This window comes from Plantactinospora mayteni (assembly GCF_016862935.1).
Taxonomy (GTDB): domain Bacteria; phylum Actinomycetota; class Actinomycetes; order Mycobacteriales; family Micromonosporaceae; genus Plantactinospora; species Plantactinospora mayteni.
The window spans coordinates 339,605-392,313 of the sequence record NZ_BONX01000018.1; the positions used below are offsets into that span (position 1 = coordinate 339,605).

The window sequence follows — 52,709 nt, forward strand, 5'->3', positions numbered from 1 at the left end:
GGTGAGTGCCGTCCGGGAGCGGTTCTCGTTCAACCAGGCCACCGCCAAGTACTGGCCGATTCCCGACCTGGTCACCGGCTGCCTGGCGGCCGGGGTGACCCAGGTCGGACTCTGGCGGGAGGAGACCCTCGCGCACGGCCTGGACAAGACCGCCACGCTGATCCGCGAGTCCGGGCTCGCGGTCACCTCACTGTGCCGGGGTGGTTTCTTCCAGACCCCCGACTGGTACGACGAGAACCGCCGGGCGATCGACGAGGCCGCCACCCTCGGGGCGCCGGTGCTGGTGCTGGTCTCCGGCGGGTTGCCGGACGGCAGCCGGGACGTGGACGCGGCCCGAGCGCACGTCGGCGAGGCGATCGGCGAGCTGGTGCCGCACGCCCGGGCCGCCGGGGTACGGCTGGCGATCGAGCCCCTGCACCCGATGTACTGCTCCGACCGCTGCGTCGTCTCCAGCCTCGGCCAGGCGCTGGACCTGGCCGCGCCGCATCCCGCCGAGACGGTCGGGGTGGTGGTGGACACCTACCACATCTGGTGGGACGACCAGGTCTGGGCGCAGATCGCCCGGGCCGGCCGGGAGGACCGGATCGCCTGCTTCCAGGTCGCCGACTGGGCCACCCCGTTGCCCGAGGGGGTGCTGCTCGGCCGCGCCCTGCCCGGCGACGGCTGCGTGGAACTGCGCCGGTTCCGGGCGGCGGTGGACGCCGCCGGCTACCAGGGGCCGATCGAGGTCGAGGTCTTCAACGCCGACGTGTGGGCCAGGCCCGGACCGGAGATCCTGGACCGTACCCTCTCGGGTTATCTCGCCCACGTGGATTAGCCGGCACCGTCGCCCGGGGGGAAACTGGTGACCATGGACCAGCCCACCTTCGTGTACGACGGCGACTGTGCCTTCTGCACCACCTGCGCCGAGTTCATCGGCCGGCGGATCCCGACCGGGGCCAGCGTGCTGCCCTGGCAGTTCGCCGACCTCGACGCGCTCGGGCTGACCGTCGCGCAGTGCGAGGAGGCGGTCTGGTGGGTCGGCACCGACGGTGTACGCGTCGCCGGCCCGGACGCGATCGCCCGGTTGCTCGGCGCGAGCCGCCCCGGCTGGCGGCTGCTCGGCGCCGGCCTCCGCCTGCCCCCGGTACGCCTGCTCGCCTGGCCGGCGTACCGCTGGGTGGCCCGCAACCGACACCGCCTGCCGGGCGGTACGGCCGCCTGCTCGCTGCCACAGGCGACCCGGGACCGGCTCTACGGCACAGCCGGCGACGGCTGAGTCGGAGGCGGCTCCGTCGACTGCCCGACGGCCGGCTCTGTCGTCCTCGTCTGCCCGACGGGCGGCTCGGTCGTCCGGACCGGTTCGGCGTCCGGCCCGCCACGTTCGGCGTCCGGCCCGTCGCGCCGGCCGGTCAGCCGGCGCAGCCGCTCGACCGGGCGGAGTCGCTCCAGCGCCAGGAAGCTGGTCATCGCCACCAGGTGCGGGGCGAACGAGATGGTGATGGTGGCGATGGTGACCAGGTGGAACGAGTAGAAGAACGCCACCACGGCCTGCCGCCAGCGCGGTGACACCACGAACACCAGCGGGCTGAGCAGCTCGAACGCGACGATGCCGAACTGTGCCGCGATCAGCAGGTACGGCACCTGGGCGATCAGGTCGGCCAGCTCCGTACCACGCCGGATGATCGCCCGGGCCAGCACGGAGCCGGTCATCCACCCCAGCCCGCCGAACCGGAGTTTGGCCCAGGCGGCCAGGAAGTAGGTGCAGACCACGGCGATCTGGGTGACCCGCAGCGCCCAGCCGGCCGCCTCGCTCCCGGTGCGGTCGCCGTGCCGGGCCCGCCCCACCGTCGGCAGCACGGCCAGCGCCACCAGGAAGGCGAACCGGTCGTGGTCCACCTTCCCGTAGCTCATCGCGATGACCATCCACTCGAAATAGAGCACGAAGACGGCCCAGCCGAGCGCCCGGGGCGCCCGCCCGGTCGCGGCGGCGAGCGCGAGCAGCAGCAGCGCCCAGAAGAGGACGTTGACCAGCACCGGGTTCGGGGTCGGCAGCGGCAGCAGCCGGCCGACGAAGAGCGGCTGGTACAGCTCGCCGGGGATGCTGGCCTTGTCGCGTACCCAGGGCGTGAAGACCAGCAGGTCCGCCGCGACGAAGAGGTAGACCAGGGTACGGAAGGCGGCCACCCGGGCCCGGGGCACCGGCTCGGTCAGCCAGCCCGACACGGCGGTACCGATCCGTCTCGACGCGGTCACGGGGCCTCCCACCGGACCACCGTCTCGTCGACCGCGTTGCCGGTCGGTCGGCCATCCGTGATGCCGTACCAGCGGATCACGATGCGTACCTCGACGATCGGCGGTGCGCCGGGGTGCCGTTCGGCGTACGCGTCGGCGACCTGGCGCAGCAGGGTCGGGTCGGCCTCGTACCGGCTCTGCTGGCCCTCGATCTCGGCCCGCCGGATGCCGGTGCTCTCCTCGCCGAGCCCGACCACCGTCCCGGTGGCGTCGACTCCCTCGATCCGGGTGTCCGGGGCGGGGTCGTCCGGCGGGTTGGAGCCGGCGTACATCCGGAACGGGCCGAACGGGAAGTGGTCGTCCTGGCCCCAGAGGGTGCCGGCGAGTAACACCGCGCCGGCCAGCAGGGTGAGGCCCACCCGGAGATTCCGGCCCCGCCTCGGCAACGCGTCCATCGGTTCGAGACCTTACGCGGTACCCGCAAGTCCCGGGCGCCGTCGGTCCGGTGCCGCCGACCCGGCGGAGACGGCTCCGGCCGGACACCGATGTGGTGTCCGGCCGGAGCGCGGTCGTTACGAGGTGGAAGAGGTTCAGTGGCTGTGCTCGGCGAGCTGCTTGCGTACGTCGTCCATGTCGAGCGCCTGCACCTGCTCGATCAGCGATTCCAGCGCCGACTCCGGCAGGGCGCCCGGCTGGGCGAAGACGATCACACCGTCCCGGATCGCCATGATCGTGGGGATGGACCGGATGTCGAACTTCGCGGCGATCTCCTGCTGCGCCTCGGTGTCGACCTTGCCGTAGACGATCTCCTGGTGCTTCTCCGAGGACCGCTCGTACACCGGCGCGAACCGCTTGCACGGGCCACACCAGTCCGCCCAGAAGTCCACCAGCACGATGCCCGGTTGCTCGGTCACCTCATCGAAGTTGGCTGTGGTCAGCTCAACGGTCGCCATTGATCACTCCGATCACCGCAATTGGCCTTACGACAGGGGAACCCACCCGGCCTCCTCGGAATTCCCCGGCACCACGGGTTGAAACGGTCATCGTGTGCCGGCTCACGTTCCGGCCCGGCATCGATGCGGGTTGGTGATCCAGCCGGCCTGGAAGTGAAACACCGGTGACATAGTTCGGTGACCGGTAGTTATGGGAGCGTTTCCACGCTTCTCGCTGGCCAGCCCCGGTCTGATCGGGAAACTTGCCGGTTGGCAAGCGGAAACAGGTGACATAACGGATGCCTGGGTGCGTACAGCCGTTCACATTCAGTAACATTACAAAAAGGTAACTGTGACCCCGATCTCGTGGCGGACTCTTCTGTCGACCGGGTCGGGTCGGGCAGAATCTTTCCCATCAGAGCGTGGGCGGCGGGTGCCGGGGAGGGCCCCGCCGCTCATTGCGTCCGGGGTCGGTTTCCTCCGCCCGGCACACCTCTTTAATCAGCGCTGAGGGCTCCGCGTGTCGGGTCGGTGACGACGGCACGTGGGTCGCGCCCGCCGGGGTCGAGCGATGGCGACACCAGCACTACCGCTTTTCGGGCGGAAACGGGCCTTCCGCCTATCGGCGGCTTATGCTGAGCCGGGAGGCGCCATGAGTCACACCGGATCTCCGGACTCGCCCGGTGCCACGCACGGTGCCTGGCGGGCCACCACCACCGGCTATCCGCCCGACGACTGGTTACTGCTCGTCCGGCTGCCGGGTCGGGTGATCGTCGCGGCCTCGTCGGCTCGGCCGGACAACCCGGTCCGGGCGGTCACCGAAGGACTGGCCGGCCTGGACGGCATCGCCGCCGGGCGGTCGTTCGACAGCGAACTCGTCCGGGCGGTGGTCGCCGCCATCTACGCGGAGTCCGACGACGGGCACTACGGACCCGTCCGCACCGGACGCGCCGACGGCGGACTCGCCGAACTGCTCCGGTCCTGCCGGGCCGCGGTCGAGACGCTGGCCCGGCACGCCGATCCGGCCGACTCGGCCGCCTACCGGCAGTGGGTGCAGTCAGTGGCGGCCCGGGTCTGCCGGGCGGCCGGCTCCGACGGCCGGCCCCGCCCGTTCGGCGATCCGGTGGATCCGGACCAGCGCCGGGTGCTGGACCAACTCGGCGAGGCGCTGGGACTGCGCTCCGCCGGCTGACCGCCGGGTGCGTACCCTCGGCAACCGTGGACGGTGCCGAGGTCGAGTTGCAGGTCGGGGTAGGGCCGTGGCCGGGTGAGCCGCCGACAGATCCCCGGTACGACCCGGAGCTGATCGGCCAGGGCGACCGGCGAAACGTCGTCGACCGGTACCGCTACTGGCGGCGGGAGGCGATCGTCGCCGACCTGGACCTGCGCCGGCACGACTTCCACGTGGCGATCGAGAACTGGCAGCACGACTTCAACATCGGCACCGTGGTCCGGAACGCCAACGCCTTCCTGGCGGCCGAGGTGCACGTGGTGGGGCGGCGGCGGTGGAACCGGCGGGGCGCGATGGTGACCGACCGCTACCAGCACGTCCGGCACCACGAGACGATCGAGGCGTTCCTGGACTGGTGCCGCGCCGCCGACCTGCCGGTGATCGGCATCGACAACCTGCCCGGATCGCGACCGCTGGAGAGCGCGGTGCTGCCGCGCCGCTGCGTACTGCTGTTCGGGCAGGAGGGGCCGGGGCTGTCCGAGCCGGCCCGGCTCGCCTGCTCGGCGGTCTTCTCCATCGCCCAGTACGGCTCGACCCGGTCGATCAACGCCGGGGTGGCCAGCGGCATCGCCATGCACGCCTGGATCCGCACGTACGGTGAGCAGCCGCCCGCCGACGCGGACTGACCCGGCCCCGCCCACGACCGGTTCACCTGGCCCAGGGCGTCCCGACCGTACGCAGAACGACCCGAAAAGGCCGGTTCGCCTTGACTTGGAGGCACTGGTGCGGGGACTGTAGTTGTCGTGGGTGTCGCGGTGAGTTGTCCCCGCTGCGGCGGTCCGGTCAGAGCGCCGGACCTGATGCACACTGCCTGGCGGTGCCCGGACTGCGGCCCGATCTCTCCGCTGCACGTCGCGGAGCGCATCGGGCCGGAGATCGTGGCCAGCACCGTCGACCGGATCGTCGAGCAGCGCGACCCCGCCGACCAGCGGACCGGCGTCCCGGGAGCGCCGGCCGGCCCGCCGTTGCCGCTCTGGTGCCTCTGGCCGCTTCCGCTGGGCTGGACGATCACCGGGGTCGGCTGGGCCGGTGACGATCGTGGCGGCGTACGCGCGACCGCCGTGGCCTGCACCGGGCCGGACCCGCTCGGCGGCGGACCCGCCGACCTGGTGCTGGTCGCCGAGGAGCCCGGCGTCGGCCTGGGCACCCGGCTGGCCGGTACCACCGGGGTCGACCCCGGGCCGCAGCTCGCGGAGGCACTGACCGATCCCGGCCCCGGTTCCGCCGAGCGGATCGCGCATGCCAAGGTCAGGGCCGCTGGCCATCCGACTCCACTGTGGTCAGTCAAATCTCCGACAGACCGCAGCGCCTACGCCGGTGAAGCTCGGGGGATCTGGCTCTATGCGATAGCCTGGCCGGCGAGTGCGGGTTACCTCCTCGCGGAAGACGTCGAACTCCACGACCTGACCGAGTGGACACCGCCCGAACTCGTGTACGGTGCTCCGTCCCCCTACCTGCACGGGAGGGTCTGATATGGCCAGCCAGGCTGGGGCGGAGGGCGTATGCGGATTATTTCCCGCAGGACAGCCGACTGATACTCTGAGTTTTGCCGCGGTTCGCAGCCCGGTACCGCACGGAGGGATGGCCCGCCATGGTTAAAAAGGTCCTCACCTGGGGCGGTATCGCCTTCCTGGTTTTCTTCATCGCCTACCAGCCCTCCTCCGCCGCCGACGTCTTCAAGTCGCTGGGCGGTAGCCTCCTAGACGTGGCCCAGGGCTTCGGCGACTTCTTCACCGACCTCGTCGCCTAATCGTCGATGGGCAATCCGTCGGGTGAACCCCCTGAGCCCGAGGACGACGACGAACGTCGACGGCGCGAGCGGGACACCGAGCCGATCCCCCGGGTCCGACCCGACGACGGGCCGGAGTTCGGCACCGGTCCGGACTACTCCGACGGGCCATCCTATTCGGACGGCCCCGCCTACTCCGACGGCATCGGCTACGGCGGCGAGCGCCGGGCCGGCACCCGTGGCTGGGTCCGGGATCCGGACCAGGGCCCGGAGATCTCCGAGGAGGAACTCGCCGGGCTCCGGGTCGACGCCTCGGGGATGCCGCTGGGCCCGCGCCGGGTCCTGCCGCTGGAGGACGAGCCGACCCCGCTGGTGGCCCGCTACCTCTTCCCGACCGAGCGCTACCGGGGCGAGTGGAAGCGGCACAAGATCTACCTGGCCACCCCGCTGCTGATCGGCCTGCTCGCCACCTTCGTGCTCGGCTACCTCTCCGGCTTCCTCGCCGGCCAGGAGGTCGGTGCGCTGACCACCGTCGCGGTGCTGATCTGGCTCGGCATCATGGGCTGGGTCGCCTGGAAGGTGGCGGACTGGTATTTCGACCGGTTCATCCTGACCAACAAGCGGGTGATGGTGGTGAACGGCATCATCACCCGGCAGGTCGCGATGATGCCGCTGCTGCGGGTCACCGACATGAAATACGAGCAGACCCCGCTCGGCCGCGCCCTCAACTACGGCACCTTCGTGCTGGAGTCGGCCGGCCAGGAGCAGGCACTTCGCGAGGTCAAATATCTCCCCAACCCCAACGAGCTCTACCTGCGCGTGGTCGAGGAGATGTACGAGCCGCAGGCGGTCGAGGCCCGGCTGGGCAAGGAGGCCGAGGAGGCCAAGGCCGACGACGGCGCCTGACGACCGGCCCGGCAGAGGTGGGACGCACGGCCCCCGCCCGGGGGTCCGCAGGGCAACCCCGGGCGGGTGCGATGCCGGCGAACCCGAGGGCGTACCAGTGCCGGAGACGACGCCCAACTGCCCGAACATCGAGCTGAATCGCGCCTTTCCGCCATAGACCGGCGGGTCGGGCCTGTGGCAGCCTTTCCGATGAACCTTTCTCGACCTCCCCCTGGCGGTCCGGCAGACCCCAGGGCCGGACGCGGTGCGTGAGCGCCACCCGGTTCAGGTTGGAAAAGGTTCAATTGGCACGGGCGGGGGAGGCGGGAGTGGCGCCGAAGCACTCGGTGGACGAGGAGTTCCGCGAGTTCGTCGCGGCCCGCTCGGCAGCCCTGCTGCGTACGGCGTATTTGCTGGCGGGGGACTGGGCGACCGCCGAGGACCTGTTGCAGACGGCGCTGACCAAGACGTACCTGGCCTGGAAGCGGCTCGGCGAGATCGAGGCGGTCGAGCCGTACGCCCGGCGGGTGCTGATCAACACCGCGACCAGTTGGTGGCGGCGGCGCTGGCACGGCGAGCGCCCCACCGAGGTACTGCCCGAGCGGCCCGCCCCGGACCAGATCGAGGAGCAGCTCGAACGCGACCGGCTGTGGCGGCACGTCCGCACCCTGCCGGTCCGGCAGCGGGCCGTACTGGTGCTCCGGTTCTACGAGGATCTCTCCGAGGCGCAGACGGCCGCGCTGCTCGACATCTCACCGGGCACGGTGAAGAGCCAGACCTCCCGGGCACTATCCACGCTCCGCCGTCGGCTCGGCGCCGAGGCCGACAGCAGGGTGCCGCAGGGGGAGGAGCGGCTGACCCCCGTACCCGTCGGAGAGGCCGACGGCGACGGCGGCCGGTTCGGGCCCGCGCAGCAGGCGTTCGGCCAACGCCCGGTCACCCCGCCGGAGTTGCCCAGACCGCGCCAGGTCGGGACCCGCCGGCCGGCCGCCCTGGCGGTGCCGGCCCCGCCCGTGCCGGCGGTCGGAGCGGAAGCGTGACGATCATGCTGGAAGATTCGCTGCGCGACATGTTCGCCGCCCAGGTAGACACACCGCCGGTGGCCGACGATCCGGCCGGCACCGTGATCCGGCGCGGCCGGGTCACCCGCCGACGCCGGGCCGTCGGCTCGCTGGTGGCGGTGGCGGCAGCGCTGGTACTCGTCACCGCCGGCGCCGCCTCGCTCGGCGGCGGATGGCCGCCCGAGCGGCGGTCGGCCGGGCCCGCCGCCGGCTTCGACGTGGACTCGCTGGCCGAGGTCACGGCCGGGCCGGTGGAGCCGCCGACTCCCGGCCCGGACACCGGGATAGGGCTCGACCTCCGCAGCGGTGACCAGCTCTGGACCACCGACGGTCGGCGGCTGAGCCTGGCCGGCGTCGGCGAGGTGACCCGGGTCTACCGGGTGCCGGACGGCTGGGTGTACGCCGGGGCCAAGCAGGTCAGGTTCCTCCGCCCCGACGGCACCTCGGTCGCGCTCAGCGGCGAGGACGACCGGTGGGCGCTGAGCACCGACGGCGACCGGTTGGCCTTCCAGCTCGACACCACCCTCTACCTCGCCCGGATCGGCGCGAACGGGCTGGCCCTGATCGACAACGTCGAGGTGCCCGCCGGCACCTGGCCGGTGGCGGTCACCGCCGATCGGGTGGTGGTCTCGGACGGATCCCGTGGCTACGGCTTCGTCGACCTGGCCGACCGGGACCGGCAGCCGACCCGCAACGCCGACGTGACCGCGATCTACGGGGTGGGCGGCGACGGCCTGGTCGGGCTGGTCCGGGAAGTGGGCGGGACCCGGCGCTGCCTGGCCAGTCTCGCCCCGACCAGCGGAAAACTGCGCCCGGTGCGCAGCGGCGGGTGCGGGCTGGGCCTGCGCGCCGAGGCCACCGACGGCGGGCTCACCCCGGACGGCCACTGGCTCGCCGAGCGGCGCGGTGCCGAGGTCGTGCTGATCGACGTCGACCGGGTGCTGGCCGGCCGGAACGGGGTGGTCTCCTGCCCGGCCGCCGGTGACGTGCCGCCGGTCTGGGCCGACGACCGGACGGTGGTGACCGGGGACGACAAGCAGGTCGTACGCTGCCGCACCGACGGCACCGAGCAGACCGTTTCACTGCCCGACGGCGTGTCGGAGGACTGGCAGCTCGTGCCGAGGCTGACCGCACCGGCCGACGGGCGGTGAACTCCCAGCGCTTCCCGGCCGGCGCGTGGACGGCGGCCGGTAGCCTCGGCCCGGTGACGTCCCGCCAGAGTGAGCCGCCGGACACCGGAAGCCGGATCCGGATCGACCTGCACACCCACTCGACCGCCAGCGACGGCACCCTCACCCCCGAGGAACTCGTCCGGGCCGCCCGGGCGACCGGACTCGACGTACTGGCCATCACCGACCACGACACCACCGCGGGCTGGGAGCGGGCCGCCGCCGCCCGGCCGCCGGGACTCACCCTGGTCCGGGGCGCCGAACTCTCCTGCCGGTGGTACGGCGTCGAGCCGTCGATCCCACTGCACCTGCTCGGCTACCTCTTCGACCCGGAGTCGCCGGAGTTGGTCGCCGAGCTGACCCGGGTACGCGCCGCCCGGGAGGTACGGGGCGAACGCATCGTCGAGCTGCTCCGGGCCGACGGCATCGACGTCGACTGGACGGAGATCCGGGCCGCTGCCAGCGGTGGCACCGTCGGCCGGCCGCACATCGCGCAGGCACTGATCCGGGCCGGGGCGGTGGCGACGACCGCCGAGGCATTCACCCCGAACTGGCTCGGTGAGCGCTACCGGCTGCCCAAGGACGACATCGACGTGTTCCGGGCGGTCCGGCTACTCCGGCAGGCCGGCGGGGTGCCGGTGATGGCCCATCCCCGAGCCACCAAGCGGGGGCGGATCGTGCCCGACTCGTTGATCGTCGAGTTGGCCGCGGCCGGGCTGGCCGGACTGGAGGCGGAGCACGAGGACCACTCCCCGGCCGAACGGGATGCCGTACGGGCCCTTGCCGCCGAGCTGGGGCTGCTGGTCACCGGCTCCTCGGACTTCCACGGCGCGCACAAGACCGTCCGGCTCGGCGCGTACACCACCGGGGTCGAGGCGTACGAGCGGATCCTCGCGGCGGGCAGCGGGGTCGGCGTACTCACCGACCCGGGCTGACCCGGCCGACGCCGTCCCGGCGGCCGGTTTAACGTGATCACGTGAACCTGAAGCTGCTCGGCGAGGTCCTGGTGACCCTGCTGGTGATCACCGACCCGCCGGGCATGGTGCCGATCTTCCTCGCCCTGACCGGCCAGATGCCGGCCCGGGACCGGGTACGCGCCGCGTGGCAGGCGGTGGCGCTGGCCCTCGGCGTGATCGTCGTGTTCGCGGTCGCCGGGCAGACCCTGCTGGACTACCTGCACATCGACCTGCCGGCGTTGCAGGGCGCCGGTGGCCTGCTGCTGATCCTGGTCGCGCTGGAACTGCTCACCGGCAAGGCCGACGACCCCGGCCAGCAGAACACCTCCAACATCGCGCTGGTGCCCCTCGGTACGCCCCTGCTGGCCGGTCCGGGTGCGATCGTCGCCACCATGCTCTTCGTACAGCGGGCCGAGGGTACGGCGGACTACCTGGCGATCGCGGTCGGCATCGTCGCGGTGATGGCTGCGGTCTGGCTGATCCTGCGCTTCTCCGGGATCGTGGTCAGGGTGCTCCGGCCGGCCGGGATCGAGGTGCTGACCCGGATCGCCGGGCTGCTGCTCGCCGCGATCGCGGTGCAGCTGATCGCAGACTCGGTCGCCGCCTTCGTCACCGCACACCTCGACGCCTCCTGACCGTGGTCTCTGCCGCCCCTTGTGGTCGGTGACCTGGGGGCTGGTCCCGACCAGACGTCCCGTTGGAAGGGCATCCGGACAGTGTCGCTCCGTGCCCCCGATCCGGCGCGGGCCTGCCCGCCGTCGTCGTCCCCCGCGACAGGGTGGCGGATCGACGGGGGTGTCGGACCGGCATGGCAGGATCGGGGACGTGCGAAGGCCATCGTCCGGCGGCAACCGGACCCCTCGACCACGTGCCGCCCAGCCCGAGCAGTTGGGGTTCGAGGGGATGCCCGAGCGCCTCTTCGTCTGCACGCCGAGCAAGCTCGGGGCGTACACGGACTGCCCGCGCCGATACCGCTACTCCTATATCGACCGGCCCGCGCCGCCCAAGGGGCCACCCTGGGCACACAACTCGCTCGGCGCGAGCGTGCACACCACACTCCGCAACTGGTATGCGTTGCCGCTCGACCGCCGCCGCCCGGAGGCGCTGCCGACCCTGCTCAAGGGCACCTGGGTCCGGGAGGGCTACCGCGACGAGGAGCAGGAGCGGGCGGTGTTCCGCCGGGCGCTGGAGTGGCTGGAGTCCTACGTGGAGACGCTCGACCCCGCTGACGAGCCGCTCGGGGTGGAGCGGGTGGTGGCGGTCAAGACCGCCGTGTTGGCGTTCAACGGTCGCGCCGACCGGATCGACTCGCGGCCCGGCCCGGACGGCCCGGAGCTGGTGATCGTCGACTACAAGACCGGGCGTACCGGGCTGGACTCCGACGACGCCCGTGGCTCACAGGCGCTCGCGCTCTACGCCTACGCCGCCGAGCGGGTCTTCCGGAAGCCCTGCCGGCGGGTGGAGCTGCACCACCTGCCCAGCCGGACGGTGGCCGGGCACGACCACACCGTGGAGTCGCTCGCCCGGCAACTCGCCCGAGCTGAGGACACCGCCCGGGACATCGTCGCCGCCGAGCGGGCGGTCGCCGACGGTACCGACCCGGACGAGGCGTTTCCGGTCTCGCCCGGCATCCGGTGCGGCTGGTGCGACTACCGCCGCAGTTGTCCGGCCGGCGCGGACGCCACCGACCGGGAGCCCTGGTCAGCCGTGGAGCGGGCACTCGCACCCGCCGACCCAGGCGACGGCGGTCCCGCCCCGACGGCGTGACGCGGCAGACGGCCTGGGGCAGGGTCAGTCGTCGGTGGCTCGGCGTACCTGGCAGCTCGGGCAGAGGCCCCAGTAGGTGACCTCGGCCTCGTCGACCTCGAAGCCGTACGCGGCCACCGGGTCGAGGCAGGGTGCGGAGCCGACCGCACAGTCCACGTCGGCGATCTCGCCGCAGCCCCGGCAGACGACATGATGGTGGTTGTCGCCGACCCGCGCCTCGTAGCGGGCGGGTGACCCGGCCGGCTCGATCCGGCGGGAGAGCCCGGCCCGGGAGAGCGCACCGAGCACGTCGTAGATCGCCTGGGTGGAGACCGAGTCGAGGCGTTCCCGGACCCGCTGGGTGATCTCCTCCACCTCCAGGTGCCCACCGGCGGCCAACACCTCGAGGACGGCGAGGCGCGGCCGGGTGACCCGAAGGCCCCTCGACCGGAGCAGTTCCTCGCCAGTCATCTCACTATCACAGCACGTCGATGGGACCCCAACAAGGCGGATGCCGGCCGATCGTGGTGCCCGCCACAGGCGTACCCGGGCAGTTCGCGCCAGAGGTGGAACCTGGGTGAACCGGGTCGGCCCGATCCTCGTGTACCGGTATAGGTCGCGGACGACGTGATCGAATCTTCGTACCGTCAGGGTCTCCCGTCCGGGAGCGGTAGCAAGGAGGCGTCGGTGTTCAGGGAAGTCATGGGTCTCCCCGCACACGCGTTGCTGGTGCACGCGGCCGTCGTCTTCGTGCCGCTGCTCGCGTTGGTCTCCACCGGGTACGCCGTACTGGCCCGGACCCGGTTCCGCGGCCGGCTCGACTGGGCGGCGGCGGTACTGGCCGTGGTGGCGCCGATCTCCGCCTTCTTCGCCGTGGAGTCCGGCGAGGAACTCCAGGAGGTGCTGATCGCCAAGAACTACGGTCCGGAGATTCTCCAGAAGGTGGTGGAGCACCAGGGCTACGGCGAACTGACCTTCCGGTGGAGCCTCGCCCTCGGCGTGGTGACGCTCGTGCTGCTCGTCGTGACCAGCCGCCGCGCCACCCGGGCCCGGTCGGTGCCCGGGTGGCTCGGTCTGCTGCTCGGCGCGGTCGTGGTGGTGCTCGCCGCGCTCAACGTCTGGTACGTCTACCTCACCGGCGACACCGGCGCCGAGGCGGTCTGGCAGGGGGTCATCTGAGCCCCGCCCCGCCCGACCTGCGTTCGCCGACTACCCGATGGCCCCCCGGCCGGCGTCCACCGAGCGTCTGGCCGATCGGAGCGTTCGTTCAGAAGAGGGCTCGGGAGCAGAGCAGGCACATCAGCACCAGTACCACCGCGCCGCCTACCAGCCCGATGCCATAGGTCAGCGTCCGTGCGCTCCCCTCCTCGGCATCCAGCGCGGCGTGGTCCTGGGCCGGCAGGGGCCGGGGCGGTGCCGGCTGTACGTGGAGCGGTGGACGCCAGCCCGGCGGTGGAGTGGTATTCGGCGGCGGGCCGGGGTAGTGGACCTCGGGTCGTACCGGTGGCGGCGCCGGGGACCCGGCCGTGGACTCCGGGGTGTCGGCGGGTGGCCCGGTGGGTCGACGCCAGAAGGCATCGTCGGCGGAGTTCCCGCTCTGCGTCGTCACGCTGTCCGACGCTACCAACCGGAGCCGCCCCCGGCCTCTCGCCCGCGGTCACCGACACGCCTGTCGACCGCTGCCCCGGGTACGCTTGCCCGGTGTCCGGTACGGAGAAGCAGCACAGTACGACTGTCGGGCGGGACGACGACCGGCCGGTCAAGCTGGCCGGTGACCACCGGGTGCTGCCGGAGCAGTCGGTGGACGACACCGACCGGGGCTGGGGCGAGCGCCCGGACTCCAACGACGAACGCCTGCTGGCCGAGCGCCCACCGCACTGGGACTGATCACCTGCGCGCACCTGAAAGACCGCGCCGTGCTTGTGGCTGACCACCCATCTGCCTGCGCGCCTGCTGAGATCGGGCCGGGGTGCGGCGGTGGCTAGGAACGAACGATGATCGCGAAGCGGGTGGATTCCGGCATCCCTACCGCGCGGTGGGCCTGCTCGGGGCGGAGCGCCAGGTAGATGGCGCTGGCCGCGCCGTCGGTCTGGCCCGGACCCAGTACGTCGAGCACCAGCACCCGGGTCGCCAGGACCGTCGGCTTCGGTGCCCGGCCCGCCGGGTCACCGCCGGGTGCGGCGAGGAGGTCCACCCGGGCTCCCGGCCGGGCCACGGTCAGCGCGGCCGGTTCGGCGAGCCGGATCGGCACCCCCACGGTCCCCGCCGGCACCGGCACCCCCGAGCCGCCCGGGGTTGCCGAGCCGGTCGGCCCACTCGGCGACCCGCCGGGGCGCGCCGCCGGTCCGCTCCCCGTCGACGGACTCGCGCCATCCGGGCCGGGGGATGCCGTGCCGCCGACCGATCCGGCCGACCGGGCGGGACCGGCCACCTCCGGGGTGGTACCGGCTTTGTCTCCGGTGGAACCGGCCGACGGTGTGCGGCAGGACGATGTCGGCTCGCGCAGGTAGAGCGCACCGAGCGCGAGCGCCAACAGGGCGGCGACCAGCACCCAGCGGAGTATCGCGCCGGCGCCGGGGCGTGACCAGCGGCTCGGACTCAGCGTGGCATCGCGGCGGGTGGGCGTACGGTCGAGCGCCACGGCGAACCTCCTTCGGCCCGGCGGCGCCAGCGGGGTCGGCATCGTCCGGTGCGCAGCAGGCTAGGCGAGGGCGATCCAGCCAGGCAGCGGAAGATTCACAGCCTGTGGATAACTCGGAGGGCTGTGGATAACTCCTTCGACCCCGGCAGGCGCGTCGGTCCAGGCCACCCCACCGGGAGCCGGCCCGGACGGCGCCGTCAGGTCGTGCTGGTCGAGGAGGAGGTCGCCTTCGGCTTGCTGCCGGACCCGCCCGATGTGCCGTTGGTCGAGCTGGAGCCTCCGCTGCTGCTGGTCGAACTGGAGGTGCCGCCGCTGGTCGAGCCAGAATCGCCGCCGGAGCCGGTCTTCGCGGAGTCGCCCTTCGACGAGTCGGACTTGGCCGCCGTAGAGCTGGCACCGCCCTCCGAGCCGTTGCTCCGGGAGTCGGTCCGATAGAAGCCGGAGCCCTTGAAGACGATGCCGACGGAGTTGAAGAGCTTGCGCAGGCGGCCCTCGCACGCCGGGCACTCGGTCAACGGCTCGTCGGTGAAGGACTGCACCGCCTCGAGCTGGTGGCCGCACTCGGTGCAGGCGTACTGGTAGGTGGGCACGTTCCCCTCCGGATCTTGCAAGCCTGTTGGCACTCGACGTATCCGAGTGCCAATGGTGCGGCATCGTACCCGTTTTCGTCCAGCCGAAGTGTCCGGGCCGACGTCGGGCGGGACTCCGACCGGTGACCGTCAACCGGACCCCACGTGCTGGAGTCCACCGGCAGGGGTGATCACGGCCCGTACCGGACAGTCATGATCCATCGTCGGGACCGAGTCGATCAACTCGCCGTCGTGCAACAGTGCCACCGTGAGGGCGCGGGGAGCGGCCCGGGCCAGCGCGCGGTCGTACGAGCCGCCGCCGCGACCGAGCCGGACGCCGCGCCGGTCGACCGCCACCGCCGGTACGACGACCAGCTCGGCGGAGCCGATCGCGCCCCGACCGAGCCGCTCGGTGGCGGGCTCCCGCAGCCCTCGACCGGCCGCGACCAGTGAGCCCGGCCCGGCGTACGGGGCCCAGTCCAGGTCGAGGTCCGGGCGGAGTACCGGCAGCAGGAGTTGCCCGGTCGGTTCCAGCGCCCCGGCCAGCTCGTCCGGCAACTCCGCTCCACCCGGCTCGGTGCCGACCGGCACGTAGCCGGTGATCCGGTGTGGTCGTACCCGCTGGACCAGGGCGCGGAGTTCGGCCCGGAGGCGCTCGGCGGCGGCCAGCCGGGCCGGAGCCGACAGCGCCCTGCGCCGGGCCAGCATGGTGGTCCGGAGCGCGGTCTTGCGCGGGCCGACATCCTCATCCGAAAAATCCGGCACGTAACACTCCCGGGGGCAGGCCGGTTAACCATTGCGGTTGGGTCAGCATCGCAGCATCGGGTGCCGAGCTTCCGGGGGGATGAGTGACGCTGCGCGGACGGTTGACCACAGCTTTCCTCGCCGTCGTGCTCGGGCCGGTGCTGCTCGGCGCGCTCTCCGTCGCCGGTACGGCCGCCACGGCAAGCCGCCACCAGGCCGAACACCGGCTCAACCTCGCCGCCGACGCCGTCCGTACCTCGATCGGTGCGCTCTGCCAACAGTTGCACGCCACGGCCGGCGCGCTGGCCGTACTCGCCGATCCGGCCGGCCGGACCGGCGCGGCGGCCGAGGCGGTGACGCGAGGGCTGGCGGACGCCGTGCTGATCACCGGCCCGGCCGGTGCGGTCGACTTCGCCACCCCGGCGGCGCCGGCCCGGCCCTGGGCGACCTGCTCCGGCCCGGCCGGCACCGGCCCGGCGCCACGTGCCCTGGCGGCCATGGTGGAACTCCGGGACCGCTCGGGGGCGGTGACCGGCGAGGTCTGGGCGGCACAGGCTCTCGACGCGGCGTTCGTCCGCCGGCTCGCCGCCGCCAGCGGAACCGCGGTGACCCTGCTCCGGGACGTGCCCGGACCGGTCGCGACGTCCCCGGATCGCCGCGTCCCCGATCGCGTGGAACCCGGGCCGCCGCCGTCGGGCCTCGTCCCCGCCCCCGGCTCCACACCTCCGGATCCCGAGGCCGCCGGCAGCGGTCCGCCCGGCGCCGCCTCCCCGGGTGCCGGCTCGCCCGGCACCGCCTCCCCGGGCCTCGGTTCGTCCGCCGGCAGCGGCCCGCCCGGCGCTGGAGCCCCGGGCGCCGGTTCGTCGGCCAGCAGTGGCGCGCCCGGCACCGCCTCCCCGACCGCCGGTTCGTCCGACGGTTCGTCCGACGGTTCGTCCGACGGTTCGTCCGACGGTTCGTCCGTCGGTGGTGGTCCGGCCGGCGGCGGGACTCCGGACGCCGGGCCGCAGGGGGCCGAGTCGCCGAGTACCGAGTCGACCGGCTCCCGGGCGGCCGTGCTCGCCGCCGCCCGGCGGATCTCCGGAGACAAGATCGTCCAGGCGAACGGGGGCCGGTACGTCCGCCGGGTCGGTCCGGCCACCGGTCAGCCGCTGCCGCTGGTGCTGTCGGTGCCCCGCGACGCGCCGCTGGCCCGGTACGGATCCCTCGGGCTCGTCGTACTGCTCGCCGGGGTGTTCGCGGTACTGGCCGCCGGCCGGCTGGCCCGGTCCACCACCCGGCCCCTGGCCGAGCTGGCCCGAGCCGCCGACCGGGTCGCCGACGGTGACCTGGCGACCCGGGTACCGGTCCGGTCCCCGGACGAGGTGGGCCGGCTCGCCGACAGTTTCAACCGGATGACCCGGGAGGCGGAGTCCTACCTCCGGGCGCTGGTGATCAGCCGGCACCAGTTGCGTGAACAGCTCGCCGTGCTCGGCGACACCCTGGCCAGCTCGCACGACCTGCACCGGATCTTCCAGTTGCTGCTCCGGGCCGCGATGGCGGCGACCGGGGCCCGGGCCGGCGTGGTGCTGCTGCTCGACCCGAGGACCGGAGTCCTGGTCAGCCAGTGCGCCGAGGGTCTCGACCGGCGCGGCATCGGACTCGGCCGACCGGCGTCGACGCGGAGACCGGTCGCAGCCGCCACGTCCGACAACGGCGAGGTGGCGGACGGTGGAACCACCGGGTCGGCGGATGCGGGAACCACCGGGTCGGCGGACGACGGGAGCACCGGCCCGGCGGGCGGTGGATCCACCGGCCCGGCGGATGGCCGAGGGAGCGGGCCGGTGGGCGGGGTTCGGGATCGCCCGGCCGACGGCCGGCAGCGGCACGGCGATCCGCCGGCGTTGCGGGTACCGCTCGGCAAGGGGCTGCTCGGCACGGTCGTGGCCAGCGGTGAGCCGCGCCGGGGTCGGCTGGACCGGGACGGGCCGCGCCTCTACGGCCGCGAGCCGCGCTGCCGGACGTACGTCGCCGTACCGCTCCCGTCCATCGGCACGACCGGCCAGGTGCCGTACCCGGGGGCGGAGCCGGGGACCGGTGCCCCGCCGCTGCGCCCGGCGACCGCCAGCGGCTGGCCGGGTACCGCCGCCGGGTCGGGTGGTGGGCGTCCGGGGTTGACGTTCGGGCTGGGGCGGATGGCGGTCGGCGGGCGTACGGCGGTCGGCGTACTGGCCCTCTACGACCGGCTCGGGTCGGACGAGTTCGACGACGTCGACCTGGTCACGCTGGGCACCTTCGCCGACCAGGCGGCGGTGGCGCTGGAAAACGTCCGGACGCACGAGGAGGCGCAGCGGTTGTCGTTGACCGACCCGCTGACCGGGCTCTGGAACTACCGCTATCTCAAGGAGTCGATTCGGCGCGAGATCGAACGGGCCAGCCGGTTCGGCCGGATGCTCAGTGTGCTCGCCCTCGACCTCGACCGGTTCAAGGAGGTCAACGACACGTACGGGCACGCGGCCGGGGACGCGGTGCTGGCCGAGTTCGCCCAGCGGATCCGGGGCGCGATGCGGGAGGTGGATCTCGCCTTCCGACAGGGCGGTGAGGAGTTCGTGGTACTCCTGCCGGAGACGGATGCCCGGGGCGCGGCGACGGTGGCGGAGCGGCTGGGCGCGGCCGTCCGGGAGACCCCGATGGCGATCCGGCCCCGGCCCGGCGCGATCACCCCGGTCGGGGCACTGGTCTCGGTCACCGTCTCGATCGGTGTCGCCGTCTATCCCGACCACGCCGCCACCGGCCAGCAGTTGCTGGTGGCGGCCGACGAGGCGCTCTACGCGGCGAAGGCGGCGGGCCGGGACACGTACCAGTTGGCCACCCCAGGCGGCCGGCCGACCGTCGAGGAGATCCCGGTCCGGGCCGGCGCGGCGACGCCGGACGACGGGCTGCCCTGGGCGGGTGGCCGACCGACGCTCGGCGCGGGCGGCGGCTGGCCGCCCCGGGCCGGGCGGCCGGGCGCGGATGGACCGCCCCGGACGGGGCGGCCGGGCGGAGACGGATCGATCCGGACGGGGCGGACGGGCCCGGACGGACCGGCCGCCGCGGACGGCGGCCCGGACGGCGCGTTATCCGGGCCACAACCGCCGCGCCAGGGCCGTGGCCGATAGTCTCGCGACATGCCGGAGAACGCAGCTACCCCAGCCAGCTCCTCGACGCCGACGGCCGGACGACGGGCGGTGAAGGCGGTCATTCCGGCCGCCGGCCTGGCGACCCGGTTCCTGCCCGCCACCAAGGTGGTACCGAAGGAACTACTGCCGGTCGTCGACCGTCCCGTGTTGCAGTACATCGTCGAGGAGGCCGCCCAGGCCGGCATCGACGACGTTCTGCTGATCACCGGCCGGGGCAAGACCGCGATGGTCGACCACTTCGACCGCCGTCCGGACCTGGAAACCCGGCTGGCGGAGAAGCCGGAGCTGCTGGCCGCGGTCCGCCGCCCGGAACAACTCGCCCAGATCTACACCTGCCGGCAGCCGGAGCAACTCGGCCTGGGCCACGCTGTCGGGTACGCCGGGACGCACGTCGGTGACCAGCCGTTCGCGGTGATGCTCGGCGACGAGTTCGTGAGCCTCTCCGAGCCACTGCTGCCGGCCATGCTGGACCTCCAGGCCCGGACCGGCGGCATCGTGCTGGCCTTCGCCGAGGTGCCGCTGGAGGAGACCAAGCGGTACGGCATCGCCTCGGTGGCGCCGGCCGACCGGAGCCTGGCCGACCTCGGTGAGGTGGTCGAGGTGACCGGGCTGGTGGAGAAGCCGAAGCCGGAGGACGCGCCGAGCAACCTGGCGGTGCTCGGCCGGTACGTGCTGCCCAGCGCGATCTTCGAGGCGATCGGGCGTACCGGTAAGGGCAGTGGCGGGGAGATCCAGCTCACCGACGCGATGGGTCTGCTGCTGAAGGAGGGCATGCCGGTGCACGCGATCGTCTACCGTGGCACCCGCTACGACACCGGCATGCCGCTGGGTTACCTGCAAACTGTGGTGCAACTGGCCTGCGAGCGCGAGGATCTCGGTGCGGAGTTCCGGCAGTGGCTGGGCGAATTCGTCGCCTCCGACGCCGGCCGCCGCACATGACGCCCCCCTGCGAGGTGACGGTGTGACAGCGACGGCCGATGCCGAGGCGGCCGCCAACGAGCTGACGCCGCTCGCCGACTACCTGGGCAGCGTGCTGCGCAGGTTGCGGGCGCTTCCCCCGCTCGACCTCGACCTCACCCAGGCGTACGGCAACGTGCTCGCCGAGGACGTCGTCGCGCCGCACGCCTATCCGGCCTTCGACCAGGCCGCCATCGACGGGTACGCCGCGCGCTGGGAGGACATCTCCGGCGCGGGGCGTACCGGTGGCGTGGCGGGTGGCTACGGCCCGAGCCGGCTCGGCGACCCCCGCCCGGTACGCCTCAACGTCGTCGGCGACCTCGGCGCGGCGAGTTGGCGGCCGGTGCGGCTGACCCCGGGCGCCTGTTTCTCGGTGGCGGCCGGCTCGCCGCTGCCGATCGCCGCCGACGTGGTGGTCCCGGTGGAGTGGACCGACCAGGGCATGGCGGCGGTGGAGATCTTCCGGACCCCGAAGCGCGGCTACGGGCTGCGCCGGGCCGGGGAGGAGTTGCCGGCCGGTACCCTGCTGGCCCGGTCCGGCTCCTACATCTCGCCGGCCCTGGTCGCGGTCTTCGCGGCGACCGGCATCGGGCACGTGGTGGTAAGGCCGAGCCCCCGGGTGGTGATCGTGGCGACCGGCGACGAACTGGTCGACGTCGGCCGGGCCAGCCAGCCGGGGCAGGTGGTCGACATCAACTCGCACGCGTTGACGGCGGCGGCGGCCGAGGTGGGCGCGTTGGCGTACCGGGTGGGCATCTGCGACGACGACCCCGAGGGGCTGCGCGGGTTGCTGGAGGACCAGACGCTCCGGGCCGACCTGATCATCACGACGGGTGGTACCGGTGCCGGCCCGGGTGACATGATCCGTCGGGTACTGTCCCGCCGGGACGGTGGCCGGGCCAGCCCGGTGACCTTCATGGAGGTCGCCCTCTACCCCGGAAGCGCCCTCGGATTCGGTACGGTCGGAGCCGAGGAGGTGCCGGTGGTGTGTCTACCCGGTGAGCCCGGCGCGGCATTGATCGGCTTCGAGGTACTGGCGAGGCCGGCGATCCAACTGCTGGCCGGCGCCGAGCCGGTGTTCCGGCCCAGCGTCCGGGCGCACCTGCTGGAGACGGTCTCCTCGCCGTCCGGGCTGCGGGAGTTCCGGCCGGCGCACGTGGCCGAGCGGCGCGGCGGGGGCTACACGGTGCAGCCGCTGCGCGGTGGGCCGTACACCCTCTCCGGACTGGCCGAGGCGAACGGTCTGATGGTGCTCGGCGAGCGGGTGACCAGCGCGGCGGCTGGCTCCACGGTGGACGTACTGCTGCTGGATCGGCGCCGGTGACCGGGCTGCCAGGGTGGCGGCTCGGCGCGGGCGCGGTGGCGGGGTCGCTGTCGGGGACGGCGTCGACGTGTTGACGAGGAGGCGTAGGTTGCCGACGGGACACCGGGCGTGAACCTTGGCGCGACTCCGGGCTGGCCGGTCGTACTCCGGGACGGGGCGGTGCTGTTGCGGCCGTACCGGCGGTCGGACGCGACGGCCTGGTCCGAGGTGCGCTGCGCCAACCATGCCTGGCTGGCACCCTGGGAGTCGTCCCCGCCGGGTCGGTGGGACGAGATGAATTCGCCGGCCGCGTTCCGCTGGGTCCACCGCGACCAGCGCAAACAGGCGCGTAGCGGCGAGAGCATGCCGTTCGCGGTCTGCCTGGTCGAGGCCGGTCGGGAGCGGCTGGTCGGGCACCTCAACCTGGGCAACATCGTGCGCCGGGCGTTCTGTTCGGCGTACGTCGGCTACTGGGTGGACGGCCGGGTGGCCGGGCGCGGCGTGATCCCGACCGCGATGGCGCTCGCCGTCGACCACGCGTTCGGGCCGGGCGGGCTGCACCGGATCGAGGTCAACATCCGCCCGGAGAACGGCCCGTCCCGGCGGGTGGTCGAGAAGCTGGGCTTCCGCGAGGAGGCGTACCACCCGCGCTACATGCACATCGACGGTGCCTGGCGCGACCACATCGGCTACGCCATGACCAGCGAAGAGGTCATCCGGGAGGGCGGCCTGCTGGCCCGCTGGCACCGGCTGCGCGCCGCCGCCTCCTGATCCCCCGCCCGCCACCGTCTCCCGGCCCCCGCCCGCCGCCCAGTTGATCTTCTTCGTCGCTGGTCGGCCGGCGCGCCGCACGATTTTCCTGGTGTGTCCCCGTAACCTGAAGTAATCGGGACGTGCGGCAACGTCGGACGGACCCGCGTCGGCTCCGGGAGCTGGTCCGCGCCTGCCGTGGACAACCCCGGCGGTGCGGGAGGTGCTCGTCCGGTCGGTTGCCCCGAGGTGGGTGACGGGAGGGATGAGGGTGCCGGCCTCGGTGCTCCTCGCCGTCCTCGCCGCAGCCGGTCTGCTCGCCCTCGCGCCGGCACTGGTCCGCCGGTACGACGCCACGGAGCGGCTGGCCGCGGAGCGGGCGCAGTCGACGGCGCGGGTGCTCCAGCGCCGCCGGCGGCAGCGGAGTGTCCCGGGCCGGCAGCCGGTGAACCCACCCCGCACTCGAATTGTCACCCTGCGTGCTGGCGTTCCGCCCGCTGACGCCCTGACCGACGAGCCCGTCTCGCCGGCCGCCGGCCCCGGTACGCCGGTCTCCGGGCCGCCGGGTAACGGCCGGCGGAGCCGTCGACTGCGCTCGGTGCCCCGGAACCCGGGACCTGCCCGCCGACGGCCACCACCCGCCCGGCACACCCCGGCCGTCTACCGGCGGCGTCGGGTCTTCGCCGCACTACTGCTGCTCAACCTCGTCGAGCTGGTCGGGGTGGTGCTGGTCAGCCCCGGCTTCTGGATCGGGTTCGCGGCCACCGGGACGCTGCTGGGCGCGTACCTCGTACACCTGCGGAGCCGGGCCATCGCCGACCGTCGGCGGCGGCGCGTGCAGGCCCGGGAGGCGGCCTGGCTGGCCGCCCGACAGGCCGAGGTCCGGCGCGCCCAGGCCCGCCGGGCACAGGCCCGCCGGGAGGCGCAGCGCCGCCTGGCAGCCCAGCGAGAGGTGGTACGCCGGGCGGCGCTGGGGATGAACCGGATGGCCGACCTGCCACCGGCGGCCAGTGGGGGTGGCCGGGCGGCGGGTTCGGTCTCCTACCGGCGGTCCGGTGGGCTGCGCGGGCGGCCCTACGAGGCCGGTGGACGGTGATCGGCGTCGGGTGACGGGTCGGCGGGGTTGGTTCGCGCTCGGGGTGGCCGACCTGTTAGCCTTGGCGCCGGCCCGCCGTGCTGGCGGGTTGGTCAAGGGGCTGTGGCGCAGACCGGTAGCGCACCTCGTTCGCATCGAGGGGGTCAGGGGTTCAAATCCCCTCAGCTCCACCACAAACCAGCAGGTCAAGGGTGAGTTCTCGGGCGTTCGAGGACCGCCCTTGATTATTTCGACCGTCATTTGACCGGCGTACGGTGCCCAGACCGTGGCACGGCGCCGACCTCATTGCCGCCGTGACCAGCGGCAACCTTGAACGCAGTGGCCCTGGGGCGCTCCTCCATTCCACAGGTGACGTTGAGGAACGCCTGGTCGACCGGGCGACGCCTTGTAGCGGCTGTCGCACCAGTGGTCGCCGTAGTCGAGGGTGAGGTTGCCGCAGGGGTCGATCGAACGTCAGGACGATTCGTCCGGCGGGGGGACCCAGGAGGGCATGCTCTTGACGACCACGTCAAGCAGTACGCGTAGTCGCTGGTAGTCCTCGTCGCCCAGCGAATCGCGGATGTGGTTGTCCAGGTGCAGCATGATCCGGTCGGCTCTGGCCGTCTCGCGGCGCCCGCTGTCGGTGAGCTGCAACTCCTGGATGTTGGCGTGGCGCGGGTGGGTCCGACGTTCGATCAGGCCGCGTTCGACGAGCTTCACGACCAGCGGCGTGATCGCCTGCGGTGTCACCCCGACCACCCGGGCCAGCTCGGCGCCGGTCAGGCCAGGCGTCACTTCCAGGTTGGCCAGGACGGCGTAGAGCGAGCCTGACACGCCGACCTTGCGCAGCGGCGGCTCCTTGGCGGCGAGCACGGCGAGGTCGGCCCGGCGCAGTGTCGACGCGACGCGGCCGAGCATCTCCTCGTGATCAAAGGTCTCTGCCGTTTCGTCGGTCACGGTCAAGGAGCTTACCGCACCTTGATTTAGATTCACGCCTTGTGCCGTATCAAAGTCTTGATACTCTCGTCATGCGGGTCGATGCCGTCGACCGCGCCGACGATCCATCCACTCAAGCGAGCTGAGCACGGAAGGGGATCATGGTCATGCACTGGACGCAGGGGCCGGACCCAACACACCGGAGATCCCGCCGCACGCTGATCGCCACGAGCCTCGCCCTCGGCCTGCTCGCCCTCGCCGGTGCCTGCGGCACCGACGGCGAACCGGCCGAGACGACCGAATCGGGCCTGACCCGACTCGTCATCGATTTCAGTCCGACCGCCAACAACGCGCAGCTCTCGCTCGGCATCGACCAGGGAATCTTCGAACGGTACGGCTTCGAGATCGACCAGGTACCGGGCTCCGGAGCCAGCGCCAACAGTGTCGCGCTGCTCCTGAACGGACAGATCCAACTGGCCGTCAGCGAGATCACCGCAGTGCCGGCCGCCGTCGCCGCCGGCTTCCCGGTGGAGATCGTCACCTCGCTGGTCACCGACTACGAGTCGCCTGAGGGTGACGCGTTCTCCCTGGTCGTACCGGAACACAGCGACATCCGGTCGTTCGCGGACCTGACCGGCCGGACCGTCGCCGTCAACGGTCTGGCGAGCTTCTTCGACCTGACCGTCCTCGAAGCGGTGCGCCGGGCGGGCGGCGACCCGAGCGCGGTCCGGATCCTCGCCGTGCCGTTCGAGGACCAGGTCGCCGCGCTGCGGCAGGGCCGCGTCGACGCGATCAGCACCCTGGAGCCGTTCGCGGGTCAACTGCTCACGGGCGGCGGGTTCCGCTCCCTCGGCAACCCCGCCACCAGTGCGCTCGGCCCGCGCAGTGTGCCGAGCATCCTGATGGGCTCCCAGCGGTTCGTGGACCGGAATCCGGACGTGATGCGACGCTTCCTCCAGGCGTGGGGCGAGGCGACCGCGTACGCCAACGACAACCCGGAAGCGGTCCGGGCGACGATCGTACGGACCACCGGCGCGCCTTCCGAGGCGGTGGCGGAGCTGCCGCTGCCCTGGTACGTCAGCGGGATCGACCGACGCTCGGCGGAACTCGTCGCTCGGCTGATGGTCGACTACGACCGGATCGACACGGCACCCGCGCTGGACGAGTTCACCTGGTCGGAGTCGCCGGACGCGCACGACCTCGGGACGCCCCCGCGCGGGCTCCGGGTCTCGGAGTAGGCGATGAGACCCACCCTGCTGCTACCCGTACTCACCACGGCGGCGCTGCTCGGGAGCTGGGAGGCGTTGTCCGGCACGGGCATTCTCCCGGCCGAGGTCCCGCCGGTCTCCGACATCGCCGCCTGGCTCTGGGCCAACATCGGCACCGCCGCTCTCTGGACGGCCGTGTCGCAGACGCTGGCGCACTGGGCCGTCGCGCTGGCCGTCGGTGCCACGATCGGCGCGCTCGTCGGCGCCGCCATGGCGAGCGTCCCCGTGGTCAACGAACTGCTGCTCGGCATGGTCGAGTTCTTCCGCCCGATCCCGGTCGTGGTCTATCTGCCCATCATGTTGCTGCTGCTCGGCGCCAGGCCGGTGGTGGTGGTCGTGCTGGCGGCGGTGGCGGCCCTGTGGCCGATGCTGCTCCAGACACTCTACGGCGTGCGGGACGTCGACCCGGTCACCACCGACACGGCACGGGTGTTCGGACTGACCACACCGCAGCGGCTGGTCTGGGTGACGGCCCCGAGCATGCTGCCGTACTTCTTCACCGGCCTGCGGATCGCGTCGACGATCACGCTGCTGGTGGCGATCGCGATGGAACTCATCGGCGCCGTACCCGGGCTCGGCAACACCCTGGCCACGTACGCGGGCAACGGCCGGTACGACGCGACGTACGGCGTCATCGTCATCGCCGGCCTGCTCGGTGTCGGCCTCAACGCCGTCTTCGAGCGGCTGGAACGGCGGGCGCTGCGCTGGCACTCCGCCTACCGGACGCAGCACACATGAGGAGGTCAAGCATGCTGAGAACCGGCCTTCGGCTGCTCGTACCCGGGCTGCTCGTTCTGCTCTGGTGGACGACCTCGGCGGGGAGCACGTCGCCCTTCTACCCGCCGCTGCGCGAGGTGCTGGCCGCCTTCCAGGAGTCCTGGCTGTTCGCTCGACTCGGCTCGGACCTGGTCCCGAGCGTCACCCGGCTGCTCGCCGGCCTGCTGATCGCGACGGTCGTCGGGATCGCCGTCGGCGCCGCGCTCGGCCGCAGCCGGCTGCTCGCGCGGGCGCTGAACCCGGCGGTGCAGTTCTGCCGTTCGGTGCCCGGCACCGCACTGATCCCGATCAGCGTCGTCCTCTTCGGCATCGGCGACGGCTCGAAGATCCTGGTCATCGCATTCGTGTGTGTGTTCCCGGTGCTGTTGAACACGGTCGACGCGGTACGCGGGGTAGACCCGCAACTGGAGGACGTGGCCCGCTCGTACCGGCTCACCCCGGTGCAGCGGCTGGCCTTCGTACTGCTGCCGGCGGCGGCACCGCAGATCTTCGCCGGCATCCGCACGGCGCTGGGGATCGCCTTCATCATGATGGTCGTCACCGAGCTGTACGCCGCGACCAACGGCGTCGGCTTCGTCACCCTCAGCGCCCGCAACTCCTTCGACGTACCGCAGATGTGGGCCGGCACCGTGCTGCTCGGCCTGCTCGGCGTGGCGCTGAGCGCCCTCTTCCTCGTCCTGCAACGACGCGTCCTGCGCTGGCACATCGGCATGACGGAAAGGAACTGACATGCTCTCGGTAACGAACCTGCGCAAGACGTACGGCTCCGGTGACCAGGCCGTCGAGGCGATCCGCGACATGACCCTGACGGTCGACAAGGGGGAGTTCGTCTGCATCGTCGGGCCGTCCGGCGCCGGCAAGACGACCATGCTGAGGTGCCTCTGCGGCCTGCTGAAGCCGTCGTCGGGCACGGTCACCCTCGACGGCGCCCCGGTCACCGGGCCGCCGAAGGAGATCGCCTCCGTTTTCCAGGACTACAGCCGTTCGCTGATGCCCTGGTTCACCGTGCGACGCAACGTCGGCCTGCCGCTGCGCAACCGGTACCGGTCGACGGCCGACCGCGCCGAACGGGTCGGTACGGCGCTGGACGCGGTGGGTCTGAGCGGGTTCGGCGACCGCTACCCGTGGCAGCTCTCCGGCGGCATGCAGCAGCGCGTGGCGATCGCCCGGGGTCTCGCGTACGCGCCGGAGATCCTGCTGTTGGACGAACCGTTCGCCTCGGTGGACGCCCAGACCCGCGCGGACCTTGAAGACCTGATCCTGCGGGTACGCGACGACACCGGCGTCACCATGCTGCTCGTCACGCACGACATCGACGAGGCGGTCTACCTGGCGGATCGGGTGGTGGTGATGTCCGCGCGCCCGAGCGTCGTGCTTGAAACGGTGGAGGTCGACCTTCCCCGCCCGCGTGACCAGGTGACCACCAAGCGTCTGCCCCGATTCGCGGAGCTGCGCACACACGTACTGACGCTGATCCGGCGCACCGCCCTCGACGGCTCGGCGCCGACGCCTGACCATCACTCGACGATCGGGGAACGACGATGAGCACGCGAACCGTGAACAGCACCGCGACCCGGGACAGTGACCCGGGTGGCACCGGCGACGACGTGATCACCCTCGACCAGAGCACGGGCCGGGAACTGGCCCGCTACCGGGCGGCCGGTCCGGAGCAGGTGGGTGCGGCGGTCCAGGTCGCGCGGACGGCCGCCGGGCCGTGGTGGGACCTCGGCTTCGAAGGCCGGGCGGTACGACTGCGTGCCTGGCGGCGGGAGATCGCCCGGGGCGGGGAGGACCTGGCGGCGCTGATCCACGCCGAGAACGGCAAGTCCCTGGAAGACGGCCGGGCAGAGGTGCTCTCCGTCCTCGGGCACCTGACCTTCGTGCTCGACAACGTCGAACGGGTGCTCGGCCGCCGTGAGGTCCCCGCTCCGGCCGCGACGCCGAACCAGCGGGCGTGGGTGGAATACCTTCCATACGGCGTGGTCGGCGTGATCGGGCCGTGGAACTTCCCGCTCGGCACCCCAGGAGCGATCGTCATCCACGCCCTGGCCGCCGGCAACTCCGTCATATTCAAGCCCAGCCCGATCACCCCCGGAGTCGGCGTGTGGCTGGCCCGGTCCTGGCGGCGGGCCGTACCTGACCTGCCCGCCGCCTTCCAGACCGTCGTCGGCTTCGCCGCCACCGGCCAGAACCTCAGTACCGGCGTGGACAAGATCGCGTTCACCGGCAGCGTCCGCTCGGGCCGGGCCGTGGCCGCGGACTGCGCCCCGCGCCTGACCCCGATGTTGCTGGAGCTCGGCGGCAACGACGCCGTGGTGGTGGCCGAGGACGCCGACCTGGACGAGGCCGCTGCCCACATCACCTGGGGCGCGCTCCAGAACGCCGGCCTGGGCTGCATCAGCCTCGAAGTGGCCTACGTCGTGGACGCCGTGCACGACGCCCTGGTGGAGAAGATCGCCGCACACGCCGGGCGGGTGCACGCCGGCAGCGGCGACGACGACCTGATCGGCCCGGTCCCACTGCCCGGCCAGCTCCCGGTCATCCGCCACCACATTGCCGACGCCCTCCAGCGGGGCGCCACCGCCGTGGTCGGCCCACCGGCCGACGAGACCGCCGACGACCGGTACGTCCAACCCACGATCCTCGTCGACGTCCCGCCGGACGCCCTGGCCGCCACCGAGGAAACCTTCGGGCCGGTGCTGTCGATCGTCCGGGTCGGCGACACCGAGGAGGCGATCACCCGGATCAACGCCAGCCCGTACGGCCTGGGCAGCGCCGTGTTCAGCCGCGACCGGGGCGAGGACATCGCCCGCCGCCTGCGCGTCGGCATGACCAGCGTCAACGACGCGCTCGCCTTCTCGCAGAACGCCGGTCTGCCGTTCGGCGGGCGCGGAAACAGCGGCCACGGCCGCAAGCACGGCGACGAAGGACTCCTCGAATTCGTCTACCCGCACGCCATCACCGTCAAGACCGGCCCCACCCCGGCACCCACGACCACCTTCGCCCGTCCACCCGGCGCCATGGCCAGAGCCCTCGCCGCCGCGCGTGACCGCCTTGCCGAGGACGACCGTACGGGAGAGGACCTGACATCATGAGCGACCAGATGTCGCACCTGCTGGACCGGATCGCGGCCGGATTCAGCCACCCACCCCGCTCACCGGTGCTGCACTCGCCGAGCGAGGTCGGGCTCGACTTCGAGGACGTCACCTTCCCGTCCCACGACGGGGTGCCGCTGGAAGGCTGGTTCCTGCCCGCGCCCGGCTCGGCCAGGCTGGTCATCGCGAACCACCCGATGGGCTTCACCCGCGCCGGCCTGCCCACCCACCTGGAGCCCTGGCACTCGGCCTGGGCAGCCAGCGGCAACGGCTTCGAGGTCGACTTCGTTCCCGACTACCAGATCCTGCACGATGCCGGCTACCACGTCCTCGCCTACGACCTGCGTAATCACGGACTCAGCGGCGCCGGCAACGGCGGCATCAGCTCAAGCGGCCTCTTCGAGGCCCGCGACGTCGTCGGCGCACTCACCTACGCCCGCCACCGCCCGGACACCCGCGACGCGGCCATCGGCCTGTTCAGCCGATGCCTCGGCGCCAGCTCCACCTTCGCCGCCATGACCCAGTTCCCCGAGGCGTTCGAGGGCGTACGCTGCCTCGTCGCGCCCCAGCCGGTGACCGCGCGCGTCATCATGGAACGCCGACTGGCGATGCTCGACGCGGCGGGACGGCTCAACGACCTGGAACAGCTCATCGTCCGGCACACCGGCATCGGCTTCGCCCGCCGCAGCCCGCAGGAATGGGCTCGCAACGTCCGCGTCCCCACCTTCCTGTACCAGGTGCGCGACGACATCCTCACCGACCCCGGCGACGTCCAGACGATGTACGACAACATCCCCAGCATCGAGAAGAAGCTGCACTGGATCGAAGGGACGACCGCGCGCTGGGACGGCTACCTGGAGTTCCAGCGCCGCCCCGAGCCCATGCTCGACTGGTTCGCAAAGTACCTGTCCTGACCGAACCTTTGTCGACCTGAACCGCGCGGCGCTGGCGCCCCGCGGGGCCTCTGGTCGTGTGGGCAGTCGCCGAGGCTTGGCCACCTTCTTCACCGTGGTCAAGACGACCGGCGCAGTTCGTCCAGGATCGCCCGGGCTGCCGCGTCGTTGTGCCGGAAGGTCGGGGCGTCGACCGCCGGTGGCGCGAACGCCATCGCGTGCCGGCCGTCGGTGTACGGACCGAGCGCGAACCGGCGCGGGTGGGTGGCCCCGGTTCGGTCGACGATCCGGGAGTCGGCCGGATCGACCCGGAGCCGTCCGGTGGGCACCGGTACCCCGCCGCAGTCCACGACCGCCGGCACGATGTCACCGGCGTCCTGCAGGGCGTGCAGCAACGGATCGGCGAACCGGTCCGGCGCGGCCGTCGGCAGGCGTGCCTCCACCAGGGCACGCGCCTCGACGGTTTCCGGGGTCGTGGCACTGCCCGCCCGGTACGACCGCCGACGGTCGTCCGGCGACACCCACATCCGCTCGCCGAGGAACGACACCACGCCGGCGTCGGCAGCCGCCCGGAGTTGCTCCAGCCGGTATGCGGGAGGTCCGGTGGCGAGGTGGCCGAGAAGGCCGGGCCACCAACCGTGCACCCCGGTCCGTACCGATTCGACGGAGAGCCGGCCGGCCGAGGCGAGGCGGTCCAGTTCACCCCAGACCGACATCGCGGCGAGCAGCGCGCCGAGGTCGCTGCTGCGGGCGGGGTCGCCGCGTCGGCGGGCGGACCGGTCCAACCAGCGGTGCAGGTACGGCTGGAGTTCGGTCAGCGATCGTGCGCGGACCCGGCGGAGTGGCCGGTCCAGCCGGGCCAGATCCAACACATCGCCCCGGTCCGGTACGGCCCGGCGGACCAGCTCGACGCGCTCGGCGGAGTACCAGTCCAGTGCCGCGTACCGGTCGGTGAACTCGGCGAACGGCAGGGCGGTGCGGTCCGGATGCGCGGTGAACAGCTCGTGGTAGTAGCCCCAGCCCAACTCCTTCGCCATCGCCGGCCACACCTCGGTCCGGAAGTCGAGCGGGCGCTCCGCGTCCGGCAGCGCCCCGGCCTCGAAGAACCGGGGCAACGTCGGCGGTTCGCCGGCCAACCGGTAGCCGAACTTCGCCAGGTGCGGTACGCCACGACGCGACCCGACCATCAGCCGCGGCTCCCGGCCGGACGGCCGGTACCGCAGCACGCCACCGTCGTCCCGGCGATACTCGCCACCCCGCCCTTCGGTGACCAGCACCATCAGGTCCACGAAGGTCAGGCCCAACCCGCGGGTCAATACCGGTTCACCGGGTGCGAGCAGGGCGAGATCGGCGTCGGCCGGATTGCCCGGTGGCAGGTAGGTCAGGTCGTACCGGGCGGCGAAGTCGCGCAGCCGGACCTGCTCGGGATCGAGTTCCGCGTCGAGATGCCCGACGGCGAGCACCACGACGTCGGCGAGCAGCGGTTCGGTGCGGCCGTCCAGGTAGAGCCGCTGCCGCCCCCGGCGGTCGCCGGACAGCGCCCGGGCTCGCGTCGGGTGGACGCGGACCCGGGCGGCGGGGCCGAGCTGCGCCACCGCCCGCTCCCACACCCAGCTCAGGTAGCGGCCCTGCGTCGCCCGGGTGGCGAAATCCTCCGCCTCGATGCCGGCCCACCGGGCCAGCGTCGGACCCGACCGGACCGGGCCGGCGCAGGTCGCACTCTGGTCGGTGAACATCGTGACGTTGCCGGCCGCGGTGTTCGAGGTCAGCAGCGCCGACTGGTCGGTGCGCCACACCCGACCCGATCCGACCGGATACGGGTCGACCAGGTGTACGTCGAGTGGCCGATCCCCCAGCAGTTCCGGCCGGCTCGCGCCGAGCCGCTCCACCAGGCCGACCGCCCGTGGCCCGGCACCGACCACCGCCACGGTCACCGGCGCCCCGGTCACCGGTCCTCCGGGGTACCGTCCGGTTTGGACGCCGCCCCGCGTCCCCCGTTCGGTACGGACACCAGCCCCCGGCAGCCGACCAGCAGGGCCAGCAGCTCGCGTACGCCATCCCGGGTGGCCGGCAGCGGTGCGGTACGGTCCGAACCGGTGGCACCCGAACGGGCGGCTCCCGAGCCCGGGCCACCGACGACGGTGTCGAGGAGGGCACCGACCCGCACCACCCGACCGCCGGCCAGCGATGCCAGCAGTCGCCGCACCCCGGCCGGCCGGACGGCAGTGCGTAGGACCTGCCCGTTCGCCGCGAGCATTGTCCCGGTCTCGGCCGCCGACCAGAGCAGCGGAGTCTGTGGCACGGTGCGCACCGGTGTGGCGTCGTCGAGCCGGCGTGCCGGGGCCGGCGGTGGCACCGGCCGGAATCCCCCGGCGGTCCAGAACCGCAGCGACAGTGCGGTCGTCCGATCCCGCAGTTCACCGTCGCGGGCGAAGCCGCGAAGCTGGACGGTCGCCTGCTGGAGACTGGCCGGCAACGCGTCCGGCAGCCGTCCGTCCGGATCCGGCCCCGGGGCGTACAGCGCGGCCGGCACCGGGTCGAGCTGGCCGAGGCCGGCGGTCGGGTCGCCGATCCGGACCGGATCGACGTCGGCGAAAAGCTCCGGCGCCGCCAGCACGCCCGACGCCTCCCGGGGAATTCCCACGTTGACGCTGGTCGCCGGCTCCGTACCGGCGCTCTCGCCGACGTGGTAATAGCTCGCCGGCCAGTACAGCAGGTCGCCGGGGCCGATCTCGACGGCGAAGGACTCCGAGCGGTAGGGGGCGTAGTCCAGCACCGTCGTCACCGGCTCGGACCACGGCCGGCCAGTCCAGAACCGCATCCGTTTGCGGCCCCGCAGGCCGAACATGAACGTCCCGTACCGGTCCCGGTGCACGCCTACGGGGCTGTGCTCGTACGTGCCGTGGAACATCGTGGTGATCGCGCTGACGTACGGCAGCCCGACCCGCTGCCAGAGCGGTGCGAAGAACAACCGCTGTCGGCTCCACAGCCCGTAGTCGAAGGCGTGGAAGCAGTTCATCACCAACGCGTACCGGCGTCCACCGAGCAGGTCGGCCAGCCGCTCCTGGTAGCCGTCGAACGACCCGTCGTCGCCCGCCGGCAACTGGTCCCCCGCCTCGACCCGCTGGAACCGCTCGACGGTGAACTGCGCGTTCGGGGTGAGCGCCGGCCCGCCGCGGGACGGCTCGGCCGCCAGCACCGCGGTCCAGAAGGTCGCCGCCTCCTCGAACGGTGGGTTCGACACCGCCCGGTAGAGCACCGGCCGGCGATCCCAGTAGGACGCGACGAAGGTGTCCCAGTCCAGGTCGCCGTCGACCACCGCCAGATCGGGCATCCTCACGACTTCTCTCCCGCCGGTCCGGCCAGCACCTCGATGGCCCGCAGCCGGTACAGGGTGGTCAGCAGGGCCAGCCCGCCCGGATCCGGCGCACTGTCCCCGGCCGAGCCACACACGTCGGCGACCCGGACCGGGGTGCCGAGCGGAAGTCGGCGCAGCAGCGCCCAGGCGGCGCCGCGTACCGCGAACGCGTGCCCGTGCACGGCCCAGATCCAGCCGGACCGGGCCGCACGGATCCGGACCACCTCGGCGACACGCCGTACCCGGGTTCCGGCGGAGAGCTGGACCGGCTCGCGCGGCGGCGGCACGGGCTCCAGGGCGCCCGCGCTGACCCGGGCCGCCCAGCGGACCCGCAACGTGCGGGTCAGGTCGGCGGCGGCGCTCAGCCCCGCTATCGCGGTGGCGGCCCGGGCCAGCGGGTCCGCCATCGGCACCGGGCCGGGTCCCTCCGACGGCGGCACCGGCAGGTACGGCACCACGTCGTCAGCGGCCGGACCGTCGCCGGCCAGCTCGACGGCGGTGTCGTGTACCGCTCCGACCGCCAGTCGGGAGTCGCTGGGCACCCGGAGCAGCAGGGCCAGGCAGTCGTCGGCGAAGGTTTCGGTGTAGCGGAGCCCGGCCGGCCAGTACGCCAGCTCGCCCGCCCCGGCCCGGCACCGCACCGCACCGTCGACCCGGACCTCCAGCCGGCCGCGGAGTACCCAGGCCAGCACCGCGTGCCGGGAGTCCCGGGTCAGCCCGTCGATACGGGTCATCCCGGTCCCGAAGACCAACTCGGCCCCGACCGGTACGACCGGAAACCCCACCCGTCGCCAGAGTCGGTCGATGCTGTCCCGGACCCGAAGCCAGTCGGCGAAGTTCCCGAACAGCGGCTGCTCCACGGCGAGCAGCCAACCCTGTCCGGCCAGTTCGGCGCCGACCCGCTCCCGGTAACTGTCCGGGTCCGGGTCGGCCGCACCGGGCAGCAGGTCACCAGGCGCGCGGATCCGGCCCGCGGCGGTGCCGAATCGCACGTCGGGCAGGACATGGAACCGGGTACCGGCACGGAACGGTGCGCTCGCCTCGGCGATCATCCGGTACGCGTCGGAAACGGCCAGCGGCGGTGTCGCCGGTCCGACCGTCGGGGCGACGTTCCACCACCGCTCGGCAAACCCGGTCCAGCCGTCGACCGGTGCTCCGTCGACGGGCGATGCCTCGGACCGGGTGGTCGACGAGCGGGCGCCGGATGGCTGGGCCAGACTCCTGCCGGTCGACGCCCGGGCGGTCGGCGACTCGGTCACACTCCTCACTCGCACGGTGCCTCCGTCGTCCTCAGCGGATAGTGGTGGTCGGCTCCAGCGGATAGCGGTTCCGCAGCCGGTGCGTGTAGCGAGCCAGCGGCTCCAGCCGCATCTGCCGGCGACGTTCGTCCACCAACTCCGGACGCTCGATCGGATACGGCACCAGCACACCACCCCGCGCGACGAACTTCGTGCCGAACAGTTGCGCACGGCCCTGGCGGATCCGCAGCGCGTCCGTCAGGTACGCCACCTGCCGCCACGGCACCTCGCCCCGCCGGGCGGCGACCCGCACCAGCCGTAGACAGTGCCGATGCTGCGTGTTCGGGATCCGCGCGTGCTGGACGAGCCGGCAGGCCGCCTCGGATGCCGTCGGGCCGACCAGCGTGCACGTCGGCCATCCGTGTTGGCGCACCACGTCGTGCAGCCAGGCCGAGGCCGCGTCGGTCAGGGTCCGGAGCTGTTCGCCCAGTGCCGGGTCCGCGGCACCGTACACCAGCCGGGACCGGAGCGCCTTGTCGATCCGGTGGACCCGGAGTAGCTGCCGACGGATGTCCACCCAGTCCGGCACGTCCGGCTCCGCCGCCTCGGGTGCGTTCGACCCGCTCGCCGTGGCCGGCCCGGTCGACCCGTTCGTCGCCGCCGAGGTGGCCGGCAACGGATCGAGGCGGAGCCGTACCACGTCGGCGGTCCAGACGAAGGTGATCCGGTGCCCCTGCTCCGGCCAGTCGAAGCTGACCTCGCCGCGCTGCGCGTCGGTCAGCCGTACCTCGACGCCCCGCCGCGGATCCGTCAGCGTGGACCCGGGCAGGTCGGGAAGGACGTACTCGATGGCGTCCCGCAGCGCGACGCCCAGGCCGACCAGGTCGAGGTCGGCGCCGGCCCGCACCGTGGCGGACGGCGAGGCCCGGCGGTCCGGGCCGAGCCGGGTGCCGGCCGGCAGGGTACGGAACCCGTGCTCCGGCGGGGCGAGTCGGCGCAGCGGGCCACCGGCGGCGGGGCGGATGAAGTACGGCACATCGAGCGCGCGTAGCTGCGCCAGCTCGCCGGTACCGTATCGGATCGCAGGGTCGTCGGCCCGGGGCGCCGCGCCACCGCCCGAGTATCGGCGTCGGCGGATCGCGTCGAGGTAGTCCACGGTCGGCCGGGCCAGTACCCGGACGAAGTTGCCCCGGCAGCGCCGCTCGATGAGCCGGGCGATCCGGGCCCGGTGCGTGCAGGCCAGCGTCCAGAGATCGAACATGCCGCGCAGGAACTCCGCCAGGTATGGTCCGTAGCCGATCCCGCCACGGCTGTCCGCCACCACCGACCGGGCCTCCCGCCGGGTCCAGGACCGGTCCGCTCGGCAGAGCTGGTACCCGCCCCGGTGACCGGCTTTGAGGTACTCCAGCGAACCGGCGATCGTGCACCAGCGTGCCTCGCGCTCGATGCCGACGTGATGGTGCCCGCCGTTGACCGGGTCCATCACCAGACCGGTCTCGGAGAGCCGGCGCACCGGGAAGAGGTAGACCTCCAGGTCCACCGGGTAGAGCATCGGGGTCGGATCCTCCGGCCGGGCGCCGGCGAGCAGGTTCTGCTCGAACAGGTCGGCGAGGCCGAAGGCGAAACAGGCCGCGGCCAGGGAACCCGCCCGATGCCAGAAGTCCCCGGCCTGGCGAGGCGGGAGCCGGGTGCCGGACAGGCGGCGGCGGCCGGAACGGCGCAGGATCCCCCACTGGGCCGGGTGGTCGATCCACTCCTGCCAGAGGTAGGCCCGCCGGTCCCGGCCACGGCCACGCCAACACCGCAGCACCGGCAGCCGCACCGGGCCGGAAACCGCGGGCAACCGGTTCAGCAACTCGAACACCGAGCCGTTTCGGCCGGGGTTCCCCTGAGCCAGGAAGACCAGCTCACCGTTTGCCGGGCGGGGCTTGTACGCCACCGCCCCGCCGCCGCGCAGCCGTACCCGGAGGACCCGTTGCCGGCCGTTGTGTGTCTCCTCGCCCTGCGCCTGGAGTCCCACCACCGGGCCACGGAACTCCGGCCGGTCCGGCCAGCCGGCACCGATGTCCCGGCGCAGCCGTCGCAGGAAGGCGGCCAGGAACGCGACGTAGCTGGCGGCCTCCTCGGCGACGAGGCGGCGGGTGTGGGTCAGCCGCCCGGCGGCGCAGGCAACGAACATCTCGGCGACCACGGGGCCGAACAGGTCCGCGTTGGTGACGGTGAGCAGTTCCGGGTGCAACACCTCTCGGTAGTCCGGAGCGGTACGCCGACACCACCGGTCGAGCCGTTGCAGCAGCGCCAGCAGCGGACCGAACCGAGGCTCCACCAGCACGGCCGCCAACCAGGACGCATCCGCCTCGCCGGCAAGCCGACGGGTCGCCGTCAAGGATGCCCCGTCCGGGGACGGCGCGGCCACGGGCGGGAACAGGCCGCCTCCGGTGCCGGCCCGTACCGCGTGGAGCACTTCCCGGGTCACCGGCGGCAGGGCGTCGGTGTCGGCGGAGCCGGTCGCCGGGGACGTCGTCACGGCGGCGGTCGGCGACGCCTCCCACAGTACGCTCCGCACCTGGTGACCCCCTTCGTTCTCGGGCAGCTGAACGTCGGCGCCGTCCCGCCGGCCCCGACTCGAACCGGCGGGACGGCGCCATCACCATCGGACGGGCAGCGGACCCCGGCGCGTCGACGCCGAAATCCCCTGCCCGTCGCTGTGAAGTCCCCGGGTCAGCCGCAGTACATGGCGCCCGGCGCGCAGGAGGTCGGGTCGGCCTTCGTCCGCGTCGGGATCGTCTTCTCCAGCCCGCTGACGATCACGCCGAGCCGGGTCGCGCTGCCCGAGGCCGCCTTGGTGGCCGTGGTCTTCCGGACCGCACTCTTCATGGCACTTCTCCTCACCTCGAGGGCCCGGGTGACATCAGCCTGGACCCGACGAACTAAGGACGATTTTGTAGGAAGGGCACTCTCAGTTCGCTTTCATCCGACTAACAGCCGACTTTGGCCAGGCCCTCCTGTGTAGACACGGCGCTGACGGAAGCGGAAACGTCGGCTGCCCCGGAGCGCCAAGTGTGGCTCTGGCGCGACCGTGGTCTCACATAGATGTCAAGGTCTAGCTTTTGCCACACGGAGATCACGCGGCCCAGCATTACTGGAGGACCTCATGAACCAGCGAACGGGCGCCGGGGTGACGGTGATAGGGCGGAACCCGCGAGGCGTGGCTCTGGGCCGCGCCCTGGCGACGGCTGGTAGTGCCGTTACGGTGTGGGACGAGGCCGACGCCCTTCCCGAGGCACTGCCCGCCGAAGACGTATCCCGGGCCGACTCGTTGCAAGCAGCCGTCACCGCTGCGATCTCCATACCCAGCCCATACCCAGAGCACCGCGCCGGCAACCACCAAATGATCTGAGGTTGAGGGCACGCAAGGTGAAAGCAGCCTGAAAGGGTTTCGGCCTACAGTGCGGCGCGTACCTGGATTCTTCTGCACTGGAGTGTGTGGTGGCGCTATACGTCGATCCGGCCGGACTGCACGAGCTGGAGAAGGCTACCGGTCGGCACGTCGAGGATGCCCAGCTCGCCCGGGGGTACTTCGAGAAGCATGGCGACATGGTCTGGGGTGGGCAGGGCATCATCAACGCGTTCAACAACACGCACGAGAAGATCAACGGTGATGTCCGTGCCTTCCTCGGCAAGGTGGGCAACGAGACGCTGCCGGGCTTCTCGGCCGGCGTCGCCGCCGCTCGGAGGTACTACGCCAACAGCGACCAGGCGGCTGCGGACCGGATGGACGGCGCCAGACCAGCCGTCGACCCCGGTCCGGCCCGGCGCGCCGTGGACCCGATCCCGACCGGCTCGACCGCGACCAGGGTACGGGAGAGCTTCGCCGACGTGACCGAACCGTTCGTGCACCTCACCGAGCCACCGGACTTCAACCAGCGGATGGCGTTCGAACCGAAGTGGCACGACATGGCGTCCCCGGCCGGGATGATCCGCAATGCCTACTGGGCGGTGACCTGGGCCGCCTGGCAGCTCGGTCTCTCCGACCGCGCCTACGACCTGTACGAAGGCGTCCTCAAGCCGGTCTGCGGGGACTGGGCCGGTATGGCGAAGGTCGGCTACGCCCTCGAACGGACCGCCCACTGCCTGCTGGACCTGTCGTCGAACCTCACCTGGGCGGGGCAGTGCACGCCGAACGCCTGGAGCGGCAACGCCGCCGACGCGGCCGTCAGCACCATGTACACCATCAACAAGGCGTTGAATGACGCACACGTGGCGATGCTCCAGATGGGCAAGGAGTATTCGAGCGCGGCCGAGGGAGCGTTCGACTTCAGCGACACCATCGGCAGCCTGATCTCCGAGGCGGCGGACGCCGCGATCACCGGCGCGATGGCCGCCGGCCTGGCCACCGGTTCCGCGTCCACCGGCATCGGCGCGCCGGTGGCGGTGGTCCTGGGCATCTGGTTCGCCAGCGAGGTGCACACGGTGGTCCGCGCCTGCCGGGAGATCATCCAGCTCGTCGGCAAGCTCGACGCGCTCACCTCCAGCCTCAAGGCCTCCGGTGACCAGTTCGGCCGCCTCGACGGCAACTTCCCGCTGCCCACGCTGCCGGCCGTGCCGGCGCTGCCGGCCTGACCCACAGGTGAGCCATGACACCTACAGGAGAGCCATGACGGAGGAGCGGAACCCCTCGGCCACCCTCGACCAACTGCTGGACGCGGTCGCCAGGACGTCGTACGGCGAACTGCTGCACGACGAGCAGCGACGCCGGCACGAGTTGTTCAGGATGATGGCCGACAGCCAGGACCCGATGCTGCGTGAGATGGGCGAGCAGCTCCGGGACGGACTGGCCCGCCCCCGGGACCTGCTGTCGGTCCCCGGCTACGCCGAAACACTGCTCAACGGATGCCAGCGGCTCGGCGAGAACGGCCCCGACCTCGACAAGGTCCTCGCGGAGATCGACGAGATCAGCCACCGCGAGCAGGAGGAACGGGAGCAGACCCGCCGGGACGACGAACCGTCGCCCCGGCCCTGACCTGCGCCAGAAGTACGTGCCCACCCCGACGACACCGGTCCCGCCGACCAGGACGAGCCCTACCCGCAGGCCGGTGTTGTCCACCGGCTCCGGGCTGCACATGCCGTCGGCGTAGTCGACGGTGATCCTCGCCCCGACCACCGGCAGCCGGCGGTCGGGGAAGAGGACCCGCTCGATGCCGCAGCTGATCGGGCCGTCCGGCGTCCGCACCGCGACCACGGCGGTGTCGCCGTCTCCGGGCCGGACCGGCGCGTGGTCGACCACGGTGCCGTCCAGCAGTACCCCGAGCGGCTCCGGCGCCGGATCTATCGTCAGGCCCGCGATGAGCAGCAGCGGTGCCGCACTGAGACAGAAGACGATCACCGCGCTCCGGAACGAGGGACGGCCGTTATTGATCGCGCACGCTGCCGGTCTTCCGGGACATGCGGACAGGGTAGGGGCGGGTCGCAAGATCGGGCGGGCCGGCTGGTCGTTCCGGGGCATGTCCGGTCCGTCGCGCTCATAACATGAAACCGTGGAGTGGGTCACCGTACGCTTTCTGGGCGGTCCGGCCGACGGTACCGCCCGGGAGTTGCCGGCCGGGCCCGGCGGCGGTCCGCCACGACGCTGGATACTGAGCAGCGGTACGGAGGGGCCACCGGATCTCCCCGGCGTGGACCACCTCTACGAACTGCGCCCCCAGCAGGACGGCGACGGCTGCTGGACGATGGCCTTCGTCCGCTCCGACCCGGTCGGCATGACCGAATAGCGTCGCCGGGCGAGAGAGGCCCGGCGGCACGACGGGAAGTTGACCGTCCCGGAAAATTGTCGACCGCGGATACAACCACGTGCGGCCCGGCGAGCATCCCAGTGCCGGAATCGTCTCTGGGAGGTCGACCGGATGCAGCCGGACTGGGAGTACGAGTACGTCGAGTTCGTCACCACCGCGATGCCGAGGATGCGGCGGCTGGCGTACCTGCTCTGCGGTGACGTGCACCGGGCCGACGATCTTGTCCAGCAGACCTTCACCACGCTCTACGTGCACTGGCCCCGGGTGCGTACCGTCACCCACCTCGACGGGTACGTCCGGACCACCCTGGTCCGGTTCTTCCAGGGCGAGAAGCGGCGGCCGTGGTCGAGGCGGGTACGCCTCACCGAGTCGCCGCCCGAGCCGCTCCCGAGCAGCGGGCCGGACGTGGAGCAGCGGACGGTGCTGCGGGCCGCGCTCGACCGGCTGCCCCGGAAGCAGCGCGCCGTGCTGGTGCTGCGCTTCCTCTGCGACCTCTCCGTCGCCGAGGTGGCCGAGACCCTGGGCTGCGCTCCCGGGACGGTGAAGAGCCAGAGCTTCCACGGACTGGCCACGCTCCGGCGGCTGCTCGACGAGCGGTCGGGGCCGGGCACCTCCGCCGGCCCGGCACCGGACCCGAGCGCCCGGGCCGGGCCGCCGTCGCCGGCCGCGCCGGCACCCTGGCCGTCGCCGAGCTGGTCCCGCTCGGCGACCTCCACCGGTGTCGCCCCGGCCACCACCGACCGCTTCCCCCGCCCGACGGACAGGAGATGAGATGGACGACTTCGACGACGACGCGGCCCGTGAGCTGTTGCGCCCGCTCGACGGGGACCCGCACCAGCCCTCCACCGTGGAGGTCGACGGCCTGCTCCGGGCTGGCCGGCGCCGGGTCCGCCGCCGTCGGCTGCTGGCCGGCGGCGGGCTGGCCGCGACGACCGCCGTCGTCCTGGTGGCGGTCCCGGTCACGCTGGCAGCGGTACGCGACGGCGAGCCCACCGCCCCCGACCCGGATACCGGCCAGGCGGCCCAGCCCGGCCCGGACCGGGGTGATCCGACCCCGGACGACCGGCACACCGACGGCTCCACCCCGCCACCCGTCCCGACCAGGTGTACGCCGTACCGGCTCCCGCTGCCCGACGGCGCCACCGAGAGCCAGGTACTCGACGGCGACCCGACCGGGCGCTACCTGGTCGGGGTGGCCCGGGACGCCCGGACGGCGCGTACCTGGACGTTGCGCTGGGACCGGGGGGTGATGACGGTGCTCGAACCGCCGACCACCGACCCGCCCCGGCTGCTGGTCAACTCGCAGGGGGTGGTCGCGGGTGACGGCCTCGCGGTGCGGGACGGCACGGCCGTGCAGCTCTCCTGGGTCTACCGGGACGGCCGGTACGTCGACCTGACCGACCCGAACGGGAACCACCTCGGCGGCGTGCTGGACCTCAACGAACGCGGTGACGTCCTCGGCGGCACCCACACCTTCGCCTACCAGGGCGTGCCGGCCGGCACGAAGGGCGGTCCCACGGGGACCCCGGCCGGCGGGGCCGGAACGCCGGGTGGGCCGGCCGCGTCGCCGGGCGGCGGGCGCTCCGACGGCTACCTCAACGTGCCGGGGCGCGACCCGCGGATCTGGGCGCCGGGCGCGGAGCAGAACCCGACCAGGCTGGCGAGCGGCATGGGGTCGCCCAACGCGACCGGAATCGACGACGACGGCACCGTGGTCGGCGGCATTGTCGAGTACGACTGGTCCGGGGCCGACCGGGCGGCCCGGATGACGGTGTGGGCTCCGGACGGTACGGCGCGCACCCTGGCGCCCCCGCCCCGGCACGGTGCCACCACCGCCACCCTGTCGATCCGGGGCGGCTGGGTGCTCGGCTGGTCGGTCGCGCCGTCCGGTGGCGAGGCGAAGTTCGTACCGACCCGGTGGAACCTGCGTACCGGGGAGGCGACCCCGCTGACCGGGCTGGACTGGGTGACGGCGATCAACCGGTACGGCTGGGTGGCCGGGTTCGTCCGGGACGCGTCCGGCGTCGAGACCCCGGCGGTACTGGCCGGTGAGCGGCCACTCGTGCTGCCGTTGCCGGCCGGGGCCGTACCCGGAAAGGAGGGACCGGCGGCGGTGAGCGTCAGCGACGACGGCCGGGTGGTCGGCGGGCTCGTCTCGGTCGGCCCGGACGACTCCGCCACCGCCGCCGTCCGCTGGGCCTGCGAATAACCCACTGGTACGGCGGGAGCCCGGTGTGCTCCCGCCGTACCAGCCTCCTGATCAGGTCAGACGACCTTGATGCTGCTCTGCGCCTCCAACGGGCAGGGCTGGTTGGGGTCGAAGGTGATCTGGACGGCGCTGGCGACGTAGACGCCGCCGACGGTCTGCGCGGCGATCTCGGCCGGGGTACCCGGCGGCACCAGGTTGACGTCCTGGGCGAAGACGAAGACCTTCCAGATGCCCTGCGGCTTCTGCCCGGCCTTCTCCAACTCCGGCAGCGCCTCCCGAAGCAGCAGCCCGGCGGTGTACTCGCCGTCGCCGGCCCGGTCGTCGTGGCCGACTCCGTCGTCGGTCAGCGGTACCAGGAAGTAGAGCCCCTGCGGCGCCCGGAACAGGGCGAACGCGTACAGCTCCGGACCCTTGTAGGGAGCCCCGCCGGGGCGGATGAAGGTGGTGCGGGCCCAGAGCAGTCCCGGCGAGGCGACGGTGTCCGGGGTGACGACCTTGACCTCCTCGGTGACGTGCAGGTTGGTCTGCTGCTCCGACACCCCGTGCTGGTACGTCGCCCCGGTGGTGACCCGCTGGTACGTCCACTCGACATCGGTCCGGTACGCCCGCCCCGCGTGCGGTTCGTCGAGCAGCCGCCAGTGCACGTCGACCCGTTCGGCGGTGGTCAGCTCGCCCGGGGCGGGCGGGGTGGCCTGCTGCCCCCGCCAGTGCGGGTCGGCGCCGTCGGCGCACCCCACCACCAGGGCGACCGAGGCGATCCCCCCGGCCACCCCGGCGACGGTGACCCCGCCCTTGAGCCCGTCACCCGGTGCGGGGGTGCAGCACTGGACGCCGAGCCCGGGGTCGGTCTCCTCGAACTTCCCCTTCACCCCGACGTTGAAGGTGCCGGCGCCGACCGCCGCCGCGATGATCCCGACCAGGGCGGCAATGGCGAAGACGATCCAGCCGAGGATCTTCCACAGGGGGTCGTCGAACGGCATCTCGCCGTGCGTCCCCGGGTACGCCGGATTCGGCACCCAGACCATCGTGCACCCGGTCGGCACGTACGGCCCGGTCCACGGCGGCCGTTCCTTGTCGTCGCCGGGCTTCTCGCCCGGCCACCAGCCGCCCTTGGCCGGCGGGATGACGGTCGGCTTGGAAAGTTCGAGCCGGCCCTCCGGAATCGTCACCGAGTAGGTGTCGGTGTTCTGGTCGTAGCGGGTCTGTGAGACGAAGATCTGCCGGATCGACCGGGCCGAGCTGTACCCGTCGGCCCGGGCCACGAAGCTGACCAGCGGTTTGCCGGGTGAGGCGTGCTGGAAGTCGGCCGCCCAGGAGACCAGCACCGACGCCCCGGCCGGAATCCTCGGGAACGTGTACGTCTGCCCGGTCACCACGATCCCCGGGTCGCCGACGCTCTCCAGATAGAGGGTGACGTTGGTCAGGTCGCCGCCGGAGGTGTTGGTGTAGTGGCAGGCGATCCGGAGCTTGTAGAGCGCGTTGTCGAAGATGCCGTCCGGCAGCATGGTGCTGGTCAGCGGCTCGATGGCGAACGGTCGGGTCCCCACCAGCATCGGCGTCGCGCTCACTTCTCCGCCTCCTTCCCGGCGACCACGGCGAGCGAGATCCCGCCGAGCAGCCGGTCGCCGTCCTGTTCGAGTACCTCCACGAGCTGGTATTCACCGGCGCCCAACCCGGCGCCGCCGCGTACGGTCAGGTACACCGGGACGCTGCGCTCGGCCGGTACCTCCACGACCAGCTCCGGGTCGCCGATCCCGTCGCCCGGATCGGTGATCGGCTTCAGCGAGAACCCGACCTCGACCACCGGCTTGCCGACCGGTCGCCGCTCGGCGAGCCCGAGCGTGTGCAGGGCCTCCTTGGACAGTTCGCCACCGACCTCGGCACGGATCCGGATCTGCTTCGGCGCCCGCTTCGGCGCGCTGACTGTCAGGGTGAGCTTGAAGTCGGCCTTCTCGGCGCTGGCCAGCGTCAGGTTGCGCTGGGCCACGTTCGGATAGCCGACCGGGTCGACGGCGTCCGGCAGCGCCGGGTCGCCGGGCAGGCTGGCGACGGCGACGAGGCATTCGTGCCCGTCGTTCACCGTCACCACGTTCCACGGCACCAGGCAGAGCACCTCCTGGGTTTCGCCGGCGGCGACGTCGGCGAAGGCCGTGCCGATGTGGTTGAGGGTGCTGTAGAACATCTGCACCGACGGGTTGCCCCAGTAGAACTTCACCTGGATGCCGATGGCGTCGTCCCGGCCGGTGTTCTGCACCCGGGCCCAGACGTAGGCGACGTCACCGGCGGCCGGCGTACCGGGGGCGCCGTTGGGGTCGGTGCCGGGTACCGCCCAGATGTCCGGGCTCAGCCACCAGTGCGGCGAGCCGTCCCGGATCAGCAGGTCGGCCCCGGTGGACCGGAGCCGGTGGCCGGCCCCGGAACTCGCCCAGGCCGAACCCACCCCGTCGGCGGCCGGACCGCCGCCGTTCGGTGCGGCGCCCGCCGCCGTGCCAGCCAGCGTGGGTACGCCGAGCGAGCCGAGCGCCACGGCGGCCGTGGTGCCGCCGGAGATGCGGATGATGTCCCGCCGGGAGACCGGCAGGCCCTTCGGATGATCGGTCATGTGGTCCGTTCCCCCTGATTGACCAATGCTCGTGGCAGATGGTTGACCGGTTGCGCCTGACGAAGTTGCGCCGAACGAACCCTTTCCACCCGTGCGGCGTGTTGCGCCGCTAACTTCCACCTGCGGCCAGGACGGACCACAAGGGGAGTCGAAAGGGTCCAATGGTCCGGCCGCCCTGCTACGAAACAGGGCGGCAGCCATGACAGGAGTGGTCGGAAGATTGCACGTCTCGGGCGCCCGGCCGGGGGTCAGCCGGTGTCATCGTCGCATGTGGCCAGGGGATGGATGCCGAAGTGTCGGCGTAGTGACTCCGGTCGGCCAGGGCGCCGGACGAATTGTCCAACGTATTTCCGTCGATCAGGTCAGGAAAAGCGGAAAAGGTGGCCGGTCGCATTTTCCGGGCCGGTGTATATGTGTCACCCCGCTCGCCCCGTGTCGGCCCCGCCCGGACGGATGACGGGCGGGGCCGTGGGCGTACCGGTCAGGACTTGCGGGCGGCGGCCCGGAGTGCGGGCTCGACGATGCCGGCGTACCCGACGTGTCCGGCCCGGTTCGGGTGGTACGACTCGCCGATCGGGTTGGACGTACCGTTCAGCCACTCCACGTCGTCACAGACCGCGTGCCCGGTGAACGGACCCCGGGCGTCCACGAAGGCGAACCCGTGTGCGGCGGCCCGGGCGGCGATGGTGGTCGCCAGCAGGTTCGCCGCGGCGTTGAGTTCGGCCTGCTCACCGGGGGAGATCCGGGCGATGATGTTGCACTCCTCGCCGTTGAAGAGGCGCGGATATCCGACCACCGCGACCCGGGCGTTCGGGGCCAGGCTGCGGATCCGGGAGTAGAGCTGGTCGAGCCGGCCCGGCAGCGTGTTCCGGATGGTGTTCTCCGCGCTGTCGATCTGCGACCAGCAGGTGGTGGGCCAGGGCAGCGCGCACTGCACGATCACCGACGACCAGCCGATGTCGTTGCCGCCGGCCTGCACCGTGACGTAGTTGGTGGCCGAGTTGAGGCTGCCGAGCTGCCCGCTGAGCACGCTGGAGGTGGTGGCTCCGGCGCAGGCCGGGAAGGTGAGCGTGGCGCCGAGCCGGGCGGCGTCGAGTACCGGGTAGGAGTGCCGGGAACGCTGGCAGGAGCCGCTGTCCGGGTAGTACTCCCGGGTGCCGGTGCCGGAGGCGTACGAGTCGCCGAGCGCGGTGTAGGTGGTCGCCGCGGCGTGCGCGGGTGCGGCGGCCAGGCCGACGGTGAGCGTGGTGACGAGTGGGACGGTGATGGCGGCGAGCAGCGGTACCAGGCGACGCGGCAGCGACATGGGGGTGGCCTCCTGACATAGTCAAATGTAGATGCCAGGTTGGCAGATTCCTGCGCTGCATGGAAGTGCCTGTGTAGGTTTCTTTCCTCGCGTTCACCCCTGGTTCTCGCGTCCGTCGGATCTCCCGCCGCCCGACGGGTCGAGGCGCGTCCCGGGCGGCGCGGCTCGGCGGGGACTTCCCCGATCGGGTCAGCGGGCCGCGATGGCGTGGAACGCGCCGGCCCGGGTGCCGACGTAGATCCGGCCCCGCCAGACCGCCGGGGTCGACTCGATGCAGCCGCCCAGCTTGATCTTCCACAGTGGCTTCGGCGCGGCCGTGGTGTCGGCGACGTCGTACGCGTGCAGCGTGCCGTTGCAGTCCCCGATCACCAGTACGTCGTCGACCACCACCGGTGACTGCCAGGTCGGACCGGGCAGCTCGAACCGCCACCGTACGGCCCCGGTGGCCCGGTCGACGCCGAGCACCTCGCCGCCCTGGGTGTCGAAGATCGCGATGTCCCGGTGCAGGGCGGGACTGCCCCAGATGCCGGCCGGCTTGCGGGCGTGGTCGTCGACGTGCCACACGCTCGGGTTGCCCTTGCGCTTCGGGTCGAGCTTCATCATCTGCCCGACCTGCTTCGACCTCGCCGTGCCGCGCTCGTATTCGGAGCCGACGTAGAGCGCGCCGGTCTCGTCGATCGCGATCGAGGCGTCGGTGTCGTCACCGGTCCAGAACCGGAACACCCGCTTCGGCTTGCGCCCCTGCTTCAGCCCGCTGATGTCCCAGCCCTGCACCAGCCCGCCGGAGTTGGCGAAGTAGACCACGTTGCCGGAGATCGCCACCGAGTTCTCGATCGAGACCATCCGGTCGTCCACGTCGCGGAGGAGTTGCGCGTCCCAGCCAGGGGTGTTGAACACCAGCTTCGGCTTGACCGTGACCTTGCCGTCGGCGGCGTACTTCCGGTTGAGCTTGACGATGTGGAACTGGCTGTTCTCGCCGCCGAGGAAGAGGTAGTCGTCGATGATCAGGCCGGCGCCGTCGAAGTCGTCGTTCCACATCGTCGGCGAGACCGCCCGGGCCGACAGTTTCCACAGCTCGGTCGGCCTGCCCCGGTCGATCGCGATCACCCGGTAGTAGTTGTCCCGCGATCCGGAGTAGACCAGCGGGAAGCCGTCCGGGTCGACGGTGACCGAGCCCTTGATGATGTCGCCGGTCGGGAAGTCCGGCAGGATCCGCCCACCGGTCTCGGCGTCCAGGAAATGGATCTTGTGATCGTATGCCCCGAAGACCACCCAGGTCCGCCCGTCCCGCTCGAAGACGGCGGGTTGGCCGGTCCAGCCCGTACCGCACCAGACCCGGGTGCCCTTCTCGTCGGTCGACTCCCCGCAGAGGCCACCGCTGCGCGGGAACTGCCACTTCCGGGCCGGAGTCGTCCGGGGCATCGGGCCGGTGCCGTAGTACGTCCGGGTCGGATTGCCGCGGAAGGTGAGCAGGCCGGTCACCTTGTCGCCGTACGGCTTGCCGACCAGGGCCGGATCGGACCAGCCGGTGAACGCGGCGGGCTCGGCGGCACCCGCGCCGGCCGGGTTCGGGCTGGCGCTGCCCGACCAACTCGGGGCGGCGTCGGGAGTGTCGTCGCCGCCCCCGTCACACGAGGTGAGGCCGAGTACGGCCACCAGGCCGACCACGAAAAGCCTGGTCGGAGGCGGGGTGAATCCTGAACGCGGTCGTCCGGTCACCGCAACAGTGTGCCCATCGCGGGCAACCTCCGACAGCACCCTATTCGGTCATTTCAATGTCGACTCGTTCCGGCGGTTCCACCCCGATGGTCGGTGGAGCCGGCATCCGGTGAACGGGGGAGCCCGAGGCGCCGCGGGTCGTGCTCGCTGATCACCGGATGATCGTATTGATCAAAGAATTCCCAGCGTACGTGCGATCGCCCGGCGGTGGCCGGCGATCGGCTCGGACCGGCGGCCGGTCGGCCACGGCCGGTCGGACGCTCGCCCGGCCGACCCGGCGGAGAGCGCTGACCGGGCGGTCTGAATGCCCGTCCCAGGGCTCTGCCCCATACGCCCGTTGTGCTCGGCGGTGCGTCGGTCGGAAATCTGACCTGACACCACCCGTTGTGCCACTGATCCGGGGTGGTTAAGCTCCTTGGTGCGCGCCCCAATCGCCCGCTTCCCCCGTGGCAGGCGATCGGGGCGCGCACCTTTGTCTGGGCCCCGTTGCCCGCCCACCACCACTTTCCGGCCGCCGCAGCCGTACCGGCGCTGTGATCACGCAGCCATCCCAGCGCTGTGATCACGCAGCCATCCCAGGGTTGTGATCGCGCAGGTCAGCCGCGACGACGTCCACCGTGGAGCCGCCGTGGAGCCACTGAGGACCCGGCCGACCCGGTGCGGCCCTGGGCGGGCACACTGGGTCGGGCACGCCACCCGGGCCGACCCCGGTCGTCCGCTCCGCTGGTCAGATCCAGCGGTTGCCGAGCCACATCCGGGTCGACCACTCCGCGTACGGGAGGATCTGTCCCACGAAGATCGGATAGAAGTAGGCGAAGCAGATCGCCACCAGCAGCACGTACGTGCCGGCGACGATCGCGCCGATCATGCGGCGGTCGCTGGTCGGCCCGCTCCGGCCGCCGTCGGCACCCGATTCGGCCGGCGGATCAGCACCGGCCGAGGCCGCCACCGGTGCCGGCGCCGGGCCGGTGATCGCGCCCAGCACGTAGGTGACGGCCAGGATCAGGAACGGTACGACCGGCGCGACGTAGAAGAAGAACATCGTCCGGCCGTCCAGCGCGAAGTAGAACCACGGCAGCAGGCCAGCCGCCACCGGCAGCAGGATCGCCAGGGCCCGCCAGTCCCGCCGGGCCAGGCCCAGCCAGGCGAGCGCGGCCAGCGCGGGCAGGAACGACCACCACAGGATCGGGGTACCGAGCAGCAGGATCTCGGAGGCGCAGCTCGCGGCCCCGCAGGCGCCATCGGGGGACCAGTGGAACGCGACCGGCCGGCCGAGCAGCAGCCACTGCCACGGCCAGGACTGGTAGACGTGCTTGTCGTCCAGGCCGGAGTGGAACCTGAGCGCCTCTTCGTGGTAGTGCCACAGGTTGAGCAGGCTGCCGATGATCGGCGGGCTGGACTGGCCGGTGTCGGCCCGCCAGTTCCGGAAGTAGCCGTTGTCGCTGGCGAACCAGCCGGACCAGGTGGCGAGGTAGACGAGCGCGATCAGCACCCCGGCGCCGAGCAGCCAGAGGCCCTCGTCGAGGAAGGTGTCCCGCCACGGCCGGCGTACTCCGGCGGAGCGGCGGGCGCCGACCTCCCAGAGCACCACCAGCAGGGCGAAGACCGGTATGAAGTAAAGCGCGCTCCACTTCACCCCGAACGCACAGCCGAGCAGTACGGCGGCGAGCAACCGCCACCACGGCACCCCGTCGGACCACCGGAACGGCGGCCGGTTGCGCCGCCCCGGCTGGCTCGGGTCGAGGCCGGACTCGACCGCCCGCAGCCAGCGCTTCCGCCGGACGTCCCGGTCCACCACCAGGGCGCCGAACGCGGCCAGCACGAAGAACATCAGGAAGATGTCGAGCAGCGCGGTGCGGGAGAGCACCAGGTGGAAGCCGTCCAGCGCCATCAGCAGCCCGGCGGTGCAGCCGAGTACGGTCGACTGGAACATCCGGCGGGCGATCCGGATCAGCAGCAGTACGGAGAGCGTGCCGATCGCCGCGGCGGAGAACCGCCAACCCAGCTCGTTGTAGCCCCAGATCTGCTCGCCGATCGCGATCATCCACTTGCCGAGCGGCGGGTGTACGACGTACGCGGCGGTGTTGTTCTTCTCGTCCCATTCGACGCCGCGCATCAGCAGGTTGTGCGCGTCGGTGGCGTAGTAGATCTCGTCGAAGATCTTGCCCTTGGGGCTGCTCAGCCCGACGAAGCGGAGGATGCCGGCGATCAGCACCACCACGGCGGTGGCCAGCCAGGACCACGGTTCGAGTTTGGCGTCGAACGGGGCCAGCCGGCGTCTGATGATCGCTGGTATGCCCCCCGAGGGGCGCTCGGGCCGCTCGGTGGTGGCTGTCCCGGCCGGGGTGGCGGAGGTCACCTCGACCACCGGAGCGGCCGGCGGCGCGGCGGCGCCCGGGCCCTCGGTCTGCGCTGTCGACGCCAGAGTCACCCCGTGATCGTAGGCTGCCATGGTGTGAAACGGGGCACGACGCTCGCTATGTGCGATGACAGGTATCGATGAAGGAGTCAGTTGGTGGGAAATTCGCCCGGTAACGGCCGGCTGATCCTGCTTGGGGCGCCGCTCGGAAACCCCGGCGACGCCTCGGCGCGGCTGCGGGACGCCCTCGGCGCGGCCGACGTGGTCGCCGCCGAGGACACCCGCCGACTCACCCGGCTGGCCCGCGACCTGGACGTCACCATCACCGGCAAGATCGTGTCGTACTTCGAGGGCAACGAGGAACGGCGTACCCCGGACCTGGTCGACGCCGTCCTCGACGGCGCGCTCGTGGCGCTGGTGACCGACGCCGGGATGCCGAGCGTCTCCGACCCCGGCTACCGGCTGGTCAGGGCCGCGCTCGACGCGGGCGCACCGGTCACCGTGGCGCCCGGCCCGAGCGCCGTCACCACCGCGCTCGCCCTCTCCGGCCTGCCCACCGACCGGTTCTGTTTCGAGGGCTTCCTGCCCCGCACCGGCGGCCCGCGCCGGGCCCGGCTGCGGGCGCTCGCCGCCGAGGAACGCACGCTGGTCTTCTTCGAGGCCCCGCACCGGGTGGCCGGCGCGCTCGCCGACCTGGCCGCCGCGTTCGGCCCGGAGCGGCCGGCGGCGCTCTGCCGGGAGCTGACCAAGACCTACGAGGAGGTGCTGCGCCGCCCGCTCGGCGAGCTGGCGACCTGGGCCGCCGCCGGCGAGCCGCGCGGCGAGATCACCCTGGTGGTAGCGGGCGCCCCGGCGGTCCCCGCGCCGGTCCCGGCCGTCGCCGAGCTGCGGGCCGCGGTCGCCGACCTGGAGGCCGGGGGTACGTCCCGACGCGACGCCATCACCGCCGTCGCCACCGAGTACGGCCTGCGCCGCCGGGACGTCTACAACGCCGTGCACCCTCCGACGGCGAGCTGATCACGCGATAGCCGGGCGCACGGCGAGCTGATCACGCGATAGCCGGACGCTCCTCGGGGCCAGCGCGACGACCTTCGGATGCCCCGGGGAGTCAGAAGGCGGCGACCAGGAACCCGGCGGTGAGCAGCAGCGGGCCGGCGACGCTGACCAGGGCCGCGGCGTTCCGGTTGCGCCGCTCGGCCAGCCGCAGCGCCCCGGTGGTCCAACCGGCTCCCACGCAGCACAGCAGCACCATCCCGAAGCCGAGTACCCAGCGCAGGTGCAGCAGGCCGGTGCCCGCCCCGACGTACGCCTTCCCACTCTCCGTACCGGTCATCCGGGCCGTGAGCCGGCTGCCGAACTCCCGGTGCGCCCCGTCGACCCCGACCAGCCGGACGTCGGGCACCCGCAACTGGCCGTCGTCGGCGATGAACTCGCCCCGGCAGTGCTGTCCGAGCCCTCGACCGGTGCAGGTCTGCACCGTCGCCGTACCCCGCTCGCCGTGGCCGGCGGCGAGCCAGAACGGCTCGGCGCTGACCCAGGCGAAGAAGCTGGCGACCAGCGAGCAGAGGATCACCCCGGCGAGCCCGAGCGCCGGGTTCCGCTGTGGCTTCGGCGGTCGCGGCGCCCGCTGCCGGGCGGCGGTCCCGGCCGGGTCCTTCGGGCGGCCGTACCAGGTCCGGGGGGTCGGCTGCACGGGCGTGCCGTCCCAGTGGACCTCCTCGATCGGCAGCCAGAAGTCGTCCTCCTCGGCCGTCTCCGGGTCCGAGCCGGGTGCGGCGGTCGGCAGCGATCCGGTCGGCCGGTTCCAGGCCGGCGCGGTGGCCCGGGGCGCCCGCTGGGGCAGCATCGCGAGCGGGGCGCCGGTGGTCGGCTCGATGCCGGAGGGGCCGGCGAGCGTGCCGGGGGCACCGAGCCAGGCGGAGCCGAGCGCGGGCGTGGCACCCCGGAACGGTCCGGCCGGCGCCGGCTCGTACGCCGGAGCGGGCCGCTGCTGCGGCGCCGGCCCCGCCTCGGCGGCCGGGGCGGCGCCGCTGA

The 52,709-nt window shown here is 72.5% G+C and carries 52 protein-coding genes and 1 tRNA gene (1 of these 53 cut by a window edge); 33 read left to right on the forward strand and 20 right to left on the reverse strand.

What is annotated here, in order from left to right:
- The 3 genes in view from Pma05_RS15045 to Pma05_RS15055 are tightly spaced (at most 33 nt apart) and all read left to right on the forward strand, a layout consistent with a single transcriptional unit that may run on beyond the window.
- A protein-coding gene (locus Pma05_RS15045; protein ID WP_203857997.1) for a Gfo/Idh/MocA family protein crosses the window boundary here: on the forward strand, nucleotides 1–5 show its final stretch. The gene continues 1,174 nt to the left of window position 1, outside the view; only the last 5 of its 1,179 coding nucleotides appear in the window; its start codon lies off the left edge, out of view; its stop codon occupies nucleotides 3–5.
- Nucleotides 2–817 (forward strand): sugar phosphate isomerase/epimerase family protein, encoded by an 816-nt coding sequence (locus tag Pma05_RS15050; protein ID WP_203857998.1) that lies wholly within the window; start codon nucleotides 2–4, stop codon nucleotides 815–817. Before Pma05_RS15045 ends, Pma05_RS15050 begins: the two co-directional genes overlap by 4 nt.
- 33 nt (nucleotides 818–850) lie before the next feature.
- Nucleotides 851–1,258, forward strand: coding sequence for a thiol-disulfide oxidoreductase DCC family protein (locus Pma05_RS15055; RefSeq protein ID WP_203857999.1), 408 nt, complete (start codon nucleotides 851–853; stop codon nucleotides 1,256–1,258).
- Here the strand turns inward: Pma05_RS15055 and Pma05_RS15060 are convergent.
- From Pma05_RS15060 to trxA, 3 genes are all read right to left on the reverse strand, one after another.
- Nucleotides 1,234–2,235, reverse strand: coding sequence for an HTTM domain-containing protein (locus tag Pma05_RS15060; protein ID WP_239312374.1), 1,002 nt, complete (start codon nucleotides 2,233–2,235; stop codon nucleotides 1,234–1,236). The two genes, Pma05_RS15055 and Pma05_RS15060, sit on opposite strands and share 25 nt — an antisense overlap.
- Nucleotides 2,232–2,669 carry a hypothetical protein gene (locus Pma05_RS15065; protein ID WP_203858000.1) on the reverse strand — a complete coding sequence of 146 codons (438 nt, stop codon included), beginning with the start codon at nucleotides 2,667–2,669 and terminating at the stop codon, nucleotides 2,232–2,234. Before Pma05_RS15065 ends, Pma05_RS15060 begins: the two co-directional genes overlap by 4 nt.
- Nucleotides 2,670–2,804: 135 nt before the next feature.
- The gene (trxA, locus tag Pma05_RS15070; RefSeq protein ID WP_203858001.1) at nucleotides 2,805–3,167 is read right to left on the reverse strand and encodes a thioredoxin; all 363 of its coding nucleotides are present in this window, start codon (nucleotides 3,165–3,167) and stop codon (nucleotides 2,805–2,807) included.
- Between the two features lie 631 nt (nucleotides 3,168–3,798).
- On the opposite strand from trxA, the gene Pma05_RS15075 reads away from it, so the two are divergent.
- The 10 genes from Pma05_RS15075 (at nucleotide 3,799) to Pma05_RS15120 (ending at nucleotide 11,944) form a co-directional block, all read left to right on the forward strand.
- Complete coding sequence (locus Pma05_RS15075; protein WP_203858002.1) at nucleotides 3,799–4,338, forward strand: hypothetical protein; 540 nt, start codon at nucleotides 3,799–3,801, stop codon at nucleotides 4,336–4,338.
- Nucleotides 4,339–4,364: 26 nt separating this feature from the next.
- Nucleotides 4,365–5,003, forward strand: coding sequence for a TrmH family RNA methyltransferase (locus tag Pma05_RS15080; RefSeq protein WP_203858003.1), 639 nt, complete (start codon nucleotides 4,365–4,367; stop codon nucleotides 5,001–5,003).
- Nucleotides 5,004–5,177: 174 nt separating this feature from the next.
- Nucleotides 5,178–5,849, forward strand: a complete 672-nt coding sequence (locus Pma05_RS15085) for a DUF6758 family protein (RefSeq protein WP_203858004.1) — start codon at nucleotides 5,178–5,180, stop codon at nucleotides 5,847–5,849.
- 119 nt (nucleotides 5,850–5,968) lie between these two features.
- The gene (locus tag Pma05_RS15090; RefSeq protein WP_165436875.1) at nucleotides 5,969–6,127 is read left to right on the forward strand and encodes a hypothetical protein; all 159 of its coding nucleotides are present in this window, start codon (nucleotides 5,969–5,971) and stop codon (nucleotides 6,125–6,127) included.
- Between the two features lie 6 nt (nucleotides 6,128–6,133).
- Nucleotides 6,134–7,012: a PH domain-containing protein gene (locus Pma05_RS15095; protein WP_203858005.1), complete on the forward strand. Its 879-nt coding sequence runs from the start codon at nucleotides 6,134–6,136 to the stop codon at nucleotides 7,010–7,012.
- A 308-nt stretch (nucleotides 7,013–7,320) separates the two neighbouring features.
- Nucleotides 7,321–8,031 carry a SigE family RNA polymerase sigma factor gene (locus Pma05_RS15100; RefSeq protein ID WP_203858006.1) on the forward strand — a complete coding sequence of 237 codons (711 nt, stop codon included), beginning with the start codon at nucleotides 7,321–7,323 and terminating at the stop codon, nucleotides 8,029–8,031.
- Complete coding sequence (locus Pma05_RS15105) at nucleotides 8,028–9,203, forward strand: hypothetical protein (RefSeq protein WP_203858007.1); 1,176 nt, start codon at nucleotides 8,028–8,030, stop codon at nucleotides 9,201–9,203. Before Pma05_RS15100 ends, Pma05_RS15105 begins: the two co-directional genes overlap by 4 nt.
- A gap of 95 nt (nucleotides 9,204–9,298) precedes the next feature.
- Entirely contained in the window at nucleotides 9,299–10,156 is an 858-nt protein-coding gene (locus Pma05_RS15110) for a PHP domain-containing protein (protein WP_203858075.1), read from the forward strand.
- A 41-nt stretch (nucleotides 10,157–10,197) separates the two neighbouring features.
- Nucleotides 10,198–10,812 carry a MarC family protein gene (locus Pma05_RS15115; protein ID WP_203858008.1) on the forward strand — a complete coding sequence of 205 codons (615 nt, stop codon included), beginning with the start codon at nucleotides 10,198–10,200 and terminating at the stop codon, nucleotides 10,810–10,812.
- Between the two features lie 190 nt (nucleotides 10,813–11,002).
- Nucleotides 11,003–11,944, forward strand: coding sequence for a RecB family exonuclease (locus Pma05_RS15120; RefSeq protein WP_372441477.1), 942 nt, complete (start codon nucleotides 11,003–11,005; stop codon nucleotides 11,942–11,944).
- 24 nt (nucleotides 11,945–11,968) lie between these two features.
- On the opposite strand, the gene Pma05_RS15125 is transcribed toward Pma05_RS15120, so the two are convergent.
- A complete protein-coding gene (locus tag Pma05_RS15125) occupies nucleotides 11,969–12,394 on the reverse strand; it encodes a Fur family transcriptional regulator (protein WP_203858009.1) in 426 nt (141 codons plus the stop codon).
- Nucleotides 12,395–12,610: 216 nt separating this feature from the next.
- On the opposite strand from Pma05_RS15125, the gene Pma05_RS15130 reads away from it, so the two are divergent.
- Nucleotides 12,611–13,102: a DUF2231 domain-containing protein gene (locus Pma05_RS15130; protein WP_203858010.1), complete on the forward strand. Its 492-nt coding sequence runs from the start codon at nucleotides 12,611–12,613 to the stop codon at nucleotides 13,100–13,102.
- An 88-nt stretch (nucleotides 13,103–13,190) separates the two neighbouring features.
- On the opposite strand, the gene Pma05_RS15135 is transcribed toward Pma05_RS15130, so the two are convergent.
- Nucleotides 13,191–13,532: a hypothetical protein gene (locus tag Pma05_RS15135; RefSeq protein WP_203858011.1), complete on the reverse strand. Its 342-nt coding sequence runs from the start codon at nucleotides 13,530–13,532 to the stop codon at nucleotides 13,191–13,193.
- Nucleotides 13,533–13,624: 92 nt separating this feature from the next.
- On the opposite strand from Pma05_RS15135, the gene Pma05_RS15140 reads away from it, so the two are divergent.
- Complete coding sequence (locus tag Pma05_RS15140; protein ID WP_203858012.1) at nucleotides 13,625–13,810, forward strand: hypothetical protein; 186 nt, start codon at nucleotides 13,625–13,627, stop codon at nucleotides 13,808–13,810.
- 94 nt (nucleotides 13,811–13,904) lie between these two features.
- Here Pma05_RS15140 and Pma05_RS15145 read toward each other — a convergent pair whose 3' ends face one another.
- The 3 genes from Pma05_RS15145 to Pma05_RS15155 all read right to left on the reverse strand — a co-directional run bounded on the left by Pma05_RS15145 (nucleotide 13,905) and on the right by Pma05_RS15155 (nucleotide 15,898).
- Nucleotides 13,905–14,564 carry a flagellar biosynthesis protein FlgA gene (locus tag Pma05_RS15145; protein WP_203858013.1) on the reverse strand — a complete coding sequence of 220 codons (660 nt, stop codon included), beginning with the start codon at nucleotides 14,562–14,564 and terminating at the stop codon, nucleotides 13,905–13,907.
- A 197-nt stretch (nucleotides 14,565–14,761) separates the two neighbouring features.
- Entirely contained in the window at nucleotides 14,762–15,154 is a 393-nt protein-coding gene (locus Pma05_RS15150; RefSeq protein WP_203858014.1) for an FmdB family zinc ribbon protein, read from the reverse strand.
- A 129-nt stretch (nucleotides 15,155–15,283) separates the two neighbouring features.
- Complete coding sequence (locus tag Pma05_RS15155; RefSeq protein ID WP_203858015.1) at nucleotides 15,284–15,898, reverse strand: 5-formyltetrahydrofolate cyclo-ligase; 615 nt, start codon at nucleotides 15,896–15,898, stop codon at nucleotides 15,284–15,286.
- A 101-nt stretch (nucleotides 15,899–15,999) separates the two neighbouring features.
- Here Pma05_RS15155 and Pma05_RS42540 point away from each other — a divergent pair, with 101 nt between their 5' ends.
- The 6 genes from Pma05_RS42540 to Pma05_RS15185 all read left to right on the forward strand — a co-directional run bounded on the left by Pma05_RS42540 (nucleotide 16,000) and on the right by Pma05_RS15185 (nucleotide 23,317).
- A complete protein-coding gene (locus Pma05_RS42540) occupies nucleotides 16,000–19,017 on the forward strand; it encodes a diguanylate cyclase (RefSeq protein ID WP_239312376.1) in 3,018 nt (1,005 codons plus the stop codon).
- A 9-nt stretch (nucleotides 19,018–19,026) separates the two neighbouring features.
- The gene (locus tag Pma05_RS15165; protein ID WP_203858016.1) at nucleotides 19,027–19,977 is read left to right on the forward strand and encodes a UTP--glucose-1-phosphate uridylyltransferase; all 951 of its coding nucleotides are present in this window, start codon (nucleotides 19,027–19,029) and stop codon (nucleotides 19,975–19,977) included.
- Nucleotides 19,978–19,999: 22 nt separating this feature from the next.
- Nucleotides 20,000–21,319, forward strand: a complete 1,320-nt coding sequence (locus Pma05_RS15170) for a molybdopterin molybdotransferase MoeA (RefSeq protein WP_203858017.1) — start codon at nucleotides 20,000–20,002, stop codon at nucleotides 21,317–21,319.
- A gap of 108 nt (nucleotides 21,320–21,427) precedes the next feature.
- A complete protein-coding gene (locus Pma05_RS15175) occupies nucleotides 21,428–22,069 on the forward strand; it encodes a GNAT family N-acetyltransferase (RefSeq protein WP_203858018.1) in 642 nt (213 codons plus the stop codon).
- 244 nt (nucleotides 22,070–22,313) lie between these two features.
- The gene (gene sepX / locus Pma05_RS15180) at nucleotides 22,314–23,144 is read left to right on the forward strand and encodes a divisome protein SepX/GlpR (protein WP_203858019.1); all 831 of its coding nucleotides are present in this window, start codon (nucleotides 22,314–22,316) and stop codon (nucleotides 23,142–23,144) included.
- Between the two features lie 96 nt (nucleotides 23,145–23,240).
- Nucleotides 23,241–23,317, forward strand: a tRNA-Ala gene (locus Pma05_RS15185).
- A 280-nt stretch (nucleotides 23,318–23,597) separates the two neighbouring features.
- Here the strand turns inward: Pma05_RS15185 and Pma05_RS15190 are convergent.
- Nucleotides 23,598–24,080, reverse strand: a complete 483-nt coding sequence (locus Pma05_RS15190; RefSeq protein WP_203858020.1) for a MarR family winged helix-turn-helix transcriptional regulator — start codon at nucleotides 24,078–24,080, stop codon at nucleotides 23,598–23,600.
- Between the two features lie 146 nt (nucleotides 24,081–24,226).
- On the opposite strand from Pma05_RS15190, the gene Pma05_RS15195 reads away from it, so the two are divergent.
- Genes Pma05_RS15195 through Pma05_RS15220 form a run of 6 tightly spaced genes read left to right on the forward strand, consistent with a single transcriptional unit; the run spans nucleotide 24,227 to nucleotide 30,113 of the window.
- The gene (locus tag Pma05_RS15195; protein WP_203858021.1) at nucleotides 24,227–25,297 is read left to right on the forward strand and encodes an ABC transporter substrate-binding protein; all 1,071 of its coding nucleotides are present in this window, start codon (nucleotides 24,227–24,229) and stop codon (nucleotides 25,295–25,297) included.
- Between the two features lie 3 nt (nucleotides 25,298–25,300).
- On the forward strand, nucleotides 25,301–26,065 hold the full coding sequence (locus Pma05_RS15200) for an ABC transporter permease (RefSeq protein ID WP_203858022.1): 765 nt from the start codon (nucleotides 25,301–25,303) through the stop codon (nucleotides 26,063–26,065).
- Nucleotides 26,066–26,076: 11 nt separating this feature from the next.
- Complete coding sequence (locus Pma05_RS15205) at nucleotides 26,077–26,832, forward strand: ABC transporter permease (RefSeq protein ID WP_203858023.1); 756 nt, start codon at nucleotides 26,077–26,079, stop codon at nucleotides 26,830–26,832.
- Nucleotide 26,833: 1 nt separating this feature from the next.
- Complete coding sequence (locus Pma05_RS15210) at nucleotides 26,834–27,649, forward strand: ABC transporter ATP-binding protein (protein ID WP_203858024.1); 816 nt, start codon at nucleotides 26,834–26,836, stop codon at nucleotides 27,647–27,649.
- Complete coding sequence (locus Pma05_RS15215) at nucleotides 27,646–29,199, forward strand: aldehyde dehydrogenase family protein (protein WP_203858025.1); 1,554 nt, start codon at nucleotides 27,646–27,648, stop codon at nucleotides 29,197–29,199. Before Pma05_RS15210 ends, Pma05_RS15215 begins: the two co-directional genes overlap by 4 nt.
- Nucleotides 29,196–30,113 (forward strand): alpha/beta hydrolase, encoded by a 918-nt coding sequence (locus Pma05_RS15220; protein WP_239312378.1) that lies wholly within the window; start codon nucleotides 29,196–29,198, stop codon nucleotides 30,111–30,113. The genes Pma05_RS15215 and Pma05_RS15220 overlap by 4 nt, the downstream gene beginning before the upstream one ends.
- A 98-nt stretch (nucleotides 30,114–30,211) precedes the next feature.
- On the opposite strand, the gene Pma05_RS15225 is transcribed toward Pma05_RS15220, so the two are convergent.
- The 5 genes from Pma05_RS15225 to Pma05_RS15245 all read right to left on the reverse strand — a co-directional run bounded on the left by Pma05_RS15225 (nucleotide 30,212) and on the right by Pma05_RS15245 (nucleotide 37,565).
- The gene (locus Pma05_RS15225; protein WP_203858026.1) at nucleotides 30,212–32,041 is read right to left on the reverse strand and encodes an FAD/NAD(P)-binding protein; all 1,830 of its coding nucleotides are present in this window, start codon (nucleotides 32,039–32,041) and stop codon (nucleotides 30,212–30,214) included.
- On the reverse strand, nucleotides 32,038–33,426 hold the full coding sequence (locus Pma05_RS15230; RefSeq protein WP_239312410.1) for a JmjC domain-containing protein: 1,389 nt from the start codon (nucleotides 33,424–33,426) through the stop codon (nucleotides 32,038–32,040). Before Pma05_RS15230 ends, Pma05_RS15225 begins: the two co-directional genes overlap by 4 nt.
- 2 nt (nucleotides 33,427–33,428) lie before the next feature.
- The gene (locus tag Pma05_RS15235) at nucleotides 33,429–34,724 is read right to left on the reverse strand and encodes a hypothetical protein (RefSeq protein ID WP_203858028.1); all 1,296 of its coding nucleotides are present in this window, start codon (nucleotides 34,722–34,724) and stop codon (nucleotides 33,429–33,431) included.
- Nucleotides 34,725–34,740: 16 nt separating this feature from the next.
- Nucleotides 34,741–37,254, reverse strand: a complete 2,514-nt coding sequence (locus Pma05_RS15240; protein ID WP_203858029.1) for a DUF6624 domain-containing protein — start codon at nucleotides 37,252–37,254, stop codon at nucleotides 34,741–34,743.
- A gap of 155 nt (nucleotides 37,255–37,409) precedes the next feature.
- Nucleotides 37,410–37,565 carry a hypothetical protein gene (locus Pma05_RS15245; RefSeq protein ID WP_203858030.1) on the reverse strand — a complete coding sequence of 52 codons (156 nt, stop codon included), beginning with the start codon at nucleotides 37,563–37,565 and terminating at the stop codon, nucleotides 37,410–37,412.
- A 612-nt stretch (nucleotides 37,566–38,177) separates the two neighbouring features.
- On the opposite strand from Pma05_RS15245, the gene Pma05_RS15250 reads away from it, so the two are divergent.
- The 5 genes from Pma05_RS15250 to Pma05_RS15270 all read left to right on the forward strand — a co-directional run bounded on the left by Pma05_RS15250 (nucleotide 38,178) and on the right by Pma05_RS15270 (nucleotide 42,689).
- The gene (locus Pma05_RS15250) at nucleotides 38,178–39,311 is read left to right on the forward strand and encodes a hypothetical protein (RefSeq protein WP_203858031.1); all 1,134 of its coding nucleotides are present in this window, start codon (nucleotides 38,178–38,180) and stop codon (nucleotides 39,309–39,311) included.
- 34 nt (nucleotides 39,312–39,345) lie between these two features.
- Nucleotides 39,346–39,711: a hypothetical protein gene (locus tag Pma05_RS15255; protein ID WP_203858032.1), complete on the forward strand. Its 366-nt coding sequence runs from the start codon at nucleotides 39,346–39,348 to the stop codon at nucleotides 39,709–39,711.
- 514 nt (nucleotides 39,712–40,225) lie between these two features.
- Entirely contained in the window at nucleotides 40,226–40,459 is a 234-nt protein-coding gene (locus Pma05_RS15260) for a DUF8847 domain-containing protein (protein ID WP_203858033.1), read from the forward strand.
- A gap of 132 nt (nucleotides 40,460–40,591) precedes the next feature.
- On the forward strand, nucleotides 40,592–41,251 hold the full coding sequence (locus Pma05_RS15265; protein WP_203858034.1) for a SigE family RNA polymerase sigma factor: 660 nt from the start codon (nucleotides 40,592–40,594) through the stop codon (nucleotides 41,249–41,251).
- 1 nt (nucleotide 41,252) lies between these two features.
- Nucleotides 41,253–42,689, forward strand: coding sequence for a hypothetical protein (locus Pma05_RS15270; RefSeq protein ID WP_203858035.1), 1,437 nt, complete (start codon nucleotides 41,253–41,255; stop codon nucleotides 42,687–42,689).
- 56 nt (nucleotides 42,690–42,745) lie between these two features.
- Here the strand turns inward: Pma05_RS15270 and Pma05_RS15275 are convergent, their stop codons facing one another.
- The 5 genes from Pma05_RS15275 to Pma05_RS15295 form a co-directional block, all read right to left on the reverse strand.
- On the reverse strand, nucleotides 42,746–44,257 hold the full coding sequence (locus tag Pma05_RS15275; protein WP_203858036.1) for a hypothetical protein: 1,512 nt from the start codon (nucleotides 44,255–44,257) through the stop codon (nucleotides 42,746–42,748).
- On the reverse strand, nucleotides 44,254–45,291 hold the full coding sequence (locus tag Pma05_RS15280; protein ID WP_203858037.1) for a hypothetical protein: 1,038 nt from the start codon (nucleotides 45,289–45,291) through the stop codon (nucleotides 44,254–44,256). The genes Pma05_RS15275 and Pma05_RS15280 overlap by 4 nt, the downstream gene beginning before the upstream one ends.
- 481 nt (nucleotides 45,292–45,772) lie before the next feature.
- Entirely contained in the window at nucleotides 45,773–46,597 is an 825-nt protein-coding gene (locus Pma05_RS15285) for an SGNH/GDSL hydrolase family protein (protein WP_203858038.1), read from the reverse strand.
- A gap of 189 nt (nucleotides 46,598–46,786) precedes the next feature.
- Nucleotides 46,787–48,316: an outer membrane protein assembly factor BamB family protein gene (locus Pma05_RS15290; protein WP_203858039.1), complete on the reverse strand. Its 1,530-nt coding sequence runs from the start codon at nucleotides 48,314–48,316 to the stop codon at nucleotides 46,787–46,789.
- Between the two features lie 727 nt (nucleotides 48,317–49,043).
- Nucleotides 49,044–50,684, reverse strand: coding sequence for a dolichyl-phosphate-mannose--protein mannosyltransferase (locus tag Pma05_RS15295; RefSeq protein ID WP_239312413.1), 1,641 nt, complete (start codon nucleotides 50,682–50,684; stop codon nucleotides 49,044–49,046).
- A gap of 147 nt (nucleotides 50,685–50,831) precedes the next feature.
- Here Pma05_RS15295 and rsmI point away from each other — a divergent pair, with 147 nt between their 5' ends.
- The gene (rsmI, locus tag Pma05_RS15300; protein ID WP_239312380.1) at nucleotides 50,832–51,692 is read left to right on the forward strand and encodes a 16S rRNA (cytidine(1402)-2'-O)-methyltransferase; all 861 of its coding nucleotides are present in this window, start codon (nucleotides 50,832–50,834) and stop codon (nucleotides 51,690–51,692) included.
- 91 nt (nucleotides 51,693–51,783) lie between these two features.
- Here the strand turns inward: rsmI and Pma05_RS15305 are convergent.
- Nucleotides 51,784–52,709, reverse strand: a 926-nt coding sequence (locus Pma05_RS15305) for a hypothetical protein (RefSeq protein WP_239312382.1), incomplete at its 5' end; no start/stop codon positions are given.

Coding starts and splice junctions, on each gene's coding strand:
- Pma05_RS15210 (WP_203858024.1), top strand. CDS start 26,834: ATGCTCTCGGTAACGAACCTGCGCAAGACGTACGGCTCCGGTGACCAG.
- Pma05_RS15065 (WP_203858000.1), bottom strand. CDS start 2,669: ATGGACGCGTTGCCGAGGCGGGGCCGGAATCTCCGGGTGGGCCTCACC.
- Pma05_RS15265 (WP_203858034.1), top strand. CDS start 40,592: ATGCAGCCGGACTGGGAGTACGAGTACGTCGAGTTCGTCACCACCGCG.
- Pma05_RS15285 (WP_203858038.1), bottom strand. CDS start 46,597: ATGTCGCTGCCGCGTCGCCTGGTACCGCTGCTCGCCGCCATCACCGTC.
- Pma05_RS15230 (WP_239312410.1), bottom strand. CDS start 33,426: ATGCCCGATCTGGCGGTGGTCGACGGCGACCTGGACTGGGACACCTTC.
- Pma05_RS15220 (WP_239312378.1), top strand. CDS start 29,196: ATGAGCGACCAGATGTCGCACCTGCTGGACCGGATCGCGGCCGGATTC.
- Pma05_RS15195 (WP_203858021.1), top strand. CDS start 24,227: ATGCACTGGACGCAGGGGCCGGACCCAACACACCGGAGATCCCGCCGC.
- Pma05_RS15085 (WP_203858004.1), top strand. CDS start 5,178: ATGCACACTGCCTGGCGGTGCCCGGACTGCGGCCCGATCTCTCCGCTG.
- Pma05_RS15165 (WP_203858016.1), top strand. CDS start 19,027: ATGCCGGAGAACGCAGCTACCCCAGCCAGCTCCTCGACGCCGACGGCC.
- Pma05_RS15270 (WP_203858035.1), top strand. CDS start 41,253: ATGGACGACTTCGACGACGACGCGGCCCGTGAGCTGTTGCGCCCGCTC.
- Pma05_RS15200 (WP_203858022.1), top strand. CDS start 25,301: ATGAGACCCACCCTGCTGCTACCCGTACTCACCACGGCGGCGCTGCTC.
- Pma05_RS15090 (WP_165436875.1), top strand. CDS start 5,969: ATGGTTAAAAAGGTCCTCACCTGGGGCGGTATCGCCTTCCTGGTTTTC.
- trxA (WP_203858001.1), bottom strand. CDS start 3,167: ATGGCGACCGTTGAGCTGACCACAGCCAACTTCGATGAGGTGACCGAG.
- Pma05_RS15075 (WP_203858002.1), top strand. CDS start 3,799: ATGAGTCACACCGGATCTCCGGACTCGCCCGGTGCCACGCACGGTGCC.
- Pma05_RS15055 (WP_203857999.1), top strand. CDS start 851: ATGGACCAGCCCACCTTCGTGTACGACGGCGACTGTGCCTTCTGCACC.
- Pma05_RS15245 (WP_203858030.1), bottom strand. CDS start 37,565: ATGAAGAGTGCGGTCCGGAAGACCACGGCCACCAAGGCGGCCTCGGGC.
- Pma05_RS15095 (WP_203858005.1), top strand. CDS start 6,134: ATGGGCAATCCGTCGGGTGAACCCCCTGAGCCCGAGGACGACGACGAA.
- sepX (WP_203858019.1), top strand. CDS start 22,314: ATGAGGGTGCCGGCCTCGGTGCTCCTCGCCGTCCTCGCCGCAGCCGGT.
- Pma05_RS15125 (WP_203858009.1), bottom strand. CDS start 12,394: ATGACTGGCGAGGAACTGCTCCGGTCGAGGGGCCTTCGGGTCACCCGG.
- Pma05_RS15255 (WP_203858032.1), top strand. CDS start 39,346: ATGACGGAGGAGCGGAACCCCTCGGCCACCCTCGACCAACTGCTGGAC.
- Pma05_RS15215 (WP_203858025.1), top strand. CDS start 27,646: ATGAGCACGCGAACCGTGAACAGCACCGCGACCCGGGACAGTGACCCG.
- Pma05_RS15280 (WP_203858037.1), bottom strand. CDS start 45,291: ATGACCGATCATCCGAAGGGCCTGCCGGTCTCCCGGCGGGACATCATC.
- Pma05_RS15205 (WP_203858023.1), top strand. CDS start 26,077: ATGCTGAGAACCGGCCTTCGGCTGCTCGTACCCGGGCTGCTCGTTCTG.